The 56,127-nt window shown below is 68.3% G+C and carries 49 protein-coding genes, 1 tRNA gene and 1 riboswitch (2 of these 51 only partly in view); of the genes, 31 read left to right on the top strand and 19 right to left on the bottom strand.

The annotated features are described in order from the left end of the window. Window positions 1–1,504, bottom strand: the 5' portion of a protein-coding gene (locus ACZ5M6_RS02200) for a spinster family MFS transporter (RefSeq protein WP_183216587.1). The gene continues 11 nt to the left of window position 1, outside the view; the window shows 1,504 of its 1,515 coding nt (coding positions 1–1,504); its start codon is at window positions 1,502–1,504; its stop codon lies beyond the left edge, outside the window. A gap of 117 nt (window positions 1,505–1,621) precedes the next feature. Next, window positions 1,622–3,847 (bottom strand): TonB-dependent receptor, encoded by a 2,226-nt coding sequence (locus ACZ5M6_RS02205; RefSeq protein ID WP_464159508.1) that lies wholly within the window; start codon window positions 3,845–3,847, stop codon window positions 1,622–1,624. 190 nt (window positions 3,848–4,037) lie between these two features. On the opposite strand from ACZ5M6_RS02205, the gene ACZ5M6_RS02210 reads away from it, so the two are divergent. Next, window positions 4,038–4,799, top strand: a complete 762-nt coding sequence (locus tag ACZ5M6_RS02210; protein WP_182713866.1) for a TetR/AcrR family transcriptional regulator — start codon at window positions 4,038–4,040, stop codon at window positions 4,797–4,799. Here ACZ5M6_RS02210 and ACZ5M6_RS02215 read toward each other — a convergent pair. Continuing rightward, the gene (locus ACZ5M6_RS02215; RefSeq protein WP_182713865.1) at window positions 4,792–5,319 is read right to left on the bottom strand and encodes a DUF2306 domain-containing protein; all 528 of its coding nucleotides are present in this window, start codon (window positions 5,317–5,319) and stop codon (window positions 4,792–4,794) included. The two genes, ACZ5M6_RS02210 and ACZ5M6_RS02215, sit on opposite strands and share 8 nt — an antisense overlap. Before the next feature lie 160 nt (window positions 5,320–5,479). On the opposite strand from ACZ5M6_RS02215, the gene ACZ5M6_RS02220 reads away from it, so the two are divergent. Next, window positions 5,480–6,244: a LytTR family DNA-binding domain-containing protein gene (locus ACZ5M6_RS02220; protein ID WP_182713864.1), complete on the top strand. Its 765-nt coding sequence runs from the start codon at window positions 5,480–5,482 to the stop codon at window positions 6,242–6,244. Window positions 6,245–6,277: 33 nt separating this feature from the next. On the opposite strand, the gene ACZ5M6_RS02225 is transcribed toward ACZ5M6_RS02220, so the two are convergent. Further along, window positions 6,278–6,733, bottom strand: a complete 456-nt coding sequence (locus tag ACZ5M6_RS02225; RefSeq protein WP_228185945.1) for a COG3650 family protein — start codon at window positions 6,731–6,733, stop codon at window positions 6,278–6,280. Window positions 6,734–6,814: 81 nt separating this feature from the next. On the opposite strand from ACZ5M6_RS02225, the gene ACZ5M6_RS02230 reads away from it, so the two are divergent. After that, entirely contained in the window at window positions 6,815–7,957 is a 1,143-nt protein-coding gene (locus ACZ5M6_RS02230; protein WP_464159510.1) for a DNA cytosine methyltransferase, read from the top strand. A gap of 33 nt (window positions 7,958–7,990) precedes the next feature. On the opposite strand, the gene ACZ5M6_RS02235 is transcribed toward ACZ5M6_RS02230, so the two are convergent. The 3 genes from ACZ5M6_RS02235 to ACZ5M6_RS02245 all read right to left on the bottom strand — a co-directional run bounded on the left by ACZ5M6_RS02235 (window position 7,991) and on the right by ACZ5M6_RS02245 (window position 11,837). Continuing rightward, window positions 7,991–8,350 carry a DUF1318 domain-containing protein gene (locus tag ACZ5M6_RS02235; protein WP_054764279.1) on the bottom strand — a complete coding sequence of 120 codons (360 nt, stop codon included), beginning with the start codon at window positions 8,348–8,350 and terminating at the stop codon, window positions 7,991–7,993. A gap of 33 nt (window positions 8,351–8,383) precedes the next feature. After that, window positions 8,384–8,572 carry a YnbE family lipoprotein gene (locus ACZ5M6_RS02240; protein WP_054764280.1) on the bottom strand — a complete coding sequence of 63 codons (189 nt, stop codon included), beginning with the start codon at window positions 8,570–8,572 and terminating at the stop codon, window positions 8,384–8,386. Between the two features lie 76 nt (window positions 8,573–8,648). After that, a complete protein-coding gene (locus ACZ5M6_RS02245; protein ID WP_464159512.1) occupies window positions 8,649–11,837 on the bottom strand; it encodes an intermembrane phospholipid transport protein YdbH family protein in 3,189 nt (1,062 codons plus the stop codon). Window positions 11,838–12,175: 338 nt separating this feature from the next. Here ACZ5M6_RS02245 and ACZ5M6_RS02250 point away from each other — a divergent pair, with 338 nt between their 5' ends. Continuing rightward, on the top strand, window positions 12,176–13,531 hold the full coding sequence (locus ACZ5M6_RS02250; RefSeq protein WP_444571666.1) for a M23 family metallopeptidase: 1,356 nt from the start codon (window positions 12,176–12,178) through the stop codon (window positions 13,529–13,531). 211 nt (window positions 13,532–13,742) lie between these two features. Here ACZ5M6_RS02250 and ACZ5M6_RS02255 read toward each other — a convergent pair. Further along, a tRNA-Arg gene (locus ACZ5M6_RS02255) sits at window positions 13,743–13,819 on the bottom strand. A 144-nt stretch (window positions 13,820–13,963) separates the two neighbouring features. On the opposite strand from ACZ5M6_RS02255, the gene ACZ5M6_RS02260 reads away from it, so the two are divergent. Next, entirely contained in the window at window positions 13,964–15,709 is a 1,746-nt protein-coding gene (locus ACZ5M6_RS02260) for a gamma-glutamyltransferase family protein (RefSeq protein WP_464159514.1), read from the top strand. Between the two features lie 19 nt (window positions 15,710–15,728). On the opposite strand, the gene ACZ5M6_RS02265 is transcribed toward ACZ5M6_RS02260, so the two are convergent. Next, window positions 15,729–16,559 (bottom strand): lipid A-modifier LpxR family protein, encoded by an 831-nt coding sequence (locus tag ACZ5M6_RS02265; RefSeq protein ID WP_409612876.1) that lies wholly within the window; start codon window positions 16,557–16,559, stop codon window positions 15,729–15,731. Window positions 16,560–16,776: 217 nt separating this feature from the next. Then, complete coding sequence (locus ACZ5M6_RS02270; protein ID WP_152949170.1) at window positions 16,777–18,666, bottom strand: ribonucleoside-diphosphate reductase subunit alpha; 1,890 nt, start codon at window positions 18,664–18,666, stop codon at window positions 16,777–16,779. A 274-nt stretch (window positions 18,667–18,940) separates the two neighbouring features. Here ACZ5M6_RS02270 and ACZ5M6_RS02275 point away from each other — a divergent pair, with 274 nt between their 5' ends. From ACZ5M6_RS02275 to ACZ5M6_RS02290, 4 genes are all read left to right on the top strand, one after another. Continuing rightward, window positions 18,941–19,723 (top strand): phosphatase PAP2 family protein, encoded by a 783-nt coding sequence (locus ACZ5M6_RS02275; RefSeq protein ID WP_464159517.1) that lies wholly within the window; start codon window positions 18,941–18,943, stop codon window positions 19,721–19,723. An 82-nt stretch (window positions 19,724–19,805) separates the two neighbouring features. Then, a complete protein-coding gene (locus ACZ5M6_RS02280) occupies window positions 19,806–21,125 on the top strand; it encodes an acetyl-CoA hydrolase/transferase family protein (protein ID WP_464159518.1) in 1,320 nt (439 codons plus the stop codon). 56 nt (window positions 21,126–21,181) lie between these two features. Then, window positions 21,182–21,363, top strand: a riboswitch (yybP-ykoY riboswitch). Between the two features lie 30 nt (window positions 21,364–21,393). Beyond that, window positions 21,394–21,954: a TMEM165/GDT1 family protein gene (locus ACZ5M6_RS02285; protein WP_183216561.1), complete on the top strand. Its 561-nt coding sequence runs from the start codon at window positions 21,394–21,396 to the stop codon at window positions 21,952–21,954. Between the two features lie 28 nt (window positions 21,955–21,982). Further along, a complete protein-coding gene (locus tag ACZ5M6_RS02290) occupies window positions 21,983–23,302 on the top strand; it encodes a PQQ-dependent sugar dehydrogenase (protein WP_464159519.1) in 1,320 nt (439 codons plus the stop codon). Here the strand turns inward: ACZ5M6_RS02290 and ACZ5M6_RS02295 are convergent. After that, entirely contained in the window at window positions 23,299–24,537 is a 1,239-nt protein-coding gene (locus ACZ5M6_RS02295; protein ID WP_464159521.1) for an argininosuccinate synthase, read from the bottom strand. The genes ACZ5M6_RS02290 and ACZ5M6_RS02295 overlap by 4 nt on opposite strands. 196 nt (window positions 24,538–24,733) lie before the next feature. On the opposite strand from ACZ5M6_RS02295, the gene ACZ5M6_RS02300 reads away from it, so the two are divergent. Beyond that, window positions 24,734–27,598: a M16 family metallopeptidase gene (locus tag ACZ5M6_RS02300; protein ID WP_464159522.1), complete on the top strand. Its 2,865-nt coding sequence runs from the start codon at window positions 24,734–24,736 to the stop codon at window positions 27,596–27,598. 80 nt (window positions 27,599–27,678) lie between these two features. Here the strand turns inward: ACZ5M6_RS02300 and secA are convergent, their stop codons facing one another. Then, window positions 27,679–30,528 (bottom strand): preprotein translocase subunit SecA, encoded by a 2,850-nt coding sequence (secA, locus tag ACZ5M6_RS02305; protein ID WP_464159524.1) that lies wholly within the window; start codon window positions 30,526–30,528, stop codon window positions 27,679–27,681. A gap of 339 nt (window positions 30,529–30,867) precedes the next feature. Between secA and ACZ5M6_RS02310 the strand changes: the two genes are divergently transcribed. The 4 genes from ACZ5M6_RS02310 to ACZ5M6_RS02325 are packed head-to-tail and all read left to right on the top strand — an operon-like array spanning window position 30,868 to window position 33,807. Continuing rightward, window positions 30,868–31,797, top strand: a complete 930-nt coding sequence (locus ACZ5M6_RS02310) for a peptidylprolyl isomerase (protein ID WP_348683211.1) — start codon at window positions 30,868–30,870, stop codon at window positions 31,795–31,797. A gap of 1 nt (window position 31,798) precedes the next feature. Then, window positions 31,799–33,193, top strand: a complete 1,395-nt coding sequence (gene argJ, locus ACZ5M6_RS02315) for a bifunctional glutamate N-acetyltransferase/amino-acid acetyltransferase ArgJ (RefSeq protein ID WP_464159525.1) — start codon at window positions 31,799–31,801, stop codon at window positions 33,191–33,193. Further along, entirely contained in the window at window positions 33,190–33,603 is a 414-nt protein-coding gene (locus ACZ5M6_RS02320; RefSeq protein WP_464159527.1) for a (deoxy)nucleoside triphosphate pyrophosphohydrolase, read from the top strand. Before argJ ends, ACZ5M6_RS02320 begins: the two co-directional genes overlap by 4 nt. Before the next feature lie 24 nt (window positions 33,604–33,627). Continuing rightward, entirely contained in the window at window positions 33,628–33,807 is a 180-nt protein-coding gene (locus tag ACZ5M6_RS02325) for a Flp family type IVb pilin (RefSeq protein ID WP_054764294.1), read from the top strand. An 18-nt stretch (window positions 33,808–33,825) separates the two neighbouring features. Here ACZ5M6_RS02325 and ACZ5M6_RS02330 read toward each other — a convergent pair whose 3' ends face one another. After that, window positions 33,826–34,755, bottom strand: a complete 930-nt coding sequence (locus ACZ5M6_RS02330) for a methyltransferase domain-containing protein (protein WP_054764295.1) — start codon at window positions 34,753–34,755, stop codon at window positions 33,826–33,828. Between ACZ5M6_RS02330 and ACZ5M6_RS02335 the strand changes: the two genes are divergently transcribed. The 7 genes from ACZ5M6_RS02335 to ACZ5M6_RS02365 are packed head-to-tail and all read left to right on the top strand — an operon-like array spanning window position 34,754 to window position 38,993. Beyond that, a complete protein-coding gene (locus ACZ5M6_RS02335) occupies window positions 34,754–35,560 on the top strand; it encodes a ComF family protein (RefSeq protein WP_054764296.1) in 807 nt (268 codons plus the stop codon). The two genes, ACZ5M6_RS02330 and ACZ5M6_RS02335, sit on opposite strands and share 2 nt — an antisense overlap. 60 nt (window positions 35,561–35,620) lie before the next feature. After that, window positions 35,621–35,878 (top strand): glutaredoxin 3, encoded by a 258-nt coding sequence (gene grxC, locus ACZ5M6_RS02340; RefSeq protein WP_054764297.1) that lies wholly within the window; start codon window positions 35,621–35,623, stop codon window positions 35,876–35,878. Between the two features lie 4 nt (window positions 35,879–35,882). Then, the gene (locus ACZ5M6_RS02345) at window positions 35,883–36,722 is read left to right on the top strand and encodes a carbon-nitrogen hydrolase family protein (RefSeq protein WP_183216554.1); all 840 of its coding nucleotides are present in this window, start codon (window positions 35,883–35,885) and stop codon (window positions 36,720–36,722) included. Window positions 36,723–36,740: 18 nt separating this feature from the next. After that, window positions 36,741–37,175, top strand: a complete 435-nt coding sequence (locus ACZ5M6_RS02350; RefSeq protein ID WP_182713721.1) for a DUF1178 family protein — start codon at window positions 36,741–36,743, stop codon at window positions 37,173–37,175. A gap of 1 nt (window position 37,176) precedes the next feature. Beyond that, window positions 37,177–38,001, top strand: coding sequence for an AraC family transcriptional regulator (locus ACZ5M6_RS02355; protein WP_348683205.1), 825 nt, complete (start codon window positions 37,177–37,179; stop codon window positions 37,999–38,001). A 33-nt stretch (window positions 38,002–38,034) separates the two neighbouring features. Beyond that, window positions 38,035–38,505, top strand: a complete 471-nt coding sequence (locus tag ACZ5M6_RS02360) for a DUF6265 family protein (protein ID WP_464159529.1) — start codon at window positions 38,035–38,037, stop codon at window positions 38,503–38,505. Then, window positions 38,460–38,993, top strand: coding sequence for a GNAT family N-acetyltransferase (locus ACZ5M6_RS02365; protein WP_464159531.1), 534 nt, complete (start codon window positions 38,460–38,462; stop codon window positions 38,991–38,993). The genes ACZ5M6_RS02360 and ACZ5M6_RS02365 overlap by 46 nt, the downstream gene beginning before the upstream one ends. On the opposite strand, the gene ACZ5M6_RS02370 is transcribed toward ACZ5M6_RS02365, so the two are convergent. Next, a complete protein-coding gene (locus ACZ5M6_RS02370; protein ID WP_152949181.1) occupies window positions 38,990–39,301 on the bottom strand; it encodes a UrcA family protein in 312 nt (103 codons plus the stop codon). The genes ACZ5M6_RS02365 and ACZ5M6_RS02370 overlap by 4 nt on opposite strands. Before the next feature lie 222 nt (window positions 39,302–39,523). Here ACZ5M6_RS02370 and typA point away from each other — a divergent pair, with 222 nt between their 5' ends. The 5 genes from typA to ACZ5M6_RS02395 all read left to right on the top strand — a co-directional run bounded on the left by typA (window position 39,524) and on the right by ACZ5M6_RS02395 (window position 47,363). Beyond that, window positions 39,524–41,356, top strand: coding sequence for a translational GTPase TypA (gene typA / locus ACZ5M6_RS02375; RefSeq protein ID WP_183216545.1), 1,833 nt, complete (start codon window positions 39,524–39,526; stop codon window positions 41,354–41,356). A gap of 44 nt (window positions 41,357–41,400) precedes the next feature. Further along, complete coding sequence (gene glnD / locus ACZ5M6_RS02380; protein ID WP_409612909.1) at window positions 41,401–44,103, top strand: [protein-PII] uridylyltransferase; 2,703 nt, start codon at window positions 41,401–41,403, stop codon at window positions 44,101–44,103. Between the two features lie 36 nt (window positions 44,104–44,139). Further along, window positions 44,140–45,735, top strand: coding sequence for a murein biosynthesis integral membrane protein MurJ (gene murJ, locus ACZ5M6_RS02385; RefSeq protein WP_464159533.1), 1,596 nt, complete (start codon window positions 44,140–44,142; stop codon window positions 45,733–45,735). A 123-nt stretch (window positions 45,736–45,858) separates the two neighbouring features. Continuing rightward, entirely contained in the window at window positions 45,859–46,899 is a 1,041-nt protein-coding gene (gene trpS, locus ACZ5M6_RS02390; RefSeq protein WP_409612913.1) for a tryptophan--tRNA ligase, read from the top strand. After that, the gene (locus ACZ5M6_RS02395) at window positions 46,899–47,363 is read left to right on the top strand and encodes an OsmC family protein (RefSeq protein WP_201463414.1); all 465 of its coding nucleotides are present in this window, start codon (window positions 46,899–46,901) and stop codon (window positions 47,361–47,363) included. The genes trpS and ACZ5M6_RS02395 overlap by 1 nt, the downstream gene beginning before the upstream one ends. Before the next feature lies 1 nt (window position 47,364). Here ACZ5M6_RS02395 and ACZ5M6_RS02400 read toward each other — a convergent pair whose 3' ends face one another. Genes ACZ5M6_RS02400 through ACZ5M6_RS02415 form a run of 4 tightly spaced genes read right to left on the bottom strand, consistent with a single transcriptional unit; the run spans window position 47,365 to window position 49,765 of the window. Next, window positions 47,365–47,493 (bottom strand): hypothetical protein, encoded by a 129-nt coding sequence (locus tag ACZ5M6_RS02400; protein ID WP_260171187.1) that lies wholly within the window; start codon window positions 47,491–47,493, stop codon window positions 47,365–47,367. Between the two features lie 58 nt (window positions 47,494–47,551). Next, window positions 47,552–48,502, bottom strand: a complete 951-nt coding sequence (locus tag ACZ5M6_RS02405) for an NAD(P)/FAD-dependent oxidoreductase (protein WP_228184930.1) — start codon at window positions 48,500–48,502, stop codon at window positions 47,552–47,554. Next, window positions 48,503–48,958: an Rrf2 family transcriptional regulator gene (locus ACZ5M6_RS02410; RefSeq protein ID WP_183216538.1), complete on the bottom strand. Its 456-nt coding sequence runs from the start codon at window positions 48,956–48,958 to the stop codon at window positions 48,503–48,505. It lies immediately after the preceding gene. A 57-nt stretch (window positions 48,959–49,015) separates the two neighbouring features. Beyond that, window positions 49,016–49,765 carry a dienelactone hydrolase family protein gene (locus ACZ5M6_RS02415; RefSeq protein ID WP_333895561.1) on the bottom strand — a complete coding sequence of 250 codons (750 nt, stop codon included), beginning with the start codon at window positions 49,763–49,765 and terminating at the stop codon, window positions 49,016–49,018. 123 nt (window positions 49,766–49,888) lie between these two features. Here ACZ5M6_RS02415 and ACZ5M6_RS02420 point away from each other — a divergent pair, with 123 nt between their 5' ends. Together ACZ5M6_RS02420 and ACZ5M6_RS02425 are read left to right on the top strand one after the other, a co-directional pair. Beyond that, the gene (locus ACZ5M6_RS02420; RefSeq protein WP_464159535.1) at window positions 49,889–50,512 is read left to right on the top strand and encodes a PadR family transcriptional regulator; all 624 of its coding nucleotides are present in this window, start codon (window positions 49,889–49,891) and stop codon (window positions 50,510–50,512) included. Beyond that, window positions 50,509–51,318, top strand: a complete 810-nt coding sequence (locus ACZ5M6_RS02425; RefSeq protein ID WP_464159536.1) for a siderophore-interacting protein — start codon at window positions 50,509–50,511, stop codon at window positions 51,316–51,318. The genes ACZ5M6_RS02420 and ACZ5M6_RS02425 overlap by 4 nt, the downstream gene beginning before the upstream one ends. Here ACZ5M6_RS02425 and ACZ5M6_RS02430 read toward each other — a convergent pair. Then, entirely contained in the window at window positions 51,305–51,928 is a 624-nt protein-coding gene (locus ACZ5M6_RS02430; RefSeq protein WP_464159537.1) for an alpha-ketoglutarate-dependent dioxygenase AlkB, read from the bottom strand. The genes ACZ5M6_RS02425 and ACZ5M6_RS02430 overlap by 14 nt on opposite strands. A 236-nt stretch (window positions 51,929–52,164) precedes the next feature. On the opposite strand from ACZ5M6_RS02430, the gene dnaK reads away from it, so the two are divergent. The 3 genes from dnaK to dapB all read left to right on the top strand — a co-directional run. Next, entirely contained in the window at window positions 52,165–54,063 is a 1,899-nt protein-coding gene (dnaK, locus tag ACZ5M6_RS02435) for a molecular chaperone DnaK (protein WP_152949185.1), read from the top strand. Between the two features lie 173 nt (window positions 54,064–54,236). Next, window positions 54,237–55,436, top strand: a complete 1,200-nt coding sequence (dnaJ, locus tag ACZ5M6_RS02440) for a molecular chaperone DnaJ (protein WP_464159538.1) — start codon at window positions 54,237–54,239, stop codon at window positions 55,434–55,436. After that, on the top strand, window positions 55,433–56,127 hold the 5' portion of the coding sequence (gene dapB / locus ACZ5M6_RS02445) for a 4-hydroxy-tetrahydrodipicolinate reductase (protein ID WP_152949186.1). 55 nt of this gene lie beyond the right edge of the window; the window shows 695 of its 750 coding nt (coding positions 1–695); its start codon is at window positions 55,433–55,435; the stop codon falls past the right edge of the window. Before dnaJ ends, dapB begins: the two co-directional genes overlap by 4 nt.

The raw sequence follows: 56,127 nt of genomic DNA on the forward strand, positions 1-56,127 counted from the left end.
AGTCCCGCTTCAGCGTCCGCGAGGCCCCAAACAGCAGAATGGCCGCCAGCACATAGAAGCTCATGCCGGTGTAGATGGCCCACCTCAGGCTCTCCTCTCCGAACCGGGGCGCCAGGAGGTCGCTCATCCAGCCGAAATAGTAGAAGCCGACCGCGATCCCCAGCAGATTGTTGATCAACAAAAACAGGGCCGAGGCGGTGGAGCGCATGGCCGCCGGGACCAGATGCTGGACCGCCGCCGTGATCGGCCCCAGCCAGGCCAGGTTCAGCCCCGTGGGCAGAAGAAAGATCAGGAAGGCCAGGATCAGCTGCTGCGCATGGCTGCCCCCGCCCGGCAGGACCAGGCCGATCAGCCAGGGGGAGTTCATCGCCAGAATGAAACAGGGCGCCGAGATCAGAAAGGCCACGGCCGGGGTCAGGGGATAGGCGCCCTTGCCCTTCTTCGACAGCTTGTCGGCGATCATTCCGCCCAGCCAAATGCCCAGGAGGCCGCCGATCAGGGCGATGCCCGAATAGTACCAGCTGGTCTGGCGCAGGCTCAGGTCGAAACTGCGCATGAAGAAGAGGGGCAACCAGCCGGCGACGCCGTAGCCGCAGACGGACGACGAGGCTGCGCCCAAGGCCAGCAGCCAGAAGCTGGGCTTCTTGATCACGACCGATGCGGTGCGCCGCGCGACCATCAAGGAGGCGCCGATCACCCCAGCCAGCAGGCCGCCGAAGGCGAGCACCAGCGGATTGCCGAGCGACAGACCCAGCAGCCAGTCCAGCCCCCCCAGGACCAGAAGACCGGCGCCCAGGCCCAGCATGATCTGGGCCGCGATCTTGCCCGCCCGATCCGTCCCGACCGGCGCGGCGGCCAGGGCCGCGACCTGGGCTTCGGTCTTCACTGCATCGGTTCCGCCGCGCTTGGGATCCTTGACCGTCAGCCGCAGCAGGGGCGCGACCAGCAGACCCGACAGGCCGACGACGATGAAGGCCGTGCGCCAGCCGTAGGTCGCCGCCAGCAGTCCCCCAACCAGGGTGCCCGCGGCCATGCCCAGCGGAATCCCGAAGGCGAAGGCGGCCAGGGCCCGCGCTCTCTGATGCGGCGGGAAATAGTCGGCGATCAGCGAATAGGCCGGCGCCACCCCGCCCGCCTCGCCCACGCCCACCCCCATCCGGCACAGGAACAGCTGGCCGAACGAGCCGGCCATGCCGCACAGGGCGGTGAAGCCGGACCAGACGGCGAGCGCCCCGGTCATGATCCACACCCGGCTGAACCGGTCGGCCAGCCAGGCCAGGGGAATGGCCAGGGTCGAATAGACCGAGGCGAAGGCGATGCCGCCCAACAGACCGAACTGGCTGTCGGACATGCCGAACTCTTCCTTCAGCGGCGCCGCCAGAATGCCGATGATCTGCCGATCCAGGAAGTTCAGCATGTAGATCAGGATCAGCACCGCCAGCACATAGAAGCGGTAGCCCGGTCGATGCGGCGCGGGCGCCTCCGTCACGGTGTCGGTCGTCATCGGCGTTTCCCTCGACATGTTCTTCTTGTTGGGGCGAGCCTAGCCGCAAGTCCGCCCCCTGCAAAGCAAAGGGCGGCGGCCTTTGGACCGCCGCCCTCCGTCAGGCGTCTTCGGCGATCAGAACCGGTAGGTCAGGCGAGCCGAATAGGTGGTCGGCGGGCCGTAGAAGGCGCTGATCGAGTTGTTGTAGGTCGCGCCGGGGAAGCTGTAGCCCCCGACCTTGTAGCGGACATCGGTCAGGTTGCGGCCGAACAGACCGACCTCCCACCGCCGGCTGGGCGCCGTCCACACCACGCTGGCGTCGGCCAGGACATAGCCGTCCTGGTCCAGGATGGGGTCCGGCGTGTCGAACAGGTGGTAGTCGGACCGGTACGACAGCGACGGAGTCACCCGGATCTCCCCACCCATAATGTCGCCCCGCCAGGTCATGCCGTAATAGGCCGACCATTCCGGCGAGTTCTGCGGCTCGCGCGTGTCCGAAATATCCACCGGCGTGCCGGTGATCCGGGTGATGAACTCGTCGAACTCGTTCTTCAGATAGCCCAGCGAGAAGTTGGCGGTGATGTCGTCGGTCAGGAAGGCCGAACCTTCCAGCTCGAAGCCGTAGATGGTCGAGGCGCCGGCGTTGTCGACCACCGAGGCGATGCCGACGGCCGGGGGCGTGGCCACCTGCTGGGTCGTGATCTGCTGGTCCTTGTAGTCGGAATAGAAGACCGCCGAGGCGAAGTTCATCCGCCGGTCGAAGGCCGAACCCTTCAGGCCCAGCTCATAGGTGGTGACCGTCTCGGGCTGGTAGCCGTCGACCGTCTGCGGCACGAGGGCGGCGTCGCCCCGCATGTCCCAGCCGCCCGACTTGAAGCCCTGGCTGACCGAGGCGTAGCCGGTGATCTCTTCCGAAAAGTCATACGAGATGCTGGCGCGCGGCGTGAACTTCTCGAAGGTGTCCGACGCCGAATAGTTGGTGCGGGTGGCGAAGATCGCCCGGTCAGTCCCCCCGGTATAGGGAGTGCGGGTCGCGCCCAGATAGAAGAGGCGCAGGACCGAGGCGTCCTTGTCGTCCTTGGTGTAGCGTCCGCCCAGCGAGACGTGCAGCCGGTCGGTGAGGTCATAGCTGAAGTCGCCGAACACCGAGAAGGACTTGGTGTCCACCGATCCCGCCGCCGCAATGGCCAGACCCAGATTGCCGGCGATGGTGTCGAAGGCGCCGGACGAGGTGCCGTCCAGATAGAAGACGCCGGCCACGCCCGACCAGCGGTCGCCGGTGAACAGGGCCTGGAACTCCTGGGTGAACTGGTCGTCCGAATAGATGGCCGGCACGTCCAGGGTCGGCAGGGGCGTCTGGTCGAAGTCGATGATGGTCTGGGTGTCGCCCGAGCGATAGGCGGTGATCGACTTCAGGGTCAGCATGTCGTTGACCCGGTACTCGCCGGTCAGGGACACGCCCTCGGTGACCACCTTCTGCTCGCCGGTGATCCCGGCATAGGTATCGTATTCGTTGGCCGGGGGCGTATAGCCGCCGGTGGTCGAGTTCACCTCGCGGTGGCCGTGACGCGGGCTGGAATCGTCCTCGACCCGGTCCCAGGCCAGGCGGAAGAACAGGCTGTCGTTCGGCGTCCACTCGGCGCTGGCGCGATAGGCGGTGACGTCCTTGTCATACTGATCCTGGCCGGTGTTCAGGTTCTGGCCGTAGCCGTCGTGCTGATAGGTGGCGACCGCGCCCCCGATCGCGAAGGTGTCGCCGACGGGGACCGAGCCGGACAGCAGGAAGTTGTGCTCATTGTACGAGCCCACCTCGGCCCGCGCCGTCAGGCTGGGATCGACGCCCAGGCGCTTGGTCACATATTTGATCGCCCCGCCGATGGTGTTGCGGCCGTAGAGGGTGCCCTGCGGCCCGCGCAGCACCTCGATGCGCTGGATGTCGAAGATGTCCAGCACGGCGCCCTGCGGACGGGCGACATAGACGTCGTCGATATAGAGGCCGACGCCGGGCTCGAAGCCCCACAGCGGGTCCTGTTGGCCCACGCCGCGGATGAAGCTGATCAGGGTCGAGTTGGAGCCGCGCGCGACCTGAACGGTGGCGTTCGGCGTCTGCTGCTGCAGGGCGGTGATATTGGTCGCGCCCGTCTGTTCCAGCCGCTCGGCGCTCAGGGCCGAGACGGCCACCGGCACGTCCTTCAGCTGTTCGTCGCGCCGACGGGCGGTGACGACGATGTCGTCCACCATATTGGCTTGTCCGGCGTTGGCCGCCTGGGCCGCCGCCTCGGCGTCCTGGGCCGTGGAAGCCCCCGCCAGCACGCCCCACGCCGCGCCGGCCAGCAGCGCGCACTTCACATGACGATTCATGATCCTTAACCCCTTTGTCGTTTCCAGCCTGGTTGACGCTTTTATTCAGCGTTCAATGATTTTCTTGAACCTGACCCGGTTTCGACCGTCTGTCAAACCCCGGAGCTGCCGCAACGTCGTCATCCGCCCACACGGAACGTGCAGCGTGGCGCCGTTGCACCGGCGCCGGCCCTGGCCTAGCGTCGCCGCCATGAGCCAGATCCCCGCCGCGCCCCGTCCCGTCGCCGCCGCCCGGCGCAAGACGGCCGCGCCGGATGCGACGCCTGCGCGGCGCGGCCGTCCGCCCAAGGCCCAGGCCAAGGCGGCGGGTGAAACCCGCGAGCTGATCCTGGATGCGGCCGAGGATCTGTTTTCCAAACACGGCTTCTACGGCGTCACCATCCGCGAGGTGGCGCGTGAGGCCGGCGTCGACACCGCCCTGGTCCACTATTATTTCGGGGCCAAGCGAGACCTGTTCGACGCGGTCTTTCTGCGTCGCGCCGAGGTCTGGAACAATGAACGAGTCGCCGCCATCAACCGTTACGCCGCCCAGGCTGAGGAGACCGGGCGGCCCATGACGCTGGAGGGGCTGCTGGAAGCCTTTCTGCGACCGCCGTTCGAATGGTCGCTCAAGGGCGGGCCGGGTTGGAAACACTATTCCGCCCTGGTGGCCCAGACCAACGCCAACCCAACCTTCGGCGGCGAAACCATGGCCCGCTATTTCGACCCGGCCATCCGGCGGCTGATCGAACTGATCGCCCAGGTCCTGCCCGAGGCCAGCGAGGTCGATCTCTACTGGGGCTATCACAATCTGTCGGGCGCCCTGACCCTGACCCTGGGCGAGACCGGACGTCTGGACCGACTGTCGGGCGGTCGCGCCCGATCCGGGGATCTTCAGACGGCCGGCGACTATATGGTCCGGTTCGCGGCGGCCGGCTTTCGCGCCGTGGCGGGACTGTCGCCTTCTAGCTGAAGAAGACCGCCCACATCAGCCGACCGGGCAGGAAGGTCAGAAGGCCGGCCACGATCAGTCCTCCGACGAACATGGAGGTCATGGCCCGCCGATGGGCCTGCACCCTATGGCGACGGGCGGCGTAGACCGCCATGGGCAGGCCGACCACCGTCCAACCGCTGAGCAGATGGATCAAGGACAGGCCCGCAGGTCCGCCGGGATTGATGGCGTGAATGAAGAAGGAGCTGATCGCCGTCGTTCCCATCGCCGCCACCCAGGCCCAGCCCAGCGTCCGGTGCAGCCGCGTGCCCTTCACCCCGATCAGCAGCACGATCCCGATCGCCAGGGCCGTCAGGGCGGCCGCCACATGAACTTGGATCGCCGTCGGCGCGGCGGCCAAGAGGTCCAGCTTCGGCGCGTGCGGACGGAAACCCAGCCGTGCGATCTGACCATTGTCTCGGGTCAGATAGATGAGGATCGGAACGCCCAGCAGGAAGAGACCGGCGGCGGACGGCAGATGACGGGCGAGACGGGGGGACATGGCGGGAAAACTCCGGATGAAGGCGGCCCTCCTGCCCGGGGTCCGGTCCTTCCGCATCCGCCCCTGCGTGAACGCCCACCTCGGTTTCGCGAACGCCCACCCCCTTCCGCCCTGGAGGAAATCATGGTTTCAGATCGGACTCCGAACGTAGAAGGCCCTCATGACGTCACCCGCCGACGACCGCCGTCGAACCTTTCTGAGGGGCCTGGTCGTGGCGGTCCTGGTCGGAGTCTTTCTGGCCTCGACCGGCGCCTTCGGCAGCGCCGGCGCGCCCTATCTGGAACGGCTGGCCTATTGGGTTCTGATGATGATCCTGGGCGGCCTTTGGGGCCATCTGTGCAGCGGCTTGGTCACCCGCTTCATCGACGTGGACGACCGGCCCTGGTTGACGATCGGCCTGATGACGGCGGTGATCACCGGCCCGTTGAGCCTGATCATCTGGGCCGCGACGGGTCTCTTCTTCGCCCAGCGCCTTTATCCCCTGTCCGCCCTGCCCCAGCTGTTCGGCCCGGTCCTGATCGTCACCCTGGCGGTGACGACGGTCAACGTCTTCCTGGGACGCGCCCAGCCGGTCCAGACCCACGCCGCGCCGCCCAGCCAGCCGACGCGTCCGGCGCGCTTTCTGGATCGCCTGCCCCCCAGGCTGAAGGGCGCGACCCTCTACGCCGTTCAGGCCGAGGACCACTATCTGCGCCTTCACACCGATCGCGGCTCGGACCTGATCCTGATGCGCCTGTCCGACGCGGTCGAAGAGTTGGAGGGACTGGAAGGCGCCCGCACCCACCGCAGCTGGTGGGTGGCCCGTTCGGCCGTGCGCGGCGTCGAGCGCGGCGACGGCCGCGCCACCCTGACCTTGGAGGGCGGGCTGAACGTCCCGGTCAGCCGCCGCTACGCCCGCACCCTGCGCGAAGCCGACTGGTGGTGAGACCCGCCGCCTGACGCCTGCGGCTGGGACGCTTCAGGGGGCCGGCGCCGCCTCCAACGCCGCCACCGAGGCGGCGCAGCCGGTCAGGGTGTCGTCGCCGATCTCGACCTTGGCCGTCAGCGGATAGGTGCGATCGCTCATGCCGTCCGAACATTCGGTGGCGATCAGGACGACGTTTAGCGCTTCGTTCAGATCGGTAGAGGTGGCGTAGGTGGCGACCGTGCCCTGCACCGTGGCGCCCCGGTTCGGCGCATGCTGCGCCGGCTGATCTACACGGGTATAGGTCAAGCCGTCCGGCGTGATTTCGACGCTCCAGAACGGTTCGGTTCCGAGAGCGCGCACCGGCTTGCCCAGATCGACGCCCGCCAGCACGGGCGCCGGTTCGGGCGGCGGCGCCGCCTCCGGCGCTTGATCCTTGCGATCATAGCAGCCCGCCAGCAGGGGCAGGACCAGAACGATCGCCGTCAGGGCGGCGGGGATCGGGCGCATGCGGAGACCTCTCTCGATTGGCCAGCAAGTGTGGGCGACATCCTCTTCGGTCAAGGGCGGCGGCTGAGTTATGGTGCGGGAATGTCGATTCGCCTGACCGCATACGAGTTCTTCGCCGGCGGCGGTTTGGCCGGCCTCGGCCTGAACGGGGCGAATCCCGGCGGCGTCTCGGGAATAGAGACCGTCTTCGCCAATGACATGGACCGGGCCAAGGCGGCCGCCTTCACGGCCAATCATCCACGGATCCCGTTTCATCTGGGCGACGTCTGGGACCTGACGACGGCGGACCTGCCCGGCGCGCCGGACCTGGCCTGGGCTTCGTCCCCCTGCCAGGACGTCAGCCTGGCGGGTGGGCGCGGCGGGCTGACGGCGGGGCGGTCCGGCGCCTTCTGGGGCTTCTGGCGTCTGATCGAGGGCTTGTCGCGCGAGGGACGCGCGCCCGGGATCATCGTTCTGGAGAATGTGATCGGTCTGCTGACCTCGGGCGCAGCGCAGGGCGAGGACTTCGCCGCCGTCTGCACGGCCATGGCGTCTGGCGGCTGGCGGATCGGGGCCTTGGAAATGGACGCCGCCCACTGGCTGCCCCAGTCGCGCCCGCGTCTGTTCGTCGTCGCCATGGCCGAAGAGATGGCTGCGGCGGCGCCGCAGACGCGCGCGCCGAACGGCCCTTTCCACTCATCCCGGCTGATCGCGGCTGAGGCCCGTCTGCCGCAGGCGGCGCGTGACGCCTGGATCTGGTGGAGCCTGCCGATCCCTTCGCGCCGCAATCTTGATCTCGGCGCCCTTCTGGAACCGGACGAGACCGCCGTCTGGCTGGACGACGGCGAGGCGATCTTGGCCCTGGCCGCTCCGCTGCACCGCGCCCGTCTGGAGGCGACGATCGCCTCGGGACGGCGCACGGTCGGCGCCGCCTATCGCCGGGTCCGCCGAGAAAACGGCCGCAAGGTCCAACGGCTCGAAATCCGGTTCGACGGCCTGGCGGGCTGCCTCAGAACGCCGGCCGGCGGTTCGTCGCGCCAATATGTCGTCGTCTGCGACGGGGGACGCGCCCGGGTGCGGCGGCTGACCGGCCGCGAAGCGGCGCGCCTGATGGGCGTGTCGGACGACTATCTGTTGCCGCCCAGCCAGAGCGCGGCCCTGAAGCTGATGGGCGACGCCGTCGCCGTGCCGGTGGTGCGCGCCCTGGCGGAGGGACTGCTGAAGCCCGCGCTTTCGGCGCGGTGAGCGGCGGCCTGAGGCGTCAGGCCGCCCAAGACCTCAGCGCTGGACCCACTGGCCCTGGGCGTTTCGATACCATTGGCCGGCCGGAATCCGGGGCAGAAGCTGGCTCTGGAACATCCGGGCCCCGGCCACGTCGGGGGTGGCGCCCGCCTCGGCGGCGCTGCGGGCGTAGGCGGCGCGGCGGCCGGCGTTGGTCGCTTCGACGGCCGCGCGCAGATCGGCGTCGGCGCTTGAGGTGCGAAAGCCCAGATAGCCGTCCGCCTGTTCGCCCACGACCCCGGCGGCCTTGGCCTGATCGATCATGGCCTTTTGGGCGCTGGTCTGAGCCAGGGCGGCGCCGGCCATGGAGACGGCGGCGGCGACGGCGCCGACGGCGATAAATCTGCGAAAGCTCATGTCAGCCTGTCCTTTCAGGAAAAAGCGAGGCGATCAGAAGAGGTTGGGGTTCTGTTGCAGCAGCTGCTGCAACTCTTGATCCAGCCGGACACGCACGTCTGCGTCCAATTTGGCGTAGATCTGGATGGGCGCAACCTCCAGACGGACCGTCGGGGCGCAGGCCGCGACGGCCGCGGCGGCGGCTCCGAGGCCCAGTCCGGCCAACTGGCGCTTGGTGATCATGGCTTAGACTCCGGCTCGATCAGGTTTGATGATGCAATAGCACGGCTGCGCGTGAACGGTCTCTGAATGGCCGGGCTCACGGCGCCGCCTCTTCCTGCTGCCCTTGGCGGGCGCGATTCACCGCCAGCAGATCCGAGAACAGCTGATTGGCGTTCAGGGTCGTGTCCAGCGTCAGGTCGATCTGGGTGCCGGACGGCAGGGGCAGTTCCCGCTTGAGGAATTCGCGGCTGATCAACTCCGCCAGGGTCAGACGCAGTTCCTGGCGTTGGGGCGGCGCGTGCCGGCCGCGAATACGGAACAGAACCGACAGCCGCCCGCCGTCCAGACTGTTCACATCGGCGCTGAGCACGTCGAAGGCCAGGTTCTCCATCGCCTGATAGGCCAGATCCTCGACCATGTTCGGCGGCACATCCCCGCCTCCGCCGGCGTCCACGTCGGTCAGCACCTCGCGCTTGATCGACAGCCGCCCCGGCTGGACCGCCGCCAGGGACCCGTTGCGGATCGTCAAGCCGGTCTTGGGATCCATGGTGAAGGGCAGACGGCCCGAGACCACCGCATCCAGCACCACCTTGTCGTCGAAACCGGTGTCGGCCACCACATCGCCCAGTTGGACCCGGTCCAGCACCACCACCCCGTCATAGGGCTGGGCGGCGTCCAGCGGCACGACGAACGGCTCCACCGAGACGACTCCGCCGCCGGCCTGAACCGAGCCTGCGGAGATCTTGATCCCGGCCGCGTCGACGGCGAAGGTCAGGTCCAAATCCGTCGCCTCCGTCCCGACGGCCAGACTGTCGACCGTCAGCTTCTGATCCGGCGCGGTGACCAGCGGCGTCAGGCTGGTGAAGACGATGTCGCCCTTGACGCCCTTGACCGCCCCGGCCGGGCTGACGAAGTCCAGCCCCGGCACGCTCAGACGCCCGCTCGACGTCGGTTCGGCGGTCTTGGTCCAGTCGAACCGGCCCTCGAAGGCGACCGAACCGGTCGCCGGCGACTGCACCAGGTCCGCGACCAGGGGCGTCAGCATGGCCGGTTGCAGGCCGCCCTCGACGAAGGTCACCGGGGGAACCGAAATCTGGAGGCCGCCGGCGCCGCTGCGGCCGTCGTGGGTCAAGGTCAACCGCCCCAAGGCGGCCCCCGCCGCCTTGCCGGTCCCTTCCAGGTCGAAACCGCCGCGCCACACCTCGTCCGCCAGCCGCACCTGTCCGACGGCTGCGAGCGGTTCGAACCGCTTCGGGGTCAGGGCGTCCACCGCCCGCGCCTGGGTCACCGTCGCCGTCAGCCCCACGCCGGAGGATGCGCCGTCCACCGTCACCCGACCGGCGGCCCCTTCGAACCGCATGCCTAGGAAGGGCGCCTGGGCCGAAAGGCGATCAAAGCCGCCGACGACGCGCCAGACCCCCTCCTTGGCGCTGAGCAAGGGCGCGTCTGTGGGACAGAGGGCGCCGGCGACTTCATGGACGTCGTTCTCGTCCAGCTCCAGCCGTTCGACCGTCAGGTCCACACATTCGGGGGTGGTGTAGGTGATCCGTCCGTCCGCAAGGGCCAGAAGCCCCCGCGTCCTGGCGTCGATCCCGCGCGCCACGTCGAAATCCAGTCGCGCACGGCCGTCCAGCTGAGCCTCGAAGCCGGCGTCGGTCAGCCGCCACTGCGGCACGTCCACCGCCATTTCCGGCAATCCCCGTCCCCGCGTCGCCACCAGCCTCAGCGCGCCGCCGCCCAGCCGTCCCGGCTCGGCGGCGTAGGCGGTCTGGCCCGCCGGCTGCGACAGGGTCAACACGCCGCCGTTGGCGGGCCTGGCCGTGACCGGTCGCAGGAGGCTGGCCTCCGTCCCGGCCGACCCTGTGACCAGGCGAACCGCCGGGGCGTTCAGGGCGAAACCGCCCAGCGCCCGCTTCATCTCGGCCAATTCGGCGATGTCGTCGGGCCCGACTGGCCCGAACAGGGGCCAGGCGCCGTCCGCCGACCGGATCGCGCCCTGGGCGACGATGCGGACCGCCTCGTCCTTGACGACGTCCAAGCTCAGATCGGCGGCCCCACGCCTTAACGTCAGGTCGCCCCAGCCGATACGGTCGAAGCCGGCCTTGACGGGCCCGGTCGCCTCGAAGGCCGCGTCGCGCCCGCCCAGCGTCAAGGCTCCGGAACAGATCGAAAGACCGCGCGCCTCGACCCCGCCCGCCGCGCCGGCCTCGGCGGCCAGGATAAGCGGCGTCTCCAGCCCCCAGCCCAGGGCGTCTGCGCGCTTGATTTCAAGGCGTCCGCCCTCGGCCCGGACCCGCGCCTGCGTCGCCTTCAGCCGGGGACCGTCCACGGCCGCCGCCGTCAAGGCCAGGCCGGTCTCGCCTTCCAGCTGGAAGTCTTCGATCCATCCGGCGGTTCGGCCGTCGAACCGGGCCTGGATCTCTGCATCACGCGCCTGGGTCGCCCCCAGGCCGAGAGCTTCGCCCGTCAAACGCGCCTGAAGGCGCGCGCGGCCATCGCCGCGCCGCGTCTTCAGATCCGGATAGGGCAGGTCTCCGTCCAGGCTCAGCAGGGCGCGGCGCCCGCTCAGGCCGGCGCCGACGAAACGGTCCGCCTCGCCCCGCAGCGCCAATTTCACCCGGTCGCCGGTCGTCGTCAGATCGACTGCGGCGGCGAACCCCTGGGCCTGAACCTCGCCGCTTTGAAGCACGGTCGCCGGAACCGCCGCCTTCAGCCGCATCAGCTTGCCGTCGTCCACCCGCGCATCGCCCAGAATCCGCACGGCGCCGTAGTCCGTCTCCAACAGCGCCCGGCCGTCTTCGACGATGATCAGGGGCGCGCGCGCATCGGGACGCGGCGGGCCGCCCGTGAAGGATTTGATCACCGGGTCCAGCGATCCGAACGCCAGCTTCCCGTCCTTCCAACTGGCGCGCATCACCGGCCGAACCAGTCGAACGCGGCTGGGCGTCACTCCCAGCCCCGTCTTCGACCAGGGCCAGGCCACGGCGTAGTCCACCTCGACCCGCTCGACCGTCACGTCCGGATTTTTGGGATCGCCGATGCGGATACGCCCGACGAAGCCGTCCAGCTCGATCCGCTCGACCTCGACCTCCGCCTGGACGCCGCGCCGGTCCAGCCAACCCACCAGGACCTCGCGCGCCGCCGCTCGACGATTCAGATAAAGCGCCGCCAGCAGGAGGGCGACGACCAGCACCACAACGCCGGCGACGCGGCCGAGCCGACGCAGCGGATCGTTCCGCCGCGACGGCCGACGCGACCGGTCGGATGGCGTCGTCGTATCGGTCAAACGTCCAGACCGGAAAGCGAAAGAACCATTTTCCAGACCGCCATCGCTGCCCCCGATGAAGATTTACGCCCCAAGCGTCGCCTTGAATACGCGCATCCGCAACGTCCGTTCTCATCTTCCGTTGCAGCCAAGCGGGGCGACAAGAGGGCGACCTATGGAACGGGGGCAGGACGACTACGCACCTTTACGGGCTTGAGCCGTCTCTTAACGCCTTGTAAGCAACCGCCTTCCCAAAGTGGAACAGGCGAGGTATAGGCCTAGCCTTCGCATTTGCAGGAATGCGGCGCAGTTTGGTGACTATGGTTTGACGCCTTTGGCGTTGCAGCACGACGAGACCGATGGCTCAGTTCGACCCTCGCCGACAGCCGATGCGCCTCGCCCCGCACGCTCTGACCGCCGCCGCCGCGGTCTCGGTGGCGCTTCTGGCCGGCAGAGTCTATCAACCCGCCAAGGCTGAAGAAGTTCCCGTCCCCTCCTCGGCCCAGATGGCCGCCATGGAGGTTCAGGCCTTCGCCGCCGCCAATGCTCCGGCCGGCATGACCGCCCCGGAGGCCGTTCCCGTCCAGATCCGTCGCGGCGAAACCTTTGAAGAGGCCGTGCGCCGCACCGGCGTCGCCCCGGAAGAGGCCAGCGCCGTCGCCGCCACCGTCGCCAACGCCTTCGACCTGTCCGATCTGCGCGCCGGCCTTCGTTTCGAGACCGCCATCGCCAAGCCGCGCGACGGCCGAGGCGACGCCCGCCTGATCGGCCTGACCATGCGAACCGGCCCGGCCAGCCAGCTGACGGTGTCGCGCAGCTTCGACGGCGCCCTGCGCCTGCGCTCGCTTGAGGAAAAGGTCACCCACGAGACCGTAGTGCTGAAGGGGGACGTCGAACGCTCCCTGTCCGCCAGCGCCCGCGAACTGGGCGCCACCGCCTCCATCGTCCGCGCCGCCAGCCGCCTGTTCGCCACCAAGTTCGACATGCAGCGCGACATCCGCGCCTCGGACGAGTTCACCATGGTCTTCGACCGGGACGTGACCGAGGCCGGCCGCACCGTCGCCGTGGGCGATCTGGTCTATGCCGAACTGCGCGGCGTGACCTTCTATCGCTTCAAGCCGGCCGGCGCCAAAGAGGCGCAGTTCTTCGACGCCTCGGGCAAGAACCTGCGCTCGGCCATGATGCGCACCCCGCTGCAGAACTTCCGACGCGTGTCCTCGGGCTTCGGCTTCCGGACCCATCCGATTTCCGGCTATCGCAAGATGCACCAGGGCATCGACTTCGCCGCCGGCACCGGGACGCCGGTCGTCGCCCCCGCCGACGGCGTGGTGGTCGAGGCGCGCCGCTGGGGCGGCTACGGCAACTGGCTGCGCATTCGCCACAACAACGGTCTGGAAAGCGGCTACGGCCACCTGTCCCGCTACGGGGCCGGCATCCGCGCCGGCCAGCGGGTCAGCCAGGGCCAGATCGTCGCCTATGTCGGCTCGACCGGCGCCTCCACCGGTCCGCACCTTCACTACGAAATTTGGCGCAACGGACAACGGATCAATCCGGCCGGCGTCAAAACCCAGGAGGGCACCGAACTGTCCGGCGCCGACCTGGCCGCCTTCCGCGCCGAAAAAGCTCGGATCGACCGCATCATCGCCTCCGGCGGCCAAAAACGCCCCGCCCTCCAGCAAGCCTCCGCCAACGGTCTGCGCGCCGCCCAAGGCTGAGTCTCAGCTGAGATCTAGACGTCGCTGGGCGCTTGGCGCTGCCCCGAGCCTCTCAGAATCCTACTGCATCGCCATGCCGAGGCGGGGCATACGGCCTGCATCGTCTACCACGAGGCTTGGCTGTTAGATGAATTCCGTCTCGACCGTTGCGCGTCTGGCGCCGGCAGGCTCCAAGAGGGCGATCAACCGCAGAGCGCCAAACAAAGGAAAATGGCGCACCCGAAGAGATTCGAACTCCTGACCCCCAGATTCGTAGTCTGGTGCTCTATCCAGCTGAGCTACGGGTGCGTCTGCCTTGCGGCGAGGGCGGGTCTTTAGCCGCTGAACGGGGTGGACGCAAGCGGGGGAATGCAGTTTCTGTAGCGGGGTTGATCGGCGTGGTCCCCTGGCGGGCCTCGTCGCCCGGACCTCTCCCCCTGTCGGACCGCCTGAATGTTGTTTTTGCGTCGTCGTCTCGTGTCCCTGTTGGTCGCGGCGGTTTCCGTCCCGACGCTTTTGGCCGGATGCCAGACCCCGGCCGCGGCGCCTTCGCTGGAGGCGCGGTCGGACCCGGCCGGGGCCCCGTCGATCGCGCGGGGGCCGTTCGTCGCCGCCGCCAATCCCCTGGCGGTCGAGGCCGGGATGAAGGTGCTGCGCCGGAGCGGCTCGGCGGTAGATGCGGCGGTCGCCGTCCAGGCGGTGCTGGGGCTGGTGGAACCCCAATCGTCAGGCCTGGGGGGCGGGGCCTTTCTGATGAGCTATGAGGCCAAGACCGGCCGGATCACCGCCTATGACGGGCGCGAGACGGCCCCCGCCTCGGCCACGCCCGAACTGTTCTATGAGGACGGCGAGCCCCTGCCCTTCATCGACGCCATACTGTCGGGCCGATCGACCGGAGCGCCGGGGGCGGTGGCCATGCTGGCCATGGCCCATCAGGACCAGGGACGGCTGGCCTGGCGCGATCTGTTCGACGACGCCGAACGGCTGGCGCGCGACGGCTTTGTGGTCAGTCCGCGCCTGGCGGGCATGATCAATGGGTCATCGCCCCAGGCCAAGACCCGGTGGGCGACCGCCCTGTTCACCGGCCCAGACGGCCTCCGCTACCGGGCCGGGGATGTGATGCGCAATCCGGCCTACGCCCGAACGGTTCAGGCCCTGGCGGCCGAGGGGCCCGGCGTCTTCTACGGGGGACGCATCGGCCGGGAGATCGCCCGCACCGTCGCCGAGGGTCCGCGGCCGGGCGGCCTGACCGAGGCGGACATCGCCGCCTATCGTCCGCTGCGCCGGGACGCCCTGTGTCGGCCCTATCGGATCTATGTGATCTGCGTTCCGCCCCCGCCGTCCAGCGGGGTGGCCCTGTTGCAGTTCCTGGCCATGGCGGAACACACGCCCGACATCCAGAAGGGCGCCGACAGCCCCGAAGCCTGGGTGGCCTTCGGGCGTCTGCAACGACTGATGTATGCGGACCGCGACCGCTATGTCGGCGACGCCGATTTCGTCGGGGTGCCGGTCGCCGGGCTGCTGGACCCGGCCTATGTGGCCCAGCGCGCGGCCCTGGTCCCGGAAATCGACGGGCCGGTTCCGGCGGGCGCGCCGCCCGGCTCTGCGCCGCGCAGCGCGGACGCCACGGCCGAGCCAGGCGGAACCTCGCACATGGTCATCGTCGATGCGGACGGGAATGCGGTCAGCATGACCACTACGGTCGAAAGCATCTTCGGCGACGGGCGGGTGGTCGAGGGCTTCTTCCTGAACAATCAGCTGACCGACTTTTCCTTCACCCCGACCGAAGACGGCCATCCGGCGGCCAACGCCGTAGCGGCGGGCAAGCGGCCGCGCTCGTCCATGACCCCCGTTCTGATCTTGGATCGACAGGGGCGTCTGGTCGGGGCGATCGGGTCGCCCGGCGGGTCCAGCATCCTGGCCTATGTGGCCAAGGCCCTGGTCGGGATGATCGACTGGAACCTGCCGGTCCAGGAGGCGATCGCCCTGCCGAACCTGGTGGTGCGGGGCGGTTCGGTCGGCGCCGATACGGCCCAGATCGCGCCGGACATCGCCCAGGCCCTGGGAGCGGCCGGCATGGGGCTGAGGCCCAACGCCACGGAGACCTCGGGCCTGCATGGCGCGGTGTGGCGCGACGGCCGCTGGGACGGCGGGGCCGATCCTCGGCGGGAGGGGGTTGCGGTGTCGGAAGCGCCTTGAGGCGCAGAGCCGGGCGTGATCAGCGGCGGGGTTTGATCGAGAGCTGAAAGGCGATCAGCCCCTCATCCACATCGGTGTCCAGCCCGTTCATGCCGCGCAGCCCCTTGCCCGCGTCGATTTCGCGATAGACCAGCCCGACCGAGGTCTGGATCGCGCCACGGCGATAGGCCACCCCCACGGAGGCGTCGCCCAGGAAGGATCCGCGGTCCTGGGTATAGCCGGATCGAGCGTAGTCGCCGTCGCGGGTGCGGGCGAAATTATAGCCGACGGCGCGGCCCGAGCCGGCGGCATAGAGGTACCAGCGCGGACGCTGGCCGAACCGGGCGTCGCCGTCGGGCGCCAGGCGGTCCAGCCCCTCGCCGATCTTCAAAGTGGCGCCGGCCTCGGCCGATCCGCCCTCGCTGCCCAGGCCGACGCCGGCATGGGGCGTCAGACTGACTTCCAGGCCAGAGGCCGTGCGGCCGACCGCGCTGCGGAAGCCGCGCACATAACGCAGATCATAGGCTTCGGGCTCCAGAACGGCCCGGTCCTGGAGGGTGACCGGCAGAGGGGAGCCGTCGGCGCGTGTCAGGCGGCCCGCGGTCTCTAGGCTGAGCCGATCGGTGAAGCCTTGGCGGTCGATCCAGATGTCGCGGCGGGTGCTGGCGGCGATCCCTTGAGCCTCGCCCGAGATCGCCAGGGGCGTCTTCATCTCGATCTCAGGGCCGAAGGGCGCGTCGGGAGAGACCCGAAAACTCTGCTGTTCGTTCAACCGAGCCGTGACGTTCGATCCGGTTTCGGGTGCGGCGTCAAAGGCGTCGGGGACCCAGGCCTGGGCGCGAGCATCGACCGCGCCGGCGGACGCCAGCACGCTTGCCACTCCAAACAACCAGGCCGCTACACGCATTCGGTCTCCCCACCGTCCGCTGTTCTCCAGCTTGCACCATGCAGGGCGGGAGTCCAACAGACATTTTCACGACATTCTTTGGTCGTTTTTCAACGCCGCGCCTTGTGGCGAGTTCCGAACACGAAAAAAGGGCTCCGTGACCACGGAGCCCTTTCACGCCAGTTGCTGCGGCGCAGGAGGCCTATTGGCAGGCCAGACACTCGTCGTAGTCGGTCTTGGGCATGGAGAAGAGGTCTGGCTGGTTCGGGTCGATCTCGGCCTCGGCCTTGTCCTCGGCGCCGGCGAAGGCGGCGCGCTGAACCGACTTGGAGCGCAGATAGTACAGGGACTTCACGCCGCGTTCCCAGGCGGACCAGTGCAGCATGTGCAGGTCCCACTTGTTGACGTCGCCGGGGATGAAGAGGTTCAGCGACTGGGCCTGGCAGATTTCCGGGGCGCGGTCGGCGGCCAGTTCCACCACCCAGCGCTGGTCCAGTTCGAAGGCGGTCTTGAAGATCCCCTTCTCGTCCTCGCTGAGGGCGTCCAGATGCTGGACCGAGCCCTCGTGCTGGAGGATGGAGCTCCAGACCGCCTCGGTGTTGATCCCCTTCTCGTCCAGCAGACGCTCCAGATAGGGGTTCTTGACGGCGAAGGAGCCCGACAGGGTCTTGTGGGTGTAGATATTGGCCGGGATCGGCTCGATGCCGGCCGACGTCCCGCCGCAGATGATCGAGATCGAGGCGGTCGGGGCGATGGCCAGCTTGTGGCTGAACCGCTCCATCACGCCGCGCTCCTCGGCGTCCAGGCAGGGGCCCTTCTCCTCGGCCAGGATGCGGCTGGCCTTGTCGGCCTCGCGACGCAGGTGCTTGAACAGGCGCATGTTCCACGACTTGGCCATGGCGCTCTCGAAGGCCACGCCCTGTGACTGCAGGAAGGAGTGGAAGCCCATCAGGCCCAGGCCCACCGAACGCTCGCGCTTGGCCGAATAGACGGCGGCGGCCATGGCCGGCGGGGCGCGGCGGATGAAGTCTTCCAGAACATTGTCCAGGAAGCGCATCAGGTCCTCGACGAAGCGGGGCTCCTCGCGCCATTCCAGGAAGGTCTCGGCGTTGACCGACGACAGGCAGCAGACGGCGGTCCGGTCCACGCCCAGGTGGTCGCGGCCGGTGTGCAGCATGATCTCGGCGCACAGGTTGGACTGTTTGACCTTCAGCCCCAGCTCCCGCTGGTGCGGCGCCATCTGGCGGTTCACCGTGTCGGAGAAGATCATATAGGGCTCGCCGGTCTGCATCCGGATGTCGAGCAGCTTGGTCCACAGCGAGCGGGCGTCGACGGTCTTCAGCACCTCGCCGGTCTTGGGCGAGCGCAGGCCGAAGGTGGAGCCGGTCTTCACCGCCTCCATGAACTCGTCAGTGACGTTGACGCCGTGGTGCAGGTTCAACGAGCGACGGTTGAAGTCGCCCGAGGGCTTGCGGATCTCGAGGAACTCCTCGATCTCCGGGTGGTGGATGTCCAGATAGACGGCGGCCGAGCCGCGACGCAGCGACCCTTGCGAGATCGCCAGGGTCAGGCTGTCCATCACGCGGATGAAGGGGATGATGCCCGAGGTCTTGCCCGCGCCCTTGACCTTCTCGCCGATCGAGCGGACGCCGCCCCAGTAGGTGCCGATGCCGCCGCCGTTCGAGGCCAGGGCGACGTTCTCGTTCCAAACGCTCTGGATGCCGTCCAGACTGTCGCCTACCGCGTTCAGGAAGCAGGAGATCGGCAGGCCGCGATCGGCGCCGCCGTTCGACAGGACCGGGGTCGCCGGCATGAACCACAGGCGGCTCATATAGTCATACAGGCGCTGGGCGTGGTCGGCGTCGTCCGAGAAGGCGGTCGAGACGCGGGCGAACATGTCCTGATAGCTCTCGCCCGGCAGCAGGTAGCGGTCCTCCAGCGTCTTCTTGCCGAAATCGGTCAGCAGGGCGTCGCGCGAACGATCCACCTGGACCGATTTCACGACGGTCAGATGCGGCTTCTCAGGCGCCGCGTTCGTCGCAACACCTTGGAATTCCGCCGTCTTCAAAGCCTCGCCGCCAGCCATAGTCATCTGCGTCCTGAACAATAAACTGCCTAGAGCCACCTGCGCCGTAACCACATCATCTAGTGGCTCCAACGCTCCCCGAGCCCACATATAGGGCGCACATGCCTAATAAGCCGTCAACGTCTTGACGCTCGCTTTGTCGGCGAATCGGTCGGACAAGTCGGCCTCGCCTGGGGAAAGTTCAGCGCGCAAGCCAGCAAACCCCTCACGGGCCTTCGCGGCCGCGACATCACGAAGGCGTGATCGGAACTTCGGCCCAGCTTGGCCGTTTCGACGCCCCATGGCCGTTTCCGACTTCCGTCCCTTTTTGATACGCCTGCTAACGGTCGCGCGCGCCGAGACGGCCGCTCTGACGGCCCTGTTCGTCGCCGCCTTGGGCGTGACGGCGTTCGTCGAGATCGCTGACGACATGACCGAGGCCGACGGTCAGAGCTTTGATCGCCAGGTGCTGGGCCTGATGCGGCCCTATGCCGACGATCCCGGCCGCCCCTGGGGGCCGTGGTGGCTGAAGGAGGCGGCGGCGGACCTCACATCGCTGGGCGGCATATCGGTGCTGGGCCTGTTCGCCCTGATCGTCGTCCTCTTTCTGCTGAGCCAGAGGAAATGGCTGTCGTCGCTGCTGCTGGTCCTGGGGCTGACGGGCGGCGTCATGCTGAGCGAGGGGCTGAAGGCGATGTTCGAACGCGAGCGTCCGCCCCAGGCGCTTCAGGCGGTCGAGACGATCAACGCCAGCTTTCCCTCCGGTCACGCCCTGCTCGCGACGGTCTTCTATCTGAGCGTGGCCGTCATGCTGACCCGCGCCTTTCCTCGCAGGCGGTTCAAGATCTTCGTCCTGGGCGTCGGCATGGTCATGGCCCTGCTGGTCGGCCTGACCCGCATCTATCTGGGCGCCCACTGGGCGACGGACGTCTTCGCCGGCTGGGCCGTGGGCTCGGCCTGGGCCATGCTTCTGTGGCTGGTCGCCTATGGGGTCGCGCGTTGGCAGAAGCGTCGCCGGGCGCCCTTGCAGGACGAACCGTCTCCGACGGCGGACGAGACGCCCGACGATCCGACCAAAGTCTAGAACCCGCTCGACCGCAGGACGCCGCATAGTCGGCGCCGACGACGCCTCGTCCGAACAGGGGCGCGCAGACGGGAGAGACGCCATGGATCACGCCGCCCTCTACGCCGAACGGCTGAAGACGCCGGACGAAGCCGCCGCCCTGATCGTATCGGGCGCCAAGGTCGCCATGGGCCTGGGCGTGTCCCAGCCCCCGGCCCTGCTGAAGGCCTTGGCCGAACGGGCAGAGCGGGGCGAGGTCGAGGATGTGAACCTCTATTATCTGCTCTCCACCGCCATCGCCGGCGACACGGTGCTGCGTTACGAGCTGATGGACCGCATCCGGCCCTGGAGCCTGTTCCACAGCGCCGTCGAACGCCGGCTGGAGCAGCGCGCCTTCGAGGAGGGGCGGCCCAGCCCGGTCCAGTTCATCCCGACCGGTTTCCAGCAGTCGCCCCGGCTGCTGTGCGACGAGGTCGGGGTCGACGCCCTGGTCTGCACCGTCTCGCCGATGGACGCCGACGGCTTCTTCTCCTTCGGCACCAATACCGACTACGCCAAGCCGGTGTCGGAGACGGCCCGCACCATCGTGGTCGAGGTCAATCCGCATATGCCGCGCGTGTACGGCGACTGCACCGTCCATGTTTCCCGGGTGTCCGGAATCGTCGAACACGCCGCTCCGCTTCTGGCCGTGCCCAGGGCCGAGCCCCAACCGGCCGACCTGGCCATCGGCCGGATCATCGCCGACCTGGTCGAGGACGGCGCGACATTGCAGATGGGGATCGGCGCCCTGCCCAACGCCGTCTGCGACGCCCTGAAGAACCACCGCGACCTGGGCGTCCACACCGAAATGCTGACACCGGGCCTGGTCGAGCTGATGCAGGTCGGGGTGGCGAACCATACCCGCAAGACCCTGCACCCCGGCGTCGGGGTCTTCGCCTTCTCGATGGGCGACCAGAACACCTATGACTTCCTGCACGAGAACCGGGGGCTGGAGGCCCGGCCTGTCTCCTATGTCAACGATCCGGCCGTCATCGCCCGCAACGCCAGGATGGTCTCGGTCAACGCCACGCTACAGATCGACCTGAGCGGCGCCTGCTGTTCGGAGTATCTGAACGGCCGCCAGTTCACCGCCTCGGGCGGACAGCTGGACTTCGTGCGCGGCGCCTATGGCTCCGACGGCGGCAAGTCGATCATCGCCTGTCATGCGACGGCGGCCAGGGGGAGCTGCTCGCGCATCGTCGCCCGGCTGGACGGCCCGGTCACCACGCCCCGCAACGACGTGCATATCGTCGTCACCGAGCACGGGTGGGCCAACCTGAAGGGCCGATCGACCGGCGAGCGGGCCCGCGCCCTGATCGCCCTCGCCGCGCCCGAGTTCCGCGACGGCCTCACGGCCGAGGCCAGGCGGCAGGGTCTGATCTGAACCCCTTCTTGCGAGTCGTTATCAGCTTTTCATTTCCGGCCTCCTGGCCTAAACCCCGCCCCGTCATCGGGGAGTAGCCGCCCGCAACCATCAGCGGGGCCCGCGTCAACATACTTCCTCTCCCGGAGAGGATGGCGCGGGAACGGTCCAGGGTCTTTCAGATCCGGATCACGGCAAGACCGGCGGCTTTCGCAGGGACGTCCATGCGGGGCTCGGCTGCGAACGCCACAGGTCCGTCCGCCGAGGCTCCCGCGCATATAGGTTCCCGTTGGAAGCCTTCCTCATTTCGACCGGCCTGGTCTCCATCGCGGAGATCGGGGACAAGACCATGTTGCTGTCCATCGTGATGGCGGCGACCTGGCGACGGCCCACGCCCATCATCCTGGGCATTCTGGCGGCCACCCTGCTGAACCACGCCTTCGCCGCCCTGGCCGGCACCGTCCTGGCCCATTTCATCACGGGCGAGTGGATGCGCTGGATCGTCGGCCTCGCCTTTCTGGGTTTCGCGGCCTGGGCCCTGATCCCCGACACCCTGGACGAACAGAAGGGCGAGGTTCAGCGCGGCTTCTGGGCCATCTTCTGGACCACCGCCTCGGCCTTCTTCCTGATCGAGATGGGCGACAAGACCCAGGTGGCCACCGCCATGCTGGCCGCCCGATTCGAGAATCTGCCGGTGGTGGTCGCCGGCTCGACCCTGGGCATGATGCTGGTCAACGGGCCCGCCGTCCTGCTGGGCGAGACGGCGGCGAAGAAGCTGCCGCTGAAATGGATCCGGTTCGCCGCCGCCGCCGGTTTCGCCGCGACGGGCCTGTGGATCCTGCTGGCCTAGCGGCCGGCTTGGCCGTATCAGATGGGGCATGGCCCGTCCTTGTCCCGTCTGGCTTCCGGTCGTCGCCCTGTCGCTGATCCTCAGCCTGGGACGGCCCGACGACGCCCGCGCCGCCGACCGCGTCTATGCGGTGGACGGCGGCTGCGGGGGTCGGCCTGCGACCACGGTGCGGACGGCGCCGGGCTATTGTCTTGGCTTGGTCTGGCAGGGCGCTGGCGGCGAGGGGCCCCGCATGCCACGCGGCCTTCTGCCCTTGGACGGCGGCGACTGGCTGGTCACCGACCTGGGCGGGTGGGAGCCGGGCCGCGGCGCCGTCTGGCGGCTGTCGTTCGATCAAGGCGGCGCCCCGCGCTGGCGACGACTGGTCCGGGGCCTGTCCATGCCCCACACGGCGGCGCGCGGGCCGGACGGGCGGATCTATGTGTCCGAGATGAACCGCATCCTGACCCTGGATCCCGATGCGGCCGATCCGGCGGCGACGGTGCGGACGGTGATCGGCGACCTGCCGGACAATCGGCTGCATGAGAACCGCCATCCCCTGTCCAGCTTCGTCTTCGACGGCGACGGCGCCCTGCTGGTCAATGTCGGCGCACCCAGCGACCGCTGTATCGACGCCAGAGGCCGGGCGCGCGTCAATGCGTCGGGCGCCTGTGTTGACAGCGCCGCGACGGCCCAGGTGCGACGTCACGCCTATCTTGGAAACGGCCGCTGGGCTGAGGCCAGCACCGTCTTCGCCTCGGGCCTGAGGAACTCCATCGCCTTGGTCCGGCACCCGTCGGGCACGATCCTCCAGGGGGAGAACTCGGTCGATCTGACCACGCCCGACCATCCGTATGACGAGATCAATGTCCTGCGTCACGGCGGCCATTACGGCTGGCCCTATTGCGTCGATCTGGCCACGCCCCTGCCGGGCTGGAGCGCGGCCCAGGCGCGGTGCAGCGAGCGTGACCGCCCGGTCGCCCTGCTGCCGCCCCACGCAGCGCCGCTGGACCTGATCTATTACGACGGAGCGATGTTCCCCGAACTGCGCGGCCGGCTGCTGATGAGCTGGCACGGCTACCGCCGCGCGGGCGGGCGGATCGTGGCGGCCGAGACGGACGCGCAGGGCCGTCCCCTGACCGACATCGGCGGCCGCTACGCCATCTATCCGCGCGGCGCCCTGTCCTATCCGGCCGGCGCGCCCAGTATCAGGGGCAAGGTGTTGACGCCGGGCTGGGACGCGGTCGCGGGCCGTCAACCGCGCGGATCGCCCGTGGCTCTAGCAGTCGCGTCCGACGGGTCGATCTGGGTGACCGACGACCGGAGCCGGGCGATCTTCAGAATCGCCCGGTCAGACGTCGCGCCTTAGCCCTCGCGCGCCTCGCGCTTGGCGAGAACGCGCAGGCGAAGCGCGTTCAGCTTGATGAAGCCGGCGGCGTCCTTGTGATCATAGGCCTGGACGCCTTCCTCGAAGGTCACCAGGTCCTGGTCGTACAGGCTGTTGGGGCTCTCGCGGCCGATGACCGAGACATTGCCCTTGTACAGCTTGACCTTGACCGTGCCGGAGACCTTTTCCTGGCTCTTGTCGATGGCCGCCTGAAGCATCTCGCGCTCGGGCGAGAACCAGAAGCCGTTGTAGATCAGCTCGGCGTATTTAGGCATCAGCTGGTCCTTCAGGTGCATGGAGCCGCCGTCCAGGGTGATGCTTTCGATGCCGCGGTGGGCCGCGATCAGTATGGTCCCGCCGGGGGTCTCATAAACGCCGCGCGACTTCATGCCGACGAAACGGTTCTCGACCAGGTCCAGACGGCCGATTCCGTTGTCGTGGCCGTACTGGTTCAGGGCGGTCAGGATGGCGGCCGGGCTCATGGCCTCGCCGTTGATCGACACGGCGTCGCCGCGTTCAAAGCCGATCTCGATGATCGTGGCCTTGTCCGGCGCGTCCTCGGGCGAAATGGTCCGCTGGTGGACGAACTCGGGGGCTTCGACCGCCGGGTCTTCCAGAACCTTGCCCTCGGAGGAGGAGTGCAGAAGGTTGGCGTCGACCGAGAAGGGCGCCTCGCCGCGCTTGTCCTTGGCGATCGGGATCTGGTTCTTCTCGGCGAAGTCCAGCAGGGCCTCGCGGCTGCGGAACGCCCATTCGCGCCAGGGGGCGATGACGCGGATATCGGGCTCCAAGGCGTAATAGCCCAGTTCGAACCGCACCTGGTCGTTACCCTTGCCGGTCGCGCCGTGACAGACGGCGTCGGCGCCGACCTGGCGGGCGATCTCGATCTGGCGCTTGGAGATCAGCGGGCGGGCGATCGAGGTGCCCAACAGATAGTCGCCCTCATACTGCGCATTGGCGCGGAACATCGGGAAGACGAAGTCGCGCACGAATTCCTCGCGCAGGTCGTCGATGAAGATGTTCTCGGGCTTGATGCCCAGCTTCAGCGCCTTCTCTCGTGCGGGGCCAAGCTCCTCGCCCTGACCCAGGTCGGCGGTGAAGGTCACGACCTCGGCGTTATATTCGGTCTGCAGCCATTTCAGGATGATCGAGGTGTCCAGCCCGCCCGAATAGGCGAGGACGACTTTCTTCACGGGCTTGTCGGCGGGGGCGGACATGGCGGCTCTTTCGGTAAATTCGACGGCGCGATGGGGAGAATTGACGCGCGCATAAGACCGGGGGTCCGGCGATGCAACCTTTTCCGGGGCGGCCCCACGGAAAGATGAAGCTTTGTTCATGTTCAGTCGGTCGCGTTGCCAGTGGATCGACCGTCGTTATGGTCGTCGTTCATCTGTCACCAAGGATGTCGAACCCATGCGTCGCGCCTCTTCCCTCGTCGCCGCCGCCGCCCTTCTGGCGGTCTCCACCCCGGTCTGGGCCTCAAACGCCGCCGCGTCGGCCCCCGTAGCCTCGGCCCAGGCCGCCGCGCCCGCCCTGCGGGCCGCACCGGTGTCCGAACTGGTCGCCGAGGTGGACATTCCCTACACCCGCTTCACCCTGGACAACGGCCTGACCGTTCTGGTCCATGAAGACCACAAGGCCCCGGTTGTGGCCGTATCGGTCTGGTACAACGTCGGCTCCAAGGACGAGCCTGAGGGCAAGACGGGCTTCGCCCACCTGTTCGAACACCTGATGTTCGGCGGCTCGGAGAATGCGCCGGGCAGCTATTTCACCCCGATGCGCAACATGGGCGCGACGGACATGAACGGCACCACCTGGTTCGACCGCACCAACTATTTCGAGACGGTTCCGACCCCGGCGCTGGAACAGGCCCTGTTCATGGAAAGCGACCGGATGGGCTATATGCTCGGCGCCATCAGCCAGGAGACGCTCGATCTCCAGCGCGGCGTGGTCCAGAACGAGAAGCGCCAAGGCGACAACCAGCCCTACGGCCTGAACGAATACAAGCAGCTTGAGGCCCTGTTCCCGGAGGGCCACCCTTATCGCCACTCGACCATCGGCTCGATGGCCGACCTGGACGCGGCCTCGATGGAGACGGTGCGGGACTGGTTCCGCTCCAACTATGGTCCGAACAACGCCGTCCTGGTCCTGGCCGGCGACATCACCCCGGCCAAGGCGCGGGAGCTGACCGAGAAGTATTTCGGCCCGATTCCGCGCGGCCCGGTCAACACCCCGGCCCAGGCCTCCGTACCGACCCTGCCGGCGCCGGTCAGCGAAACCACCCACGACCGCGTCTCCAACGCCCGAATTCAGATCAGCTGGGCCGTGCCCGGCCTGTTGGACGCGGACACCGTGCCGCTCAGCATCGGCGCCTCGGTCCTGGGCGGCCTGGCCAGCTCGCGGCTGGATAATGAACTGGTGCGCGGGGAGCAGACCGCCGTCTCGGTCAGCGCGAACAACGGCGCCTTCCACCGCGTCGGCATGTTCGAAATCACCGTCGACGTGAAGCCGGGCCAGGACCCGGCGGCCGTCGAGGCCCGCGCCCGCCAGATCCTGAACGATCTGATCGCCAACGGCCCGACGGCGGCCGAGGTGGAACGGGTCAAGACCCAGTACGTCTCGCGCACGGTTCAAGGTCTGGAACAGGTCGGCGGCTTCGGCGGCAAGGCCGTGGCCCTGGCTGAGGGCCAGCTCTACGCCGGCGATCCGGAGCACTACAAGAAGGAGCTCCAGGCCTATGCGGCGGCCACCCCCGCCCAGGTCCAGGCGGCCATGCAGAAATGGCTGACCCGTCCGGCCTATACCCTGACCACCCTGCCGGGCGAGCGTGAGGCCTATCAGGAGGCGGCGGAGGCTCCCTCGGGCGCCAACCGCACCCCGGCGCCCCCGATCAAGCGCGTGGCCCGCATGCCCAAGCCCGAGATCGCCGCCGTCGCCAACGTCGACTTCCCCACTGTGGAGCGCACGCGCCTGTCGAACGGGGTCGAGGTGGTCTACGCCCAGCGCGACGCCGTGCCGGCGACCAAGATCGCGGTCGAGTTCGACGCGGGCATCGCCGCCGACGAGGCGTCCAAGCTGGGGCTGCAGACCCTGATGCTGGACCTGATGGACGAGGGTACGCGCAATCTGAACGCCACCCAGCTGGCCGAGGCGCAGGAAACCCTCGGCGCCGCCATCTCCACCGGCGCCACCATGGATCGGTCGGTGGTCCAGCTGTCGGCCGTGACGCCCAACCTGGAGCCCTCGGTCGCTCTCCTGGCCGAGGTGGTCAAGACCCCGGCCTTCGCCGCATCCGAGCTGGAGCGGCTGCGCGCCACCCGTTTGGCGCGGATCGCGGCGGAACGGACCCAGCCGGCCGCCCTGGCCAATCGCGCCCTGCCCGAACTGATCTACGGCTCGGCCAACCCCTATGGCCGCCCGTTCAGCGGCAACGGCGACGAGGCCAGCGTCAAGGCCATCACCGAGGCCGACATCCGCGCCGACTACGCCGAGTGGATCCGGCCCGACAACGCCAAGATCTTCGTGGTCTCGGACAAGCCTCTGGCGGAGATCAAGCCTCTGCTCGACGCCCAGTTCGGCCATTGGGTCCCCTCGGCCACCCCCAAGGGCGTGAAGGATTATTCCGCGCCGATCCCCGCGACCCCGTCGAAGATCGTGCTGATCGACCGGCCGCAGTCGCCTCAGTCCTACATCATGGGCGGGACGGTCTTGTCGGCCAAGGGCTCGGACGACCTGCTGGTCTTCAACGCCGCCAACAATGTGCTGGGCAACGACTTCCTGTCGCGCATCAACTCGGACCTGCGCGAGACCAAGGGGTGGTCTTACGGCGTCAACGCCTCGACCGCCGGCTTCGTCGGCCGCGTGCCCTATCTGATCACCGCCCCGGTCCAGGCCGACCAGACCGGGCCGGCCATCACCGCCCTGAACGCCCAGTTCAACGACTTCCTGAAGGGCGGCAAGGGCGTGACGCCGGCTGAGCTGGAGCGGACCGTCAACGGCAATACCCGCCGTCTGGCCGGCAGCTATGAAACCTCCTTGGCGGTTCTGAACGCCATGCGGGTCAACGACATGCTGGGCCGTCCGGACGACTATCCGGAAACGGTGGCCGCCCGCACCAACGCCCTGACGACGGCCGAACTGGACGCCGCGGCCCAGGCCGCGCTCGACCCGTCCCGCTTCGTCTGGGTGGTCGTCGGCGACGCCTCGGTGGTCAAGCCCCAGCTCGACGCCCTGGGCCTGCCGGTCGAGGTTCGCTCGGCGAGCGGCGCCGCCCAGTAAGAGCCTCGTCAGTCGCAAACGACAAAGGCCCGGAGCATTTGCTCCGGGCCTTCTTTTTCGTCCTTACCACGCCGAAAGGCTCAGATCAGGGCGCCGTGGCAGTGTTTGAACTTGCGGCCCGAGCCGCAGGGGCAGGGTGCATTGCGGCCGGTCATCTCCCAGCCCGGCGAAAGCGCCTCGACCGGCAGTTTCGACCGGTCGTCGCCGATCAGCTGGCCTTCGGGGTTCTGAGCGGCCGGATCGGCCATCTCATTTTCGCCGGTGCCGGGGTTCAGGTGGATTTCCTGGAACTCAGGCAGTTCAGGCGGCGCCTGGAAGCGGAACTCCACCGTCATCAGCCAGCGGGTGACGTTGTGGCGCAGGTCGTAGAGCAGACCTTCGAACAGGTTGAAGGCCTCGGTCTTATACTCCTGCAACGGATCGCGCTGGCCGTAGCCGCGCAGGCCGATCACGCCGCGCAGATGGTCCAGATGGACCAGGTGTTCGCGCCACTGCATGTCGATCATCTGCAGCATGAATTGCTTTTCCAGGCCGCGCGTCTGTTCGGCGCCGATCAGCTCCAGACGTTCGGCCGCGCGGGCGTCGGCGGCGGCGAGCAGCCGCTCCTCGATCTCCTCGTTGGAGACGCCTTCCTCGGCCGCCCAGTCGTGGAGCGGCAGCTCCAGCCCCAAGGTCGAGCGGACCTTTTCATCCAGGCCGTCGATGTCCCACTGCTCGGCATAGGCCTTGGGCGGCATGTAGCGTTCGACCAGGTCGGACACGACGTCACGGCGGAAGTCGCCGACCAGTTCCGACAGATCCTCGGAATCCATGAACTCCTGGCGCTGTTCGAACACGGCCTTGCGCTGGTCGTTCACGACGTCGTCGTACTTCAGCAGGTTCTTGCGGATGTCATAGTTGCGGGTCTCGACCCGCTTCTGGGCGGTCTCGATGGCGCGGTTCAGCCAAGGGTGGGTGATGGCCTCGCCCTCAGCGACGCCGAAGGTCTTCATGATCGAGTCCAGACGGTCGCCGGCGAAGATGCGCAGCAGGTCGTCCTCGCAGGACAGATAGAATTTCGACACGCCGGGGTCGCCCTGGCGGCCGGTGCGGCCGCGCAGCTGGTTGTCGATCCGGCGGCTCTCATGGCGTTCGGTGCCCAGGACGAACAGACCGCCGGCGGCCAGGGCCTTCTCGCGGTTGACGGCGATCTCGGCCTTGAACTCGGCCTCCTTGGCCGCCTGCATCTCGGGCGTGACCTCGACGGCCATGTTCCGCTGTTCCAGCAGCCATTTCTGCATCTTCATCTCGAGGTTGCCCCCGAGCTGGATGTCGGTGCCGCGGCCGGCCATGTTGGTGGCGATGGTCACCGCGCCCGGCAGACCGGCGTCGGCGACGATATAGGCCTCCTGCTCATGCTGGCGCGCGTTCAGGACCGAGTGCGGAATGCCGCGCAGCTTGGTCTCATAGGTGATGTCATAGGCGGCGTCGCCGATCTTCTCGGCCTCCTTGGCCTTGCCCTCGTACTGGGGCTTCAGCTTGCGCGAGACCTCGACCTTGTACTCGTAGGTGCGCAGCAGCTCGGACAGCTGTTCGGAGCGCTCGATCGAGACCGTGCCGACCAGGATGGGCTGGCCCGCCAGGTGGCATTCGGCGATCTGCCGGGCGATGGCCTGGCTCTTTTCCGCATGGGTCCGATAGACTTCGTCGTCATAGTCCTTGCGCTGGATCGGCCGGTTGGTCGGCACCTCCAGCACCTCCATCTTGTAGATGTCGCCGAACTCCTGGGCCTCGGTCGCGGCCGTGCCGGTCATGCCGGACAGCTTCTGATACAGGCGGAAATAGTTCTGGATCGTGACCGAGGCCAGGGTCTGGTTCTCGGGCTGGATCTTGACGTCCTCCTTGGCCTCGATGGCCTGGTGCAGGCCTTCGGACAGGCGCCGGCCGGTCATCATCCGGCCGGTGAACTCGTCGATCAGAATGATCTCGCCGCCCTTGATGATATAGTCCTTGTCCCGCTGATACAGGGTGTTGGCGCGCAGGGCCTGGTTGGAGTGGTGGACCAGGCTGATGTTGGCGGCGTCGTAAAGACCGGTGGTGTCGGGGGCGAAGTGGCCGCCCTTCTCCAGGGCCTCTTCCAGACGCTCGGAGCCCAGCTCGGTCAGCAGAACCTGCTTCTGCTTCTCGTCCAGCTCATAGGTGTCCTTGTCCTTGATCAGATCTTTGATCAGGGCGTCCAGCACCTTGTACAGGTCCGACCGGTCCTCGGTGGGGCCCGAGATGATCAGGGGCGTGCGCGCCTCGTCAATCAGGATGGAGTCGACCTCATCGACGATGGCGAAGTTGTGGGGGCGTTGCACCATCTCGCGCCGGTCATAGACCAGGTTGTCGCGCAGATAGTCGAAGCCGAACTCGTTGTTGGTGCCGTAGGTCACGTCGGCGGCGTAGGCGGCCTGGCGCTGGCCCTGAGACAGGCCGTTGACGATGACCCCGACCTCAAGACCCAGGAAGCGATAGACCCGGCCCATGGTCTCGGCGTCGCGGCGGGCCAGATAGTCGTTGACGGTGATGACGTGGACGCCCTTGCCTTCCAGGGCGTTCAGATAGACCGGCGCCACGGCGACCAGGGTCTTGCCTTCGCCGGTCCGCATTTCGGCGATGCCGCCCTCATGCAGGATCATGCCGCCCGCCAGCTGGACGTCATATTGACGCTGGCCCAGCACCCGCTTGGACGCCTCGCGCACGACGGCGAAGGCTTCCGGCAGGATCTTGTCCAGGCTTTCGCCATTGCTCAGACGGTCGCGGAAAGCGTCAGTCATCATCCGCAGCTCGTCGTCCGACAGGGCGGCGAACTTGGGCTCTAGCGCATTGATGCGCTGGGCATGGTCCTGGAAAGCCTTGACCTTGCGGTCGTTGGAAGAGCCGAAGAGTTTCTTGGCGAAGCCGAGCATGTCAGATCCGGTAAAGGTCGAGCGTCATTAAGGAGCGGCTCTGAAATCCCGTGAGGGGCGGCGAGGATCGCGCCCCAAGCGGCGTTCGGACCGATGACGACCCCGCCGCGCCGACACAGGCGCGCGCGAAGGGCCGCGCAGACGATCAAAACCCCTCGACTTGGGCGCAGGCGGGACTTAAGCACCGCCCTAACCCCTGTCAACGCGGGGGCTTTCGGCCGCCTTCGACGGAGCGTCCCCTTGATCCCATTCCGGCGCCTCCATTTCCGACACGCCCCTTCCCGAGAGGGCCTTGGATCGGTCGGCGGCATCGCCTTGGTCGCCGCGACGGCCTTGGCGATGATGCTGGCCGCCTGTTCGCGCGGCGGCGACGACGATCGGGCGCCGCAGCCGGGCGACCGGCAGGTAGCCAAGGTTCAGGACCAGATCATCTGGGCCTCGGACGTCAAGCGCGAGGCGGTGGCGCAGGGTCTGGTCGGGGAAGGCGAGCCCCTGGATGTGACCTCCGAGCTTTTCCGCCGGGTTCTGGACGAGGTGGTCGATCAGAAGCTGCTGGCGCGCGAAGCGGAGCGCCGTCGCCTGGACGCCTCACCTCTGGCGCAGCGGCGGCTGGAGGCGACCCGCGAACGGATTCTAGGCGACATGCTGGTCGAGAGCGTCGTCAACGGCGCCATCTCCGATCAGGCGATCCAGACGCTTTACAATGAGCAGCTGCGCCTGGCGAAGACGTCCGAGGAGATCCGGGTCCGCCTGATCCTGTCGCGCACCAAGCCCGAGGCGGACGCCGTCATCGGCATTCTGGGCCAGGGCGCCAGCTTCGAGGCCGTGGCCATGGAGCGGTCGATCGACGAGGCCACCCGCTTTTCTGGCGGCGACCTGGGCTATTCCACCCTGGACGTCATGCCCCAGGCCTATGCCGGCGCCCTGCGTGACAAGCCGGCCGGTTCGACCGTCGGTCCCTTCCAGACCGAGGGCGGCTGGGCCGTGCTGCGGGTCGAGGACCGGCGCAAGGAAAACCCGCCGACTCTGGAACAGGCTCGGCCGCAAATCGTCCGCTACCTGACCTATGAAGGGGTGAGACGCCTGTTGGAACAGCTGCGCGACAAGGCCAAGGTCGATATTCTGCTGCCCGGCGGTTCCGGCGCGGGTGACGAGGAGCCGGCGTCGGCGCCGTCGGGGGGCCTGCCCCGCCCCGCTTCCGCCCCCGCTTCCGCCCCGCCTTCCGCCCCGCCTTCCGCGTCTGACACCCCCCTCTCACCGGCCGCCTGACATGACCAAGACCCCCACGACCGGCCAGAAGATCGAACAGGCGTTCGAAAAGGCGCTGGACCCCTTCGCTGCAGCCCTGAAGCGCGCCACCCGCCCGGCCGAGGCCGCCGCCGCGCCCGCCGCCCCAGCCGCCGGAAAGCCCGGCCTGGCCGTCTCGCCCCTGGCCGTGCCCTTCCCGACCATTCCCCCTATCGGCGGGGTTGAGATCGCCACGGCCCGCGCCGGCTTCTACAAGCATGAACGCGACGACCTGGTCGTTTTCCGGTTCGCGCGCGGCACCAGCTGCGCCGGGGTCTTCACCCGCCACAAGATCGGCTCGGCGCCGGTCGACTGGTGCAAGAAGCATCTGGGCGGCGCCGAGGGCGGCAAGGACGTGCGCGCCCTGGTGATCAATGCCGGCTGCGCCAACGCCTTCACCGGCAAGGCCGGCGCCGACGCCGCGCGGCGGGCGGCCTCTGAGGTGGCCAAACGGTTCGGATGCCGCCAGCGGGACGTCATGATGGCCTCGACGGGCGTGATCGGCGTGGTGCTGGACGAAAAGAAGATCATCGCCAAACTGCCGGACATCGAGGCCGGTCTGGACGCCGACATCCATCCGTCCGAACAGTGGGCCAAGGCGGGGCGGGGGATCATGACCACCGACACCTTCCCCAAGGGCTCCTACGCCGAGGCCGAGATCGAGGGGTATAAGGTCCGGATCGCCGGGATCGCCAAGGGGTCGGGCATGATCGCCCCGGACATGGCGACCATGCTGGCCTTCATCGTCACCGACGCCGACATCCATCCGAACGTGCTGAAGGCCCTGCTGGGCCTGCACGTCCGCACCACCTTCAACTCGGTGACGGTGGACGGCGACACCTCGACCAATGACACGGCCCTGCTGTTCGCCACCGGAACCTCCGGCGCGCCGCGGATCGGGCGGGTCGGCGACCGACGTCTGAAAAGCTTCTCGGCCGCCCTGGACAAGGTGATGCTGGATCTGGCGCACCAGCTGGTGCGCGACGGCGAGGGCGCGACCAAGTTCGTCAAGGTGACGGTGGACGGCGCCGCCAGCCCGGCCTCAGCCAGAAAACTGGCCAAGTCGATCGCCGACAGCCCCCTGGTCAAGACCGCCATCGCCGGCCAGGACGCCAACTGGGGCCGGGTGGTCATGGCCGTGGGCAAGACCGAGGAGCCGGTCGATCGCGACCGTCTGGCGATCAGATTCGGCCCGCACCAGGCCGCCGTCGACGGCGCCCCGTCCCCGACCTACGACGAGGCCAAGATGACCGCCTATATGAAAAATCCCGAGATCGACATCACGGTCGACGTCGGCGCGGGCCGGGCCTCGGCGACGGTCTGGACCTGCGATCTGACCAAGGGCTATATCGAGATCAACGGCGATTATCGGTCGTGACCGAGTCGCCGCTCCCCACCGTCCTCGTCGTCGCCGTCGCCCTGATCGACGTCGACGGACGGGTGCTTATCGCCAAACGACCCGAGGGGAAGACGCTGGCTGGCCTGTGGGAGTTTCCCGGCGGCAAGGTCGAGCCCGGCGAACGGCCCGAAGCGGCCCTGATCCGCGAACTGCGCGAGGAATTGGGCATAGAGGTCAGCGAATCCTGCCTGGCGCCCTTCGTCTTCGCCAGCCACGCTTATGATTCCTTTCACCTGTTGATGCCATTGTATCTGTGTCGCCGGTGGGACGGCGTGGTCGCCGCGCGCGAACACGCCGCCCTGGCCTGGGTCAGACCGGACCGGCTTTCGGACTATCCCATGCCTCCGGCGGACGAACCCCTGGTCGCCTGGCTGCGCGACCTGTTGTGACCACCGCCGTCCATGGAGCGGGACATGAACGGATTCATCGCCCGATTCCTGAGCGACGAGCGCGGCGCGACCGCCATTGAATACGGTCTGATCTGCGGCTTGATCTTCGTCGCCATCCTGGGCGGTTTGAACGCCCTGGGGGGGGCCAACGGCGCCCTCTACAAAGACGTCATGCAGAAGATCGCGGACGCCCTGGGACGCTGACGCGTTCCCGCAGCGCGATCAAGCCGGATCGCCCTCCTCCCCCGTCAACTCCTTGACCCCCAAGGCGTCGGCCAGCCGGACCTTGGCCGAGCCGCGCGGCAGCGGCTTCTGCTGGCTCTCGTGCGGCTTCCAACCGGCCAGGTGAATGATTTCGAAGGTGGCGGAGATCCGCCCGTCCGCGTCGCCGTAGCGTTCGGCGTAAAGATGCGCCGCACGGCTGATGATTGCGCGATTCAGGGGGCGGATCGGCCCGTGCAGCACATTGGTCTCGCCCATGGCGCGGAGATCGCGGACCAGGGCGAACATGTCCGGATAGCGCACCACGAAACGGTCCACGTCCGAGACCGGCAGGGCGAAGCCGGCGCGTTGGAGAAGGGCGGCCCCGTCATAACCGTCGGCGAAGGGCGAAACACGCGCCTGGGCCCCGCCGCGTTCGGCCAGCTCGGCCTCGGTCAGGACGGCCCGAAGCTCCTTCAGGGCGCCCGCCCCGAACAAGGCGCCCAGAAACAGCCCGTCCGGTTTCAAGGCGCGCCGGATCTGGGCCAATGCGCCGGGCAGGTCGTTGGCCCAGTGGAGATTGAGCAGGGAGACGATCAGATCCGTCGTCCCGTCTTCCAGCGGCAGGGCGTCGCGACCGGGCGCGGCCCGCTCGGCCCGCGAGGTCGGAGCGACGATCCGCCCCACCCGATCCGCCGCTTCGCTGGACGCGAGGGCCCGGGCGAAGGGGCCCGGATGGGCGGACAGATCGACCGCGACGGGAAAGTCGCGCAATATGGCCTCGAGACTGCCGACCGCGTTTTCGGCCGCGCGGACGTGAAGAAAATCGGCCTGCGTCAGCCGCCTTTCGGACCGCGCCAGTCGCGCCTCTCGACGCCCGGCGTCAAAGATGCGCGGGGGGGCGGTCGTCGGCGGCACGGCGTCGGGGCCGGAGGAGGGGGAAAGGCTCATGGACCTTCAGGATGGGGGTTTGGGGCGCGCCTGGGAAGGGGCGGCGCGTCATTTGCGGCGGGCCGGCCTGGACTTCGCGCGGGGACTGGCCGATCTGGTCCTGCCGCCCCTGGCGCATGACAGCCCCGAGGCCACGGCCGCTGCCGGCCTGACGCCCGACGCCTGGAGCCGCATACGGTTCTTGGAGGCGCCGGTGTGCGACGGCTGCGGCGCGGCCTTCGAATTCGACGGCGGCCCTTTCGCCGAAACCCGCTGCGCAGCCTGCATCGCCCAACCCTATGTCTTCGCCCGCGCCCGCGCCGCCTGCGTCTATGACGAGGCGTCCCGAAGCCTGATCCTGCGCTTCAAACACGGGGACCAGCAGCAGTTCGCCGCCCTGTTCGCGCGCTGGATCAGCCGAGCGGGCGCTGAACTGGTCGCTGAGGCCGACGCCGTGGTCCCCGTGCCCCTGCACCCGTTGCGACTGCTGTCGCGCCGGTTCAACCAGGCCGCCGAGATCGCCCGCCCCCTGGCCCGAAGGGCGGGGCTGGACTATCTGCCCGACGCCCTGATCCGGGCCAGCCATACGGCGAGCCAGGGCGGCAAGAGCCGCCGCGGCCGACGGCTGAATGTGAAAAAGGCCTTCGCCGTGACCGAGGCCGGGCGACGCCGCCTGAAGGGGCGCCGCATCCTTCTGATCGACGATGTGTTGACCACGGGCGCGACCGGCGAGGCCTGCACGCGCGCCCTGCTCGACGCCGGGGCGCGGGCCGTGGATCTGGCCGTGATCGCGCGGGTGCGAAACGCCCGTGAACTGACTATGTAGTCCCTATCGCTCCCCGCGCGGCTCGCTGCTTGAGGGACATGCTTAATCTGGAGTTCTGATTTGGCCGACGTCGTCATCTACACCAAGCCCGGCTGCCCCTATTGCTACAGCGCCATGGCGCTTCTGAAGAAGAAGGGAGTCGATTATCATGAGATCGTCGCCTCCAACGACCCCGACAAGAAGGCCGAGATGGTCGAGAAGTCGGGCGGGCGCATGACCTTCCCCCAGATCTTCATCGACGGTCAGCACGTCGGCGGCTCGGACGACATCCACGCCCTGGACCGCGACGGCAAGCTCGACCCGCTTCTGACGGCCTGATGCGATGAGCGGCGGGCTCGACATCGCCCTGATCCAGACCCGCACGCCGGCGACGGCCGAGGCGGCCCTGGCCCATGTCGAGCCCCTGATCCGCGAGGCGGCGGCGGGCGGGGCGAAATTCGTCCTGACGCCGGAAGGGACCAATGTCCTGGAACAGCGCCGCGACCGACGCGACGCCGCGATCAAGGATGAAGAGGCCGACGTCGCCGTCCTGGGTCTGCGCCGTCTGGCGGCGGAACTGGGGATCTGGCTTCTGATCGGCTCGGCCCTCGTTCGGTCCGGCCAAACGGGCGATGGGCGAGCGGCCAACCGGTCGCTGCTGGTCGATCCGGCGGGCGCGATCACGGCCCGGTACGACAAGCTGCACGTCTTCGACGTCGAACTGCCCAATGGCGAAAAATATTGCGAAAGCGCCACAGTGCGGCCCGGCGACGGGGCGGCGGTCGCCGACACGCCCTGGGGCCGGCTGGGTCTGACCATCTGCTACGACATCCGCTTCCCCCACCTGCACCGCCAGCTGGCCAAGGCCGGGGCCTCGATGATCGCCGTGCCCGCCGCCTTTACGGTTCCGACCGGAGAAGCCCATTGGGAGGTGCTGCTGCGGGCCCGGGCCATCGAAACCGGCGCCTTCGTCCTGGCCCCGGCCCAGGGCGGCCTGCATGAGGACGGTCGCCGCACCTGGGGCCGCTCGACGGTCGTGGGCCCCTGGGGCGAGATTCTGGCCAAGGCGGATCACGACGACCCTTGCGTTCTCACGGCCAAGCTGGACATGGAGGCGGCGGCCAAGGCCCGGACCGCCGTGCCGGCCCTGACCCACGATCGCGACTTTCTGCCCGCCCGCTGATTCAGCCCCTGACCACCCATGATCCGATACGCTCTCAACTGCGATCAGGCCCACGGTTTCGAAGCCTGGTTCGGCTCGTCCGCCGACTATGACGACCAGGCCGCGCGCGGTCTGGTCGAATGCCCCTTCTGCGGCTCGCGTTCGGTGCAGAAGGCGATCATGGCCCCGGCGGTCAGCGGCACGCGCAAGTCGGACGCGGCCCCCGAGATCGCCGCCCGGATGCAGACCATGATGATGGAGGCCGCGCGCGAGGTGCGCGCCCATGTCGAGGCGAACTTCGACTATGTCGGCGACGCCTTCGCCCGCGAGGCCCGCGACATCCATGAAGGCCGGTCCGAAAAGCGCGAGATCTACGGCGAGGCCACGCCCGCCGAGGTGAAGAAGCTGAAGGAGGACGGCGTCCCGGTCGCCCCCCTGCCCGCCCCGCCGCCGGACCCCTCCAAGGTCAACTGAGGTGACCTCGGGGGAGGAGCGGTATCAGGAGTTCGCGCCGCCAGCGGCCCTGCGGCCCTTCGTCCGCGTGATCTGGACCTACGCCGCCCCCGATCCCAGTCCAACCGTCCAGCGCATCGCGCCTGACGGCTGCCCCGAACTGGTGTTCGACCTCGGCGCCCCCTACGCCGAACAGGGCGAGGACGGTGCTTTCCACCTGCAGCCCCCGGCCCTGTTCGCCGGACAGATGACCTGTCCCCTGGCCATGAAGCCGACCGGTCCCATCGAACTGGTGTCCGTCCGGTTCGAACCGGACGGGGCGCGTGACTTTCTGGGTCGACCGCTGGTCGAGGCGACCGACAGACGGCTGGACATGGTCGAACGCCTCATCGGGTTCGATCCGCCGCCGGGCGATCCGACGGGCCAGGCGGAGGCCTTCGTCGCCTGGCTGACCCGCCAGAAGCAGCACGGGGACTGGACGATCGACCCGATCGTTCGCCCAGAGATCGATGAGGCGGCCGCCGAGCGGCCCGCGCCGCCTCGGTCGTCGGGGGCGCAACGGGCGCTTCAGCGGCGCTTCGCCGACCGGGTCGGTGTCTCGCCCCGCCTGCTGCGTTCGATTTTCCGCTTTCGCCGGGTGTTCGACCACGCCGCACAGCCGGACGGCGAGGCTCAGAGCTGGCTCGAGGCGGGGCTACAGGCCGGCTATTTCGACCAACCGCAGATGGCCCGCGATTTCCGGCGCTTCCTGGGCTGCACCGCCACGGAATGGGCCCGGGAGCAGCACGCCCTGGCCCGAGCCATAGCGTCGCAAACCTACAAGCCGTCGAGCCCGCACGCCGCCTAGCCTGTCGACATCGACCGGAGAGGGAAACCCACCATGCTGACCCCGCTGCTTCTCGCCGCCGCCCTTCAGACCGCGCCGGATCTGCGTCCCGATCTGGGCTGGATGGCCGGCTACTGGCTGTCCTGCGAACCGGGCCGCGAAGTGTCCGAGACCTGGACCGATCCACGCCTGAACCTGATGCTGGGGACCTCGCTGACCGTCCGCGGCGGACGGGCCGGGTGGGAGCTGTCGCGCATCGCCCCGGTCGATCCGAACCCGGCCGCGGCCCTGGCCTATTTCGCCCAGCCGGAGGGCCAGCCTGCCGCCGTCTTTCCGGTGGTCGCCTCCGGACCGAGCCGGGTGGTGTTCGAACAGGCGGCCGACGACGACTTTCCAAAACGGGTCGTCTATGAACGCGACGGCGATGTCCTGAACGCCCGGATCGAAGGCGTGCTGGACGGCCAGGAGAGGATTATTCGATGGCGTTTCCACAAGGCGGAGCTGAACGCGCGCTGCCCCAGCTAGTCTGGCGTCCGATGCGGCCGAGCGACATCGACGCCGTGGTCGAGATCGCCCGTCTGTCCTTCCCCGATCATTTCGAGGCGCGGGCCTGTTTCGAGAACCGGCTGGCCCTTTATCCGCGCGGCTGTTTCGTACTGACGGACGGGGACGCCCCCGCGCAGGGGTATCTGATCGCCTATCCCTGGCGGGCCGACGGGGCGCCGCCGCTGAACACAGTGATCGAAGGCCTGCCGACGGACCCGGCCGTCCTCTATCTGCACGACTTGGCCCTGCACCCCAAGACGCGGGGCGGCGGGTTGACCCGCGCCGTGATCGAGCGTCTGGCGGAACAGGCGACCGAGGACGGATGGCCCGCCGTCGCCCTGGTCGCCGTCAACGACGCCGTCGCCTTCTGGTCCCGCCACGGCTTCGTCGAGCAGACGGCGCCGGGCATGGCGGCCAAACTGGCCAGCTACGGCCCAGACGCCCGCTATATGGTCCGTCGTCTCTAAAACTGGTTCAGCAGACGACGCCCGCCGGCCTTGACGAACAGGCGGCGTTCGGAAGCAGGCAGCTGATAATAGGCGCGGCGCCGCATTTCCCGCTCGCACACCTGCGGCAGCCCCAGGTCGCTAGGCGTCAGAACCGCCCGATGCTGGGCGCACCAGTCTCGGCTGGCCGTCTGAATTCGATCGGCCAGAACCGCTGCGTCCCCCGTCCGGCCCATGCTCAGCCCCTTGGCGTCCACGCGCATGTCCGGCGCGCCGCCGGGCGCCAGAACGGCCGCCGCCAGCATCAATCCCATTAAGCCCGTCATCATCGTCTCCCTTGTCCAAACGGTCACGCCGTCGAGGGGTAGAGGAGTGGGCTCGACCGCGCGGATGCGGCGTCGGGAATGAAATATCGGTAAGGCGGCGGCAGGCGGCGAAACGCCCGCTCTGGTCTTTCCGTCCACATGGCTGTAAGAGGCGCGCGCTCCCTGCACGCCTTTTCATGACCAGCGGCCGCCCGCATCTCGGCCGCGCCTTTTCGCGATTATCAAATGAACCTGCGCAACGTCGCCATCATCGCCCACGTCGACCACGGCAAGACGACCCTGGTGGACCAACTTCTGGCCCAGTCCGGCGTCTTCCGAGCCAATGAGGCGACGACCGAGCGCGCCATGGACTCGAACGACCAGGAAAAGGAACGCGGCATCACCATCCTGGCCAAGTGCACCTCGGTGCTCTGGAACGGCGAGGCCGGCGAAACCCGGATCAACATCATCGACACCCCCGGCCACGCCGACTTCGGCGGCGAGGTGGAGCGGATCCTGGGCATGGTGGACGGCTGCGTCCTGCTGGTCGACGCCGAGGAAGGCGTCATGCCCCAGACCAAGTTCGTCCTGACCAAGGCCCTGAAGATGGGCCTGCGCCCCATCCTGTGCATCAACAAGGTCGACCGCGCCCATGCCGATCCGGACCGGGTCCACAACGAGACCTTCGACCTGTTCGCCGCCATCGGCGCGACCGACGAACAGCTGGACTTCCCCCACATCTACGCCTCGGGCCGCAACGGCTGGGCGACGCTGGACCTGAACCAGCCGAACGACAACCTAGCGCCCCTGTTCGACCTGATCGTCCGTCACGTCCCGCCGCCCAAGCAGCAGCAGAACGTCGACAAGCCGTTCCAAATTCTGAACGTCCTGATCGAATCCGACCCCTTCCTGGGCCGTCTGCTGACGGGCCGGATCGAGAGCGGCAAGGCCGTGCCCGGCATGGCCATCAAGGCTCTGGACCGCGACGGCAAGGAGATCGAGCGCGGCCGCATCACCAAGGTCCTGGCCTTCCGCGGTCTGAAGCGCCAGCCGCTGGACGAGGGCTCCGAGGCCGGCGACATCGTCGCCATCGCGGGCATGTCCAAGGCGACCGTGGCCGACACCCTGTGCGCCATGGAGGTGACCGAAGCCCTTCCCGCCCAGCCGATCGACCCGCCGACCATCTCCATGACCGTCTCGGTCAACGACAGCCCCCTGGCCGGTCGCGAGGGCGACAAGGTCCAGTCGCGCGTCATCCGCGACCGCCTGCTGAAGGAGGCCGAGGCCAATGTCGCCATCCGCGTCACCACCACCGAAGGCGGCGACGCCTATGAGGTGGCCGGCCGCGGCGAACTGCAGCTGGGCGTTCTGATCGAGAACATGCGCCGCGAGGGTTTCGAACTGTCGATCTCGCGTCCGCGCGTGGTCTTCCAGGAAGGTCCGAACGGCGAGAAGATGGAGCCGATCGAGGACGTCATGATCGACGTCGACGACGAGTTCTCGGGCATCGTCATCGAGAAGCTGTCGGCCCGTAAGGCCGAAATGACCGACATGGGCCCGTCGGGCGCCGGCAAGACCCGTATCCAGCTGAAGTGCCCGTCGCGCTCCCTGATCGGCTATCAGGGCGAATTCCTGACCGATACGCGCGGTTCGGGCGTGCTGAACCGGGTGTTCAGCCACTATGAGCCGCACAAGGGCGCCATCGCCGGCCGTCTGAAGGGCGTGCTGATCTCGAACTCCGACGGCGAAACCGCCGCCTTCGCCCTGTGGAACCTGGAAGATCGCGGCGTCATGTTCGTCGGCGCCGGCGAAAAGACCTACCAGGGCATGATCATCGGCGAAAACGCGCGCTGGGACGACCTGGACGTCAACCCGATCAAGGGCAAGCAGCTGACCAACGTCCGCGCCGCCGGCAAGGACGAGGCCGTGCGCCTGACCCCTGCGCGCCAGATGTCGCTGGAACAGGCCATCGCCTATATCGACGACGACGAGCTGGTCGAGGTGACGCCGAAGTCCATCCGTCTGCGCAAACAGGTGCTGAACCCGTCGTTCCGCAAGAAGCGCGTTCGCCCCGAATAATCCTTCACTGACGCATAGGGGTTCGGCGCCTATATGGGCCGGACATGACCCTCGTTCCGCCCAGTCTGGATGACCGCCTTGACGAGGCCGCCCGCGCGAAAGACCCGCGCGCGGCGGTCTCTGTCGTTCTGCGCGAAGCCTATGACGTCGCCCGCGCTCGCGCCGAGCGCAAGCTGGACGGCGGAATGAAGGGGCGGGAAGTCGCCCGCCTCTACGCCAGGGCCGCCGACGACATGCTGTCGGCCCTGTGGCGCGTGGCGACCGAGGTCCTGTTCCCGGTTTCCCCGGTCGAGAGCGAGCGTCTGTCCCTGGTGGCCGTGGGCGGTTACGGCCGGGGCGTGCTGGCGCCCTATTCCGACCTGGACCTGTTGTTCCTGCGGCCCGCCAAGGCGACGCCGCGCGGGGGCACGGTGATCGAATTCGTCCTTTATGTTCTGTGGGATCTGGGCATCAAGGTCGGGCCTTCCGTGCGATCGGTGGAGGAGTGCCTGAGCCTGTCGCGCACGGACATGACGGTGCGGACCACCCTCTTGGAGGCGCGCCATCTGGCGGGGGACGCGCGCCTGTCCGAGCTGATGATCGGCCGGTTCCGCGACATGGTGGCCAAGGCCGACCCCCGTCCCTTCATCGCCGCCAAGCTGGAGGAACGCGCCGCCCGGCACCAGAAGGCCGGCGTGACCCGTTACAAGGTCGAGCCGAACGTCAAGGACGGCAAGGGAGGCTTGCGCGACCTCAACACCCTGTACTGGATCGCCCGATCCCTGGCGCCGGACAGCCGACTGGGCGCGGCGGTGATGGACGAACTGTTCACCCCGCGCGAACGCCGGACGTCCGACGACGCCTTCGACTTCCTGTGGCGGGTGCGGATCCATCTGCATCTGGTCGCCGGGCGGGCGGAGGAGAAGCTGACCTTCGACATGCAGCCCGAGGTCGCCCGGCGCATGGGCTGGCAGGGTCGGGGCGACGAGCCGGCGGTCGAGCGGTTCATGCGGCGCTATTTCCTCTACGCTCGTGACGTCGGCGCCCTGACGCGGGCCATGTCGGCCAAACTGGAGGCGCGGCACCAGAAGACGGCCCAAGGTCTGTCGCGCCTGATCGCCTTTCGACCCAGTCGCCGAAAGCTGGACATCGAGGGCTTCTGGATCGACCAGGGGCGGCTGTCGGTCGAGGACGCCTCGGTGTTCGAACGCGATCCGGTCAAGCTGTTGACCCTGTTCGTCTGCGCCGACCGGCACGATCTGGACCTGCACCCCGACGCCTTCTCCGCCGTGACCCGTTCCCTGTCGCTGGTGACGCCCCGTCTGCGACGCGATCCCGCGGCGTCGCGGGCCTTCCTCGACGTTCTGGCGCATGGTCAGAGGCCCTATCGCACCCTGACCATCATGAACGAGACGGGGCTGCTGGGGCGGTTCCTGCCGGAATGGGGGCGGATCGTCGGCCAGACCCAGTTCAACATGTACCACGCCTATACGGTGGACGAGCACACCCTCCAGGCCATCGGCGTCATCAACGACATCGCCCGGGGCAAGCTGAAGGCCGACCACCCGATGGCCAGCGAGATCGTGCACCTGATCTCGGACATGGAAGCCCTGATGCTGGGCATGCTGCTGCACGACGTCGGCAAGGGGGGCGAGCGCGGCCAGCTGGAGGACGGGGCCATCGCCGCGCGCCGGGCCTGCGAGCGACTGGGCGTCGATCCGCGCCGCATCGAACTGGTGGTCTGGCTGGTGCGCAGCCACCTGGCCCTGTCCGACTACGCCCAGAAGCGCGACCTGTCCGATCCGGGCACCATCCGCGCCTTCGCCGAACTGGTGGGCGATCCGGAGCGGCTGCGGATGCTGCTGGTCCTGACCGTGGCCGACATCCGCGCCGTTGGGCCGGGGGTCTGGAACGGCTGGAAGGGCCAGCTGATGCGGACCCTCTATGACCAGGTCGCCGCCCTGTTCCGGGGCGAAGACGTGGCGCGAGCGGACCCGCTGGCGGCCCATCCGGCCCTGGTGGAGCGGGCGCGCCAGACCGGCGCCGCCGCCCGGGCCGCCCCCCTGACGCCGGTGGAGGGCCTGCCGGTCCAGGCCACGGAAATCTCCATCGCCGCCCTGGACCGGCCCGGCCTGTTCGCCGACCTGGCCCAGACCATGGCCGCCCTGGGCGCCGACGTCACGGACGCCCGGGTGGCGACCACGGACGAGGGAGTGGTGCTGGACGTCTTTCGGGTTCAGGACGGGGCGGGCCTGCCCTACGGCCAGGCCGAGCCGCGCCGGCTGAACGCCCTGATCGAGGCGCTGGAGAAGGCCGCGCGCGGCGAGGGCCGCATCGGCAAGGCGCCCGCCCCCGCCGGCAACGCCAGAAAGGCCGCCTTCGAGGTCCGGCCCGTGGTCATGGTCGATCACCACGCCAGCGAGACCGCCACCGTGGTCGAGGTCTCGGGCGCCGACCGGCCCGGCCTGCTTGCGGCCCTGTCGCGGGTCTTCAGCGACGAAGGGCTGAACATCCGCTCGGCCCATGTCGCCTCCTATGGCGAGCGGGCGGTGGACAGCTTCTATGTGGTCGATCGCAAGGGTCGGAAGATCACCTCGGAACAGCGGGTCGCCGAACTGCGCGCGGCCCTGGAAGCGGTACTGGACAGCCGCGCCCCGGCGCCGGAGGGCCGCAAGGTCGCCTCGGCCCGCGCCAGCGCGCGCGACGTCTCCGAACTGGGGCGGCGGACCCGCGCCAAATCCGTATCGCCGCCGACGGAAGCGCGCTAAGCCTCGCCTTTCTCCAGCCTTCCTCCCCCGGTCCGCATGAGCCTCGCCCGCAACACCCTGGTTCAGTCCAGCCTGACCCTGGGCAGTCGAATTCTGGGATTTGTCCGCGACATGGCGCTGGCGGCGCGCTTCGGCCAGGGGCCGATGATGGACGCCTTCACCACGGCCTTGATGCTGCCCAACATGTTCCGCCGCCTGTTCGCCGAGGGCGCCTTCGCCCAGGCCTTTGTCCCCGTCTACGGCGGGGTCCGGGCGCGCGAGGGCGAAGAGGCCGCCGCCGTCACCGCATCCGAGGCGCTCAGCTTCATGCTGGCGGTGGTCGCCGGCTTCTGCATCCTGCTTCAGGTGGTGATGCCCTGGATCATGCCCTGGCTGCTGTCGGCCTATCAGGGTCGACCCGAGGTGCTGCGCGCCGCTGTGATCGCGACCCAGCTGGCCATGCCCTATCTGGCCTGTATGACCGCGGCCTCGCTGCTGTCAGGGGTGTTGAACACCGGCGGACGGTTTGCGCTGTCGGCCGCCGTACCGGTGTTTCTGAACCTGTGCACCCTGGCCGCCCTGCTGCCGCCGATGTTCCTGCCGATCCCGCAGGAGACCGTGCTGCTGATGGTGACGGCTGCGGTGACGGTGTCAGGCGTCATTCAGGCGGGCCTCTTGTGGTGGGGCGTGCGGCGGCTGGGCGTGCGACTCAGGATCGGCCTGCCCCGGATCACGCCCAATGTCCGCCACACCCTGGCTCTGGCCGTGCCCGGCGCCCTGGCGGGAGGCGCCCTGCAGATCAACTCCCTGGTGTCGCAGTTCCTGACCGGATCGGACGAAGGCGCGCGGTCGGTGCTCTATAACGCCGACCGGCTGTACCAGCTTCCCCTAGGTCTGGTCGGGGTCGCCATCGGCCTCGCTTTGGTGCCGCGCCTGACCAAGGCCTTCGTCTCCGGGGATCACGTGGGCGGGCAGAAGACGCTGGATGACGGGATCAACCTGGCCATGGCCTTCACCCTGCCGGCCGCCGTGGCCCTGTTCGTCATCCCCTTCTTCATCATCGACGCCACGGTGACGCGCGGCGCCTTCACCAGCGCCGACGCCGCCCGAACCGCCGATGTGCTGCGCCAATTCGCCTGGGGCGTGCCGGCCTTCGTCCTGGCCAAGGTTCTGACCCCGCCCTTCTTCGCGCGCCAGGACACGCGCCGGCCGATGATCTTCGCGGTCGTCAGCGTGGTCATCACCGTCATCCTGGGCTCGGGCCTGTTCTTCTGGTTCAGCGCCCAGGGCTGGGACGGGGTGCTGGGCCTGGCGATCGCCACCAGCGTCTCGGCCTGGATCAATGTCGGCCTGTTGGCCGGGGTTCTGGTTCGCGAGAACAGCTGGCGGCCGTCGCCGGCCTTCGTTTCCAGACTCTCCCGCGTCCTGGCCGCCAGCGCGTTCATGGCCGGCCTGCTGCTGCTGGCGGGGATCAACTACGGACTGCTCAGCCGGTTGCTTCTGGCCAAGGAGATCGCCGTGCTCGTGGTCTGCGGCCTGGGCGCGGGCGTCTATGGCGTCTGTCTTCTGGCCTTCCGCGCCGTCACCGTGGCGGAGCTGAAGGCCACCCTGCGCCGCGAGCCCGGCGGTTCGGCCGTCTCCGGTCTGGACTGAACTCCGCCGAGACGATAAGCGCGAGCCATGATCCTTTCGGGCCTGATCTCCACCTGGCGATGGCGCGGCTGAACCGCCGCCCCCTTCGTCACACCTGATTCCGACTTTCCGAGACCCGACCCCATGACCGATCAAACCCCTCCGGCCCTCTACACCGGCCCGCGCCGCATCCTGTCCGGCATCCAGGCCTCCGGCGCCCTGCACCTGGGCAACTATCTGGGCGCCCTGAAGCGGTTCGTCGAACTGCAGGACCAGGGCGCGCCGGTCTTCGTCTTCGTCGCCGACCTGCACGCCATCACCGTCTGGCAGGAGCCCGAGAAGCTGGCGGCCCAGACGCGCGAGATCGCCGCCGCCTATCTGGCCTCGGGTCTGGATCCGGCCCGGTCGATCATCTTCCCGCAATCGGCCGTGCGCGCCCATGCCGAACTGGCCTGGATCTTCAACTGCGTCGCCCGCCTGGGCTGGCTGGACCGGATGACGCAGTTCAAGGAGAAGTCCGGCAAGCACAAGGAGCGGGCCTCGGTCGGCCTCTATACCTATCCGGTGCTCCAGGCCGCCGACATCCTGCTGTACAAGGCGACGGAAGTGCCGGTCGGGGAGGACCAGAAACAGCATCTGGAGCTGACCCGCGACATCGCCGCCAAGTTCAACAACGACTTCGGCGCGCCCGGCTTCTTCCCCCTGCCCGAACCGGTGATCCAGGGGCCGGCGACGCGCGTCATGTCCCTGCGCGACGGGGCGGCCAAGATGTCCAAGTCGGACCCGTCCGACAACAGCCGGATCAATCTGACCGACGACGCCGACACGATCGCGTCCAAGATCCGCAAGGCCAAGACCGATCCCGAGCCCTTGCCGGAAACCCTGGACGGGCTGAACGACCGACCGGAGGCCAAGAATCTGGTGGCCATCTACGCCGCCCTGGCCGGGCTGACGCGCGAACAGGTGATCGAACAGTTCGGCGGCCAGGGTTTCGGCGCCTTCAAGCCGGCTCTTGCGGATCTCGCCGTCTCGGCCCTGGCGCCGGTCACGGCCGAGATGCGCCGGCTGATGGACGATCCCGTAGAGATCGACCGGGTGCTGAAGGCCGGGGCCGAGCGCGCCGCCGAAATCGCCGATCCGGTGGTGGAAGAGGTCAAGAAGATGGTCGGCTTCTGGAGGACGTGATGGGCAAGTACGAGGCGAAGGTCGCCTGGAGCCGCGGCGATCAGCCCTTCCTGGACAAGCGTTACAGCCGCGCCCATTCCTGGACCTTTGACGGCGGGGCGGTCGTGCCGGGGTCCTCGGCGCCGGCCAGCGTGCCCCTGCCGATGTCCGATCCTTCCGCCGTCGATCCCGAAGAGGCGATGATCGCCTCCCTGTCCAGCTGCCACATGCTGTGGTTCCTGGCCTTCGCCGCCAACGCCGGCCTGGTGGTCGACACCTATGTCGACGAGGCTTTCGGCAAGATGGGCAAGAACGACCAAGGGCGCGGCTATATCGCCGAAGTGACCTTGAACCCATGCACCAGTTTCACGGGTCGCGTGCCGACGCAGGACGAGTTGGACGCCTTGCACCACCAGGCCCACGACCATTGCGAAATGGCCCATTCCGTACGCGCGACGATCACGACGATCGCGACGATCGGCTGACCTAGCCGTTCAGCGCCATTGCCATGAAGACCGGCGCGCCGAGAATGCCGACCGCCCCGACGAGCGCAACAAGGCCGCCCAGAACGAGCAGCCCTTTGAGCGCGATGGATGTCTTGGCGGAAACTTGCATGCGCACAACCTAGCCTGATCAGACTCGCGCGGAAGGCGACATGTTGTCGCCGCGCCAATCAGGCCGCGCGCTGCGTCTCCTCCTCCACCAGCGAGCGGAACAGGGCGTGGCCGGCGATCATGCCGTCCGAGGTCGCCAGGGTGATGTTGGACGCGGCCCGCGCCAGGTCGCCGGCGGCGAAGACGCCCGGCTGGGTCGTCTGCTGCATCCCGTCCACCTTGATCACCCGGCCCATGGGCGTGTCGGTCATTTCGCACCCCAGGCGCTCGGCGAAAGGATTGCCGACCTGGATCTGGGCGCCGACGAAGAGGGCCTTTAACGCCACAAACCGCCCGTCGGCCAGGCGCGCGCCCGTCAGGGTGGGGGCGTCCCCCTCCAGCCGCTCTATGGGCGTGGTCTCGATGGTCACGCCGCGCCGGTACAGCAGATGGGCGTCCTCGGGCGACAGTCCGACCTCCAGCCCCATGAACAGGGTGACCTGGCCCCACTCCGCCACGGTGGCGGCGTACTGGACCGCATGGTCGCCGCGCCCCAGCACCCCGATCGAGCCGCCGCCGATCTCATAGCCGTGGCACCAGGGACAGTGGAGCGCCGTCCGGCCCCAGCGTTCCTTGACGCCCGGAATGTCCGGCAGCACGTCCTCGACCCCGTGCGACAGCAGCAGACGGCGGCCGGTGGTCCGCGTCCCGTCGGCGAAGACGACCGAAAAGCCGCCGTCGATCCGCTCGACCTCGACCGCCTCGGCCATGCGAAAGGCTGCGGTAGGATAGGCGGCGACCTGGGCCCGAGCGGCGGCGGCGATCTCGGCCCCCGGCCTGCCGTCCTGGCTCAAAAACCCATGGGCGCGCGCGGCGAACCTGTTGCGCGGCTTTCCGTCGTCAATGACCAGCACCCGACGACGGGCGCGGACCAGTTGCTGGGCGGCGGACAGGCCGGCGTAGGAGCCGCCCAGGATCAGGGCTTCGTGCGGCATGGGCTCACTCGGGACGATGGAGGTTGAGATGGGCATTCAGCAGATCCTTTTTGGGTGGTCGGCCATTCGGCGCGCGAAGTCCGCCGCCAGATCGGCCAGGGTGATCTCGTTCAGCCGTGCGACCAGCAGGGCGCGGGCCTCGGCGTAGGTCTCGGCCAGGGCGTCGTTGACCGCCGCCTCGACCAGACAGCCGTCGGCCTCGACCGGCGGGGTTTCGGGAAACAGACCGGGCTCGCCCAGGGCCGTATTGACCTGGCCAAGGGTGACCTGATCCAGGGGCCGGGCCAGCCGCCAGCCGCCACCACGCCCCTTTTCCGAGACCACCAGCCCCTGTTCGCGCAGACCCGCCATGGTCCGGCGCACCACGACTGGATGGGTCGACAGGCAGACAGCCAGCTGATCCGACGTCATGGACGCGCCGGTCCTCGCCTCGTACTCGGCCATGTGCAGCAGGGCGTGGAGAATGTTGGAGAGGCGGGAGTCCCTTTTCATGTAACTTCAATTGTTACGTGATGGGCCCGACGTCAAGACGGGAGCTGGGGGTATTTTTCAGACGTGCGGCGCGACGTCGGTCAGAAAGGCGCGGAAGCGGCGCAGGGATTCCTCGGTCAGGTCCGGGTCGTGGCGCATCGGGCCGTTGTTGGTCGGTTCGTCGAAGGCGTGGGTGCCGGCGGCGACCCAGCTCTCGACCTCGGCGCCGCAGTTGCGGATCATGGCGTTGACCAGTTCGGCGTTGCGCACCGTGGTCAGATGGTCGCGTTTGCAGGTGACGGCCAGCACCCGGGGGCAATGCCGCCAGGGCTTCATCCGGTTGAAGGCGAAGGGCCCGATATAGGGATAGGCCAGCCAGACGGCGCGAACACCCGACAGGTCGGCCGCGCCGGGATCGGCCACGCCCAGGGTGTTGGGCGCAGGGCCGGCGCTCATCATCTCCATGATCGACCAGCCGCCGTGGCTCCAGCCGGCTAGGGCCAGCCGGGTCGCGTCCACGTCCGGTCGGGCCGAAATCCCCTGGATCGCCGCCAGGACGTCGCCGGCCCGCTCGTATCCCCGGAAGGCCAGGCCGGTGCAGACCGCCGTCAGGGTGAAGGCCCGGCCCCATCCGCGCGGCCCATAGGAATCGACGATGAAGGCCCGCCAGCCGGCCGCCTTCGCCGCCTCCGCATAGCGGGGCAGATGGCTGCGCAGACCGCCGCAGCCGTGGAACAGCAGGACCGCTGGGCGGGGCCGGTCGTCGTCGGGCCCGACGACGGTCAGGTGGGGTTCGAGGCGGGCCCAGCGGCGTTTCAGATCGTCCATCCTGGACATACGCCGCAGCGGCGCGCCGAAAACCAGCCCCCCTTGCGGATTTCGATATTTCGATATATCTAAAAACTCATGAATAGATATATCGAAAAGGAAGCGATGATGAGGACCACGGGGATGTTCTACGGCCGCAACGGATGCGGCGAAAAACACGGCCGTCACGGCTTCGGCCACGGCTTCGGAATGGGGTTGGGGCGAAGCATGCGCGGCGGACGCGGCGCGGGCTTCGGTCCGGGCTGGGGCGGCGAAGGGCGAGGGCGCGGCCATGGGCCCGGACGCCACGGCGGCGGCCGCCTGTTCGATCATGGAACCCTGCGCTGGGTTCTGCTGTCGCTGATCGCGGAAAAGCCCAGCCACGGCTATGAGTTGATCAAGGCGGTCGAGACGAAACTGGGCGGCGCCTATTCGCCCAGCCCCGGCGTCATCTATCCCAGCCTGACCCTACTGGAGGAAATGGGCGCGCTGGACTCCGAGGCCCAGGGCGGCAAGAAACTCTATTCGATCACCGAGGCCGGGCGCGCCCTGCTGGCCGAGAACGAGGCGATCCTGCGCGCCGCCGAGGCCACGATGGACAAGTTCGCCGCCCGCGCCCTCAGGCCGACCGCCATCCAGGACGCCATCGGCCGCCTGCGCCACACGATTCACGGCCGTCTGACGGGCGAGACCGCCCTGACCGAGGCCCAGATTCAGACCATCGCCGCCATACTGAACGAGGCCGCCGACAAGGTGGAACGGGCATGACCGGGCTCTTGCGCATCCCGCGTCGCCTGCGGCACGAGTTGAAGTTCCGCACCCTGACCGTCGCCTTGATCGAGGATCTGACGCCGACCTATCGCCGTATCGTGCTGGAAGGCGCGGATCTGGACGGCTTCGTCTCCCTGGGCTTCGACGACCATGTGAAGATCTTCCCGGTCGCCGAGGGTCAGGCGCCGGTCCTGCCGACGCTCGGGCCGGACGGTCCAGTCTTCGCCGAGCCGCGCCCGGTGATGCGCGACTACACCCCCCGCGCCTATGACGCCGCCGCCCGTCGCCTGACCCTGGACTTCGTCACCGGCCACGGCGGTCCGGCGACCGAATGGGCCATGGCGGCGAAGACCGGCTCGGTCCTGGGGGTGGGGGGGCCGCGCGGCTCCTTCATCGTCCCCACCGCCTATGCCGATCATGTGCTGATCGGCGACGAGACCGCCCTTCCGGCCATCGCCCGCCGTCTGGAGGAACTGCCCGCCGACGCACGCGCCCATGTGGTGGTCGAGGTTGCGGATGTGGAGTCGACCTGGACCTTCGAAAGCGCCGCAGATGTCGCCGTCACCTGGGCGATCCGCGACGGCGCGCCCCGAGGCCGCTCCGACGCCTTGCTGACGGCGGCGGATCGGGCCGTGACCGACGTGGATCGCAAGGACGCCTATGTCTGGATCGCCGCCGAATCCGCCGTAGCCAAGGCCCTGCGCACACGCATGCTGGCGCTCGGCTTCTCGGCCAAGTCGATGAAGGCCGCCGGCTACTGGCGCCTGGGCGGCGCCGGCGCCCACGAGGTCATTGAGGACTGATCCCCGCCACGCGCAGGGTCAGGTTCAGCCGTCCCCCACCCGGGATCAGGCGCGACGAGCCCCCCAGGACGCGATCGACCCCGTGCCGGGCCAGCCTTGCAGGACCGGTCAGGGCGCAGACGTCGCCGCTGTCCAACCGCAGCGTGGCGGTGCGACCGCCCTCGGCCGCCCCGATACGGAACAGGGCCGCCTCGCCCAGCGACACCGACAGAACCGGAGCCGTCAGGTCCGCCTCGTCCCTGTCCTGGTGCAGGCCCATCTTCGCCCCCTCGCGGTACAGATTGACCAGACAGGCGTCCGGCTGCTGAGGCCCGCCGACGGTCGCCCGCCACAGGTCGAGCAGCACCGGCGGAATATCCGGCCAGGCCCGCCCGGTCTGCGGGTGCGTCGCCTGATAGCGATAGCCGCTGCGGTCCGAGACCCAGCCCAGCGGCCCGAAATTGCTCATCTGCACCGAAAACGGCCGCCCGCCCGGGGTCGTCGGCCGATAAAGGGGCGCAGCCTCCAGACGCGCCAGCACCGCATCGACCAGATCGGCCTGGGCCGGACCGTCCAGGGCGCCGGGCCATAGACGAAAGCCTTCGACGGCGGTTTTGACCTCTGAAATCATGCTGAAACCGGGGACATGGCCTCATCCTGCGGGAAAACCGGGGCCGGCGCATCGCTGAATCGCAGAACGCCCTTGCAGCCGTATGGGACTTTCCCATATCGGGGCCAGCTTCGGAGAAACCCCGAGAAATTTGGGGCTATCCGGCACCATCACGCCAACCCACAGGGGGCGGTCACGCGCGGCGCTTCATCGAAGGCCGCCGCATCGCCCGCCGATACGGAGAGAACAGTACGCCCATGGCCAAGATTATCGGCATCGACCTCGGCACCACCAACTCCTGCGTGGCCGTCATGGACGGCAAGAACCCCAAGGTCATCGAGAACGCCGAAGGCGCCCGCACCACCCCCTCGGTGGTCGCCCTTCAGGACGGCGGCGAGACCCTGGTGGGTCAGCCGGCCAAGCGTCAGGCCGTCACCAACCCGGCCAACACCTTCTTCGCCATCAAGCGCCTGATCGGCCGCAACTTCGACGATCCCGTCGTGGCGAAGGACAAGGGCATGGTGCCCTATGAGATCGTCAAGGGTCCGAACGGCGACGCCTGGGTCCGCGCCCACGGCAAGGACTATTCGCCCCAGCAGATCTCGGCCTTCACCCTGACCAAGATGAAGGAGGCCGCCGAGGCCTATCTGGGCGAAAAGGTGACCCAGGCCGTCATCACCGTCCCGGCCTATTTCAACGACAGCCAGCGCCAGGCCACCAAGGACGCCGGCAAGATCGCCGGTCTGGAAGTCCTGCGCATCATCAACGAGCCGACGGCCGCGGCTCTGGCCTATGGCCTTGAGAAGAACGACGGCCAGAAGATCGCGGTCTATGACCTGGGCGGCGGCACCTTCGACGTCTCCATCCTGGAGATCGGCGACGGCGTCTTCGAGGTGAAGTCGACCAACGGCGACACCTTCCTGGGCGGCGAGGACTTCGACCTGCGCCTGGTCGACTATCTGGCCGACGAGTTCAAGAAGGAGCAGGGCGTCGACCTGCGCCAGGACAAGCTGGCCCTGCAGCGCCTGAAGGAAGAGGCCGAGAAGGCCAAGAAGGAACTGTCCTCGACCACTCAGTACGAGGTCAATCTGCCGTTCATCACCATGAACGCCTCGGGCCCGCTGCACCTGAACATCAAGCTGTCGCGCGCCAAGCTGGAGGCCCTGGTCGACGACCTGGTCGCCCGCACCATCGAGCCGTGCAAGAAGGCCCTGGCCGACGCCGGCCTGAAGGCGTCGGACATCGACGAGGTCGTCCTGGTCGGCGGCATGACCCGCATGCCCAAGGTCCAGGAGGCGGTGAAGGCCTTCTTCGGCAAGGAGCCGCACAAGGGGGTGAACCCCGATGAAGTCGTGGCCCTGGGCGCCGCGGTTCAGGCCGGGGTTCTGCAAGGCGACGTCAAGGACGTGCTGCTGCTGGACGTGACGCCCCTGACCCTGGGCATCGAGACCCTGGGCGGCGTCTTCACGCCCCTGATCGAGCGCAACACCACCATCCCGACCAAGAAGAGCCAGACCTTCTCGACCGCCGACGACAACCAGTCGGCCGTGACGATCCGGGTCTTCCAGGGCGAGCGGCCGATGGCGGCGGACAACAAGCTCTTGGGTCAGTTCGACCTGATGGGCATCCCCCCGGCGCCGCGCGGCATGCCGCAGATCGAGGTCGCCTTCGACATCGACGCCAACGGCATCGTCAACGTCTCGGCCAAGGACAAGGCGACCAACAAGGAACAGTCGATCCGCATCCAGGCCAACGGCGGCCTGTCGGACGCCGACATCGAGAAGATGGTCAAGGAAGCCGAGGCCAACGCCGCCGCCGACAAGGCCCGCAAGGACCTGGTCGAGGCCCAGAACGCCGCCGACAGCCTGATCCACTCGACCGAAAAGGCCCTGGCCGACCACGGCGACAAGGTCGAGGCCGACGTCAAGACCGCGATCGAGACCGCTCTGGCCGATCTGAAGACCGCCCGCGAGGGTACGGACGCCGAGGACATCCGCGCCAAGACCAACACCCTGGTGCAGGCCTCGATGAAGCTGGGCGAAGCCATGTACGCCGCCCAACAAGGCGCGCCCGCCGAAGGCCAGCCGGCTGACGACGGCGTGGTGGATGCGGAGTTCGAGGACGTCTCGGACACCGACGAGAAGAAGAGCGCCTGATCCGCAACAGGTCGCTGAAATGATACGGCCCCGCTTGTCTTGCGATAGGCGGGGTCTTTTCATGAAACTTGCATCAAGCGTTCCGGCCCCCATGTCAGCCGGGACACCGCCTCTTCCAGAGCCCGCAGAGGTTCGGGCCGGGCGGCAGGGGAAGTAATGAGGACTGACGCCCGATGGCGCGTGACTATTACGAAATTCTGGGCGTCGAGCGGACGATCGACGCCGCCGGCCTGAAATCGGCCTATCGCAAACTGGCGATGATCCATCACCCGGACCGCAACGGCGGCTCGGAAGAGTCGATGGCCAAGTTCAAGGAGATTTCCGAGGCCTATACGGTCCTGTCCGACGACCAGAAGCGGGCGGCCTACGACCGGTTCGGCCATGCCGGGGTCAACGGCGGCGGGGGCGGCAATCCCTTCGGCCAGGGCCAGGGCTTCTCCGATCTGAACGACATCTTCTCCCAGGTCTTCGGCGACGCCTTCGGGGACGCCTTCGGCGGCCGCCAAGGCCGGGGCCAGCAGGGCGGACCGCGCCGGGGCTCCGACCTGCGCTACGACCTGGAGATCTCGCTGGAGCAGGCCTATCGCGGGGCCGAGGTCCAGATCGACGTCCCCGCCACCCTGACCTGCGAGACCTGCGAGGGCTCGGGGGCCAAGCCGGGCACCAAGCCGGTCGCCTGCACCACCTGCAACGGCGCGGGCCGCGTGCGCCAGGCCAACGGCTTCTTCCAGGTCGAGCGGACCTGCCCCCGCTGCCACGGCGCGGGCCAGATGATCGCCGACCCCTGCCCCGCCTGCCACGGCCACGGCCAGGTGCGAAAGACCCGCACCCTGAACCTGAAAATTCCCGCCGGCGTCGACGACGGTTCGCGCATCCGCCTGACCGGCGAGGGCGACGCCGGCCAGCGCGGCGGCCCGCGCGGCGATCTGTACGTCTTCCTTTCTGTGACGCCGCACGACCTGTTCGAGCGCGACAACCTGGACCTGCTGGTCACCGTGCCTGTGCCGATGACGGTGGCGGCCCTGGGCGGCGAGATCGACGCCCCCTGCCTGGTCTCTGACGCCTGTGACGGCAAGTGCAAGGCCGCCGTCCAGGTGCCCGCCGGCGCCCAGACCGGCAAGACCGTTCGGATTAAGGGCAAGGGCATGCCCCATCTGAACGGCCGCACACGCGGCGATCTGGTCGTCGAACTGTTCGTCGAGACCCCCACCGACCTGACCCCCCGTCAGAAGGAATTGCTGCAAGAGCTTGCCCTGTCCTTCGGCGAGGCGCAGAACCCCCGGAATTCCAGCTTCGCCGGCAAGGCGAAGCGCTTCTGGGCCGACATCCTGGGCAGCCAGGATGCGGACGGGTCGAAAGAGAACGCGGCTTGAGCGCAATCTTCCACGCCGGCATTTCCGGCTATCGCGGCCGGATGGGCCGCGCGGTGTCACAGGTTCTGGATGCGCGCGAGGACGTGGTCGTCGCCGCCCGGTTCGACTGGGGCGAGACGGCCGACATCTCCCTGTGCGACGTCATCATCGACTTTTCGACGCCCGACGCCTCGGTCGCCCTGGCCCAGTCTGCGGCCGAGCGCGGCGGCCCGGCCCTGGTCATCGGCTCCACCGGCTTCACCCCGGCCCAGGAGGCCGAGCTGATGAGGGCCGCCGAGAAGATCGCCATCGTCAAGAGCGGCAACTTCTCCCTGGGCGTGAACATCCTGATCGGCCTGGTCCAGCACGCGGCCCAGCGTCTGGACGCCCAGGACTGGGACATCGAGATCACCGAGGCCCACCACCGCCGCAAGGTGGATTCTCCGTCCGGCACCGCCCTGATGCTGGGCGAGGCCGCCGCCGAGGGCCGCTTCACGGATCTGGCCGAGATCCGCTCCAAACCCTATGACGGCGTCCAGGGGGAGCGCGAGACCGGCAAGATCGGTTTCTCCTCGATCCGGGGCGGCGGAATCATCGGCGAACATACGGTGCTGTTCGCCTCTGAGGACGAGGTCCTGACCCTCAGCCATTCCGCGATCGACCGGTCGCTGTTCGCCAAGGGCGCGGTCGCCGCCGCCGCCTGGGTTCGCAC

This window comes from Brevundimonas sp. Br13 (assembly GCF_055391505.1).

Excerpts from the sequence above, each read along its gene's own strand:
- ACZ5M6_RS02205 (WP_464159508.1), bottom strand. The coding sequence starts at position 3,847 with ATGAATCGTCATGTGAAGTGCGCGCTGCTGGCCGGCGCGGCGTGGGGC.
- ACZ5M6_RS02290 (WP_464159519.1), top strand. The coding sequence starts at position 21,983 with ATGGCCCGTCCTTGTCCCGTCTGGCTTCCGGTCGTCGCCCTGTCGCTG.
- ACZ5M6_RS02430 (WP_464159537.1), bottom strand. The coding sequence starts at position 51,928 with ATGATTTCAGAGGTCAAAACCGCCGTCGAAGGCTTTCGTCTATGGCCC.
- ACZ5M6_RS02260 (WP_464159514.1), top strand. The coding sequence starts at position 13,964 with ATGTTGTTTTTGCGTCGTCGTCTCGTGTCCCTGTTGGTCGCGGCGGTT.
- ACZ5M6_RS02250 (WP_444571666.1), top strand. The coding sequence starts at position 12,176 with ATGGCTCAGTTCGACCCTCGCCGACAGCCGATGCGCCTCGCCCCGCAC.
- ACZ5M6_RS02240 (WP_054764280.1), bottom strand. The coding sequence starts at position 8,572 with ATGATCACCAAGCGCCAGTTGGCCGGACTGGGCCTCGGAGCCGCCGCC.
- ACZ5M6_RS02350 (WP_182713721.1), top strand. The coding sequence starts at position 36,741 with ATGATCCGATACGCTCTCAACTGCGATCAGGCCCACGGTTTCGAAGCC.
- ACZ5M6_RS02335 (WP_054764296.1), top strand. The coding sequence starts at position 34,754 with ATGGACCTTCAGGATGGGGGTTTGGGGCGCGCCTGGGAAGGGGCGGCG.
- ACZ5M6_RS02425 (WP_464159536.1), top strand. The coding sequence starts at position 50,509 with ATGACCGGGCTCTTGCGCATCCCGCGTCGCCTGCGGCACGAGTTGAAG.
- ACZ5M6_RS02325 (WP_054764294.1), top strand. The coding sequence starts at position 33,628 with ATGAACGGATTCATCGCCCGATTCCTGAGCGACGAGCGCGGCGCGACC.
- trpS (WP_409612913.1), top strand. The coding sequence starts at position 45,859 with ATGACCGATCAAACCCCTCCGGCCCTCTACACCGGCCCGCGCCGCATC.
- murJ (WP_464159533.1), top strand. The coding sequence starts at position 44,140 with ATGAGCCTCGCCCGCAACACCCTGGTTCAGTCCAGCCTGACCCTGGGC.
- secA (WP_464159524.1), bottom strand. The coding sequence starts at position 30,528 with ATGCTCGGCTTCGCCAAGAAACTCTTCGGCTCTTCCAACGACCGCAAG.
- ACZ5M6_RS02310 (WP_348683211.1), top strand. The coding sequence starts at position 30,868 with ATGATGCTGGCCGCCTGTTCGCGCGGCGGCGACGACGATCGGGCGCCG.
- ACZ5M6_RS02330 (WP_054764295.1), bottom strand. The coding sequence starts at position 34,755 with ATGAGCCTTTCCCCCTCCTCCGGCCCCGACGCCGTGCCGCCGACGACC.
- ACZ5M6_RS02345 (WP_183216554.1), top strand. The coding sequence starts at position 35,883 with ATGAGCGGCGGGCTCGACATCGCCCTGATCCAGACCCGCACGCCGGCG.
- ACZ5M6_RS02230 (WP_464159510.1), top strand. The coding sequence starts at position 6,815 with ATGTCGATTCGCCTGACCGCATACGAGTTCTTCGCCGGCGGCGGTTTG.
- ACZ5M6_RS02275 (WP_464159517.1), top strand. The coding sequence starts at position 18,941 with ATGGCCGTTTCCGACTTCCGTCCCTTTTTGATACGCCTGCTAACGGTC.
- ACZ5M6_RS02365 (WP_464159531.1), top strand. The coding sequence starts at position 38,460 with ATGGCGTTTCCACAAGGCGGAGCTGAACGCGCGCTGCCCCAGCTAGTC.
- ACZ5M6_RS02220 (WP_182713864.1), top strand. The coding sequence starts at position 5,480 with ATGACGTCACCCGCCGACGACCGCCGTCGAACCTTTCTGAGGGGCCTG.
- ACZ5M6_RS02410 (WP_183216538.1), bottom strand. The coding sequence starts at position 48,958 with ATGAAAAGGGACTCCCGCCTCTCCAACATTCTCCACGCCCTGCTGCAC.
- ACZ5M6_RS02405 (WP_228184930.1), bottom strand. The coding sequence starts at position 48,502 with ATGCCCATCTCAACCTCCATCGTCCCGAGTGAGCCCATGCCGCACGAA.
- dnaJ (WP_464159538.1), top strand. The coding sequence starts at position 54,237 with ATGGCGCGTGACTATTACGAAATTCTGGGCGTCGAGCGGACGATCGAC.
- glnD (WP_409612909.1), top strand. The coding sequence starts at position 41,401 with ATGACCCTCGTTCCGCCCAGTCTGGATGACCGCCTTGACGAGGCCGCC.
- ACZ5M6_RS02395 (WP_201463414.1), top strand. The coding sequence starts at position 46,899 with ATGGGCAAGTACGAGGCGAAGGTCGCCTGGAGCCGCGGCGATCAGCCC.
- ACZ5M6_RS02420 (WP_464159535.1), top strand. The coding sequence starts at position 49,889 with ATGTTCTACGGCCGCAACGGATGCGGCGAAAAACACGGCCGTCACGGC.
- ACZ5M6_RS02300 (WP_464159522.1), top strand. The coding sequence starts at position 24,734 with ATGCGTCGCGCCTCTTCCCTCGTCGCCGCCGCCGCCCTTCTGGCGGTC.
- ACZ5M6_RS02400 (WP_260171187.1), bottom strand. The coding sequence starts at position 47,493 with ATGCAAGTTTCCGCCAAGACATCCATCGCGCTCAAAGGGCTGCTCGTT.
- ACZ5M6_RS02225 (WP_228185945.1), bottom strand. The coding sequence starts at position 6,733 with ATGCGCCCGATCCCCGCCGCCCTGACGGCGATCGTTCTGGTCCTGCCC.
- ACZ5M6_RS02235 (WP_054764279.1), bottom strand. The coding sequence starts at position 8,350 with ATGAGCTTTCGCAGATTTATCGCCGTCGGCGCCGTCGCCGCCGCCGTC.
- ACZ5M6_RS02360 (WP_464159529.1), top strand. The coding sequence starts at position 38,035 with ATGCTGACCCCGCTGCTTCTCGCCGCCGCCCTTCAGACCGCGCCGGAT.
- ACZ5M6_RS02370 (WP_152949181.1), bottom strand. The coding sequence starts at position 39,301 with ATGATGACGGGCTTAATGGGATTGATGCTGGCGGCGGCCGTTCTGGCG.
- argJ (WP_464159525.1), top strand. The coding sequence starts at position 31,799 with ATGACCAAGACCCCCACGACCGGCCAGAAGATCGAACAGGCGTTCGAA.
- ACZ5M6_RS02280 (WP_464159518.1), top strand. The coding sequence starts at position 19,806 with ATGGATCACGCCGCCCTCTACGCCGAACGGCTGAAGACGCCGGACGAA.
- ACZ5M6_RS02270 (WP_152949170.1), bottom strand. The coding sequence starts at position 18,666 with ATGACTATGGCTGGCGGCGAGGCTTTGAAGACGGCGGAATTCCAAGGT.
- ACZ5M6_RS02295 (WP_464159521.1), bottom strand. The coding sequence starts at position 24,537 with ATGTCCGCCCCCGCCGACAAGCCCGTGAAGAAAGTCGTCCTCGCCTAT.
- ACZ5M6_RS02210 (WP_182713866.1), top strand. The coding sequence starts at position 4,038 with ATGAGCCAGATCCCCGCCGCGCCCCGTCCCGTCGCCGCCGCCCGGCGC.
- dnaK (WP_152949185.1), top strand. The coding sequence starts at position 52,165 with ATGGCCAAGATTATCGGCATCGACCTCGGCACCACCAACTCCTGCGTG.
- ACZ5M6_RS02215 (WP_182713865.1), bottom strand. The coding sequence starts at position 5,319 with ATGTCCCCCCGTCTCGCCCGTCATCTGCCGTCCGCCGCCGGTCTCTTC.
- typA (WP_183216545.1), top strand. The coding sequence starts at position 39,524 with ATGAACCTGCGCAACGTCGCCATCATCGCCCACGTCGACCACGGCAAG.
- ACZ5M6_RS02415 (WP_333895561.1), bottom strand. The coding sequence starts at position 49,765 with ATGGACGATCTGAAACGCCGCTGGGCCCGCCTCGAACCCCACCTGACC.